Source organism: Pseudomonas sp. 8 R 14 (genome assembly GCF_900005955.1).
Lineage (GTDB): Bacteria > Pseudomonadota > Gammaproteobacteria > Pseudomonadales > Pseudomonadaceae > Aquipseudomonas > Aquipseudomonas marginalis.
On record NZ_CVTH01000085.1, the window covers coordinates 59,258 to 110,784 of the forward strand.

Below are 51,527 nucleotides of genomic sequence, written 5' to 3' on the forward strand. Positions count from 1 at the left end.
CTGAATGAACGCGGCGCCTGTGAGTTTTTCGCGAGCAAGCTCGCTCCTACAAAAAGCCTTAACTGACTGGCATTAGGGCTTGCCCCCTCCCACAAATGAGAATGTTTTTTGATCACGTCGCCCCGATATGGAATAGTACCCGCCGTTTTCCCCAGCCCGTCCAGTTGGGGTGTTTTAACGCCGAGGTACCTCCATGCGATTGCTGCGCTCCATCCCCACCCTTGCCGCCTGCCTGCTGGCGTTCTCTTCCAGCCTGCTGAGCGCTGCCCCCATCGACCTCAATGACGGCCAGCACGCGGTGCATCTGCCCGATGCGCCCAAGCGTGTGGTGGTGTTGGAGTTCTCTTTTCTCGACAGCCTCGCCGCCGTGGACGTCACCCCCGTCGGCGCCGCCGATGATGGCGACGCCAATCGCGTGTTGCCGCGTGTGCGTCAGGCCATCGGCCAGTGGAAATCCGTGGGCCTGCGCTCGCAACCGAGCATCGAGGAAATCGCGCGGCTCAAGCCGGACCTGATCGTGGCCGACCTCAACCGCCACCAGGCGCTGTACAGCGACTTGGCGAGTATTGCGCCAACCCTGTTGCTGCCGTCGCGCGGTGAGGATTACGAGGGCAGCCTCAAGTCCGCTGAGCTGATCGGCAAGGCCTTGGGCAAAAGCCCGCAGATGGAAGCCCGCATCGCACAAAACCGCGAAAACCTGAAGAAAATCGCCCAGCAGATCCCCGCCGGTGCCAGCGTGTTGTTCGGTGTCGCCCGTGAAGACAGCTTCTCCGTGCACGGCCCGGACTCCTACGCCGGCAGCGTGCTGCAAGCCATCGGCCTGAAAGTGCCGTCGGTGCGCGCCAACGCCGCGCCGACCGAATTCGTTAGCCTCGAACAACTGCTCGCCCTCGATCCAGGTTGGCTGCTGGTCGGCCATTACCGCCGCCCGAGCATCGTCGACAGCTGGAGCAAGCAGCCGCTGTGGCAAGTGTTGGGCGCGGTGCGCAACCAGCAGGTGGCCGAAGTGGACGGTGACAGCTGGGCGCGCAACCGTGGTGTGTTGGCCTCGGAGCAGATCGCCGAGGACACCCTGGCGATCCTCAAGGGCGGCAAAGCCGTACTGAGCCAATAAGCATGGGCCGTGGTTTGGCCGCAGCCGGCATCGTGGTGCTGGCTGCCGTGTTGTTCTGGCTGTCGTTGTACAGCTGGTCGCCGTTCACTCTCACGGCGGCCGACGCCTGGAATGGGCTGGTGCATCAGGGCAGCGTGGGCGGCAATATGGCCTATATCGTCGCCCAGTTGCGCGTGCCGCGTGCGGTGTGCGCGGCATTGGTGGGCGCCTGCCTGGGCCTGGCCGGGGCGCTGATGCAGGGCATCACCCGCAACCGTCTGGCATCGCCGTCGCTGTTCGGCGTGACGGCAGGTGCGGCGTTGGGGCTCGCGTTGTTTTCCACCGGGTTGGTCGCACCGCCGTTTGCCGGCGCTGCCTTGCTGATGACCTGCCTGGGCGGCGCACTGGCCTGGATCACAGTGTTCAGCCTCGGTGGCGCCTGGTCGCCGGCCACGGCCCAAGGTCGCCTGGTGTTGGCTGGGGTGGCCGTCGCCGCGTTGTGTGCTGCCTTGACGCGGCTCACGGTGATCCTGGTCGAGGCCCAGGCGCAAAGCGTGCTCAATTGGCTGGCCGGTTCCCTGGCCAACGTCGGTGCGGCCCAGGTGCAATTGCTCTGGCCGTGCACCTTGATCGGCGGCCTGTGGGCGCTGTGGTGTGCGCCGCGCTTGAACCTGATCAACCTTGGCGAAGACGCCGCGCGCTCGTTGGGCGTGGGCATTGCCAGCCTGCGTTTGCAGGTGTTCGTCGCCAGCCTGTTGCTGGTGGGGGCGAGTGTCTGCGCGGTCGGGCCCATCGGCTTTGTCGGGTTGATCGCGCCGAATATCCTTCGCCAGTTTCTCGGTAATGACTACCGCTGGCTGATCCCACTCAGTGCCGCCTTGGGCGCAGTGATCGTGCTGGGTGCCGACCTGCTCAGCCGCGCCGTGGCGTTCCCGGTGGAAACCCCGGCCGGGGTGGTCACGGCACTGATTGGTGCACCATTCTTCCTCTTTCTCGCCAGGCGTGCCCTATGACCCAGCCACGATTGCGCCTCTGGTTGCTGTTCGGTTTGTTGCTGCTGGCGACTTTCGTCAGCCTCAGCGCCGGCACCCTGTGGCTCACGCCCGAAACCGTGCTGGAGCGCCTGCTGGCCCATGACGCCCTCGACTTTGAAGTCTGGAACCACCGCCTGCCACGCAGCCTGATCGCGATCCTCGCCGGCTGCGCATTCGGCCTGGCCGGGGCGATTGTGCAGGGCGTGATTCGCAACCCGCTGGCCTCGCCGGAGATCCTCGGTGTCACCCAAGGTGCGGGGCTCGCGCTGACCGTGGCGATCATCAGCTGGCCGCACCTGCCGATTGCCTGGCTGCCGCTGGTGGCGTGCCTGGGCGGCGCCGGTGGCGCTTTGTTGCTGGCGCTGTACAACACCGGCGTGAATTTTTCCGGCGTGCGTTTTGCGCTGTCCGGGGTGGCGATTGCGGTGACCTTGTCCAGCGTCACCGAGTTTCTGATCCTGTCCCACCCGCTGGACATCAACACCGCCTTGCTCGCGCTCACTGGCAGCCTGTGGAGCCGCAACTGGCACCATGTAGCGCTAGTGCTGCCGTTCCTGGTGTTGATCCCGCTGGGGCTGTGCCTGGCCAAACCGCTTAACCTGATCGCCCTCGGCGATGAGGCGGCCCACAGCCTGGGCACCGCACTGAACCGCACACGCTGGCTGGCGATGGCCTGCGCGGTGCTGCTCACCAGCCTGGGCGTGGGCGTGATCGGGCCGATCGGCTTTATCGGCCTGGTCGCACCGCATATGGCACGGCGCCTGGTCGGTGGGCATCACCAGTACCTGCTGCCGGCGGCGATGCTGATCGGCGCGCTGTTACTGGTGCTGGCCGACACCCTCGGGCGCACGCTGATCGCGCCCAGCGAAATCCCCGCCGGGGTGCTTACGGCGGTGATTGGCGCACCGTATTTTCTTTGGTTGCTGGCACGGTTCAAGGGCTGATGACATGAGTATTCTTCAAGCACGCGCGCTGGATATCGGCTACGGCGCCACACCCATCGTGCAGAGGCTGTCGTTTACGCCGCCGACGGGAAAAGTCACCGCGTTAATCGGCCCCAATGGCTGCGGCAAGTCCACCTTGCTCAAGGCGTTTGCGCGCATCCTCAAGCCCACGCAAGGTGAGCTGAGCCTGGATGGCCAGGCCTACGCCAGCCTGTCCGCCCGCCAACTGGCCCGGCACATTGCATTCCTGCCCCAAGTGCTGCCGGTGCCCGAAGGCGTCAGCGTGCGCCAGTTGGTCGCCTATGGCCGCAGCCCGCACAACTCGCTGTGGGGACGCCTGAGCGGCAATGACCAGGCCCATGTGACCCAGGCGATGCAACGCCTGGAACTCGACAATCTGGCCGACCGCGCCCTGGCGGACCTGTCCGGCGGCCAGCGTCAACGCGCCTGGCTGGCCATGGTCCTGGCACAGAACGCCCCCGTAGTGCTGCTCGACGAACCCACCACCTACCTCGACATCAGCCACCAAGTCGAACTGCTCGACCTGATGGGCGAACTCGCCGCCGGAGGCAAGACCGTGATCACCGTGCTCCACGACATCAACCAGGCCTGCCGCTACGCCGACCACCTGGCGGTGATGCACGCCGGCAAACTGGTGGCCGATGGCGCGCCGGCACAGGTGATCAGTGCCGAGTTGATGCGCCAGGTGTTTGAGGTGCAGGTGCAGATCATGAGCGAACCGGTGGCCGGCACCCCCATGTGCCTGATCGAAAAAAGCACCCGAGCCCAAGCCTGACTCGGTCAAAAAATGTGGGAGGGGGCTTGCTCCCGATAGCAGTGGGTCAGTCACCTCATGCATTGACTGACCCACCGCCATCGGGAGCAAGCCCCCTCCCACATTAGGATCTCAGTCGGCTTTGGAACTCCACACGGCCTTCTTCACCTCAATGGCCTTGGGCAACAACCGATTCTGGAAAAACAGATCCGCCGTCGCCTGCTGCGCCTCAATAATCTTGTCATCAATCGGCAAAATCGGCGAAGGCGGGCGGTTGTCCATGTAGCGTGCAACCACGTCGGCGGGCAGGCCCATGAAGTCGGTCAGTACGTTCAGGCTGTCTTCGCGCTGGCTGCGGGTGAGGGCTTCGGCGGCGGTGAGTTCGTCGAGCAGGTCATGGATAAACGCCCCGTTGTCCCGCGCATACTCGCGCCGCGCGCTGTACACCGGTCCAGACAGGCCCAAGCCTTCGCCATTGGCCAGCACATGGCTGGGGCTCTGGCTCAAGGCGAGTGACGAGTAGGGTTCCCAGATCGCCCAGGCATCGACGTTGCCTTGTTCGAACGCCGCTCGCGCATCGGCCGGGGGCAGGTACACCGGTTGGATGTCCTTGTAGCTCAGGCCGGCGTTGTTCAGCGCGCGCAGGATCAGGTTGTGGGAGCTGGAACCCTTCTGGAACGCCACTTTCTTGCCCTTGAGGTCCGCCACCGAATGCAGCGGGCTATCGTTGCGCACCAGGATCGTCTCGGCGCTCGGCTTGGGCGGTTCGGCGCCGATGTAGACCAGGTCGGCCCCGGCGGCTTGGGCGAACAGCGGCGGGATGTCGCCGGTGGAACCCACATCCAGTGCCCCCACGTTCAGCGCTTCAAGCATCTGCGGGCCGGCGGGGAACTCGATCCACTTCACCTCCGTCTTCGGGAAACGCTTTTCCAGCAGGTCATGTTGCTTGGCGAGGACCAGCGCGATGGAGCCTTTTTGGTAGCCGATACGCAAGGTGGCGGGGTCGGCGGCCAGGGCGGTTTGCGTCACCGCCAGCAAGGCCAGGAGCAGTGCTGGAAACTTCATGCTTTACCCTCTGTAAATCGATGGGCCGGGCGCGCCAGGCCGAGGTTTTCGCGCAAGGTGGAACCGCTGTATTCAGTGCGAAACAGGCCGCGCCGCTGCAGCTCGGGCACCACCCATTGCGCGACGTCTTCCAACCCACCCGGCAAGTGCGGCACCAGGATATTGAAGCCATCGGCCGCGCCGTTTTCGAACCAGTTCTGCAGCTCATCGGCAATCTGCGCAGGCGTGCCGATCAGGCTGTAATGCCCGCGGCCACCGGCAATTCGCCGACCCAATTGCGCGAGGGTCAGTTGCTCACGGTTGGCCAAGTCGCTCAGCAGTTGCTGACGACTGCGTTGTCCGCTGTCGGTCAACGGCAGCGCCGGCAACGGCCCGTCCAGCGGGTAGCCGGACAGGTCGAAATTGCCCAGCATGCGCCCCAGCAACGCGACGCCCACCTCAGGTTCGACGAGATCCTGGAATGCCTCGAATTTGGCCTGGGCCTCGGCCTCGGTCGCCCCGACCACCACAAACACACCGGGCATGATTTTCAGCGAGTCCGGCCCGCGCCCGTACCGGCTCAAGCGGCCCTTGAGGTCGGCATAAAACGCCTGGGCATTGGCCAGCGAGGTCTGTGCGGTAAACACCACCTCGGCGGTCTGCGCGGCCAGCTCACGGCCGGCTTCGGACGAGCCGGCCTGCACGATCACCGGCTGGCCCTGGGGCGAGCGCGCCACATTCAGCGGGCCCTTGACCCGGAAGTGTTCGCCCACATGGTCCAGTACATGCAGTTTCGTCGGGTCGTAATAGTTGCCGCTGGCCTTGTCGCGCACAAAGGCATCGTCTTCCCAGCTGTCCCACAGCCCGGTCACCACTTGATGAAACTCCTTGGCGCGGCTGTAGCGTTCGCCATGGCCGAGGTGTTCGTCGCGGCCAAAATTCTGCGCTTCGGCGGCGTTGTCCGAGGTCACCAGGTTCCAGCCCGCGCGGCCGCCGGACAGGTGATCCAGCGAGGCGAACTTGCGCGCCACATGATAGGGCTCGTTGTAGCTGGTGGTCGCCGTGGCGATCAGGCCGATGTTATCGGTCACCGCACTCAGCGCCGAGAGCAGGGTGAGCGGCTCGAAATGGTCCGAGCGCGCCATATGGCTGGCGATCGTGCCGGTGGCGGCGGCGATGCTGTCGGCCACGAACAGCGCATCGAACTTCGCCGCTTCGGCCACCCGCGCCAGGTGTTTGTACTGGGCGAAATCCAGCCCGGCATCCGCCGGCACGTCCGGGTGGCGCCAGGCGGCGACATGGTGCCCGGTGGCCATGAGAAAGGCGCCGAGTTTCAGTTGACGGCTCATGCTAGAAATCCTTGCGCAGTTGCACGCCGAAGTAACGCTCATCGTCACGGGGTACGGCGCGGTAGATGTAGTTGCCGCCGCTGGCCAGCAGCGGTGAGTAGGACTTGTCGGCGAGGTTCTTGGCCAGCAACGCCACGCGCCAGCCATTGCTGTAGTCGGCCAGGGCCACGCTGGCGTTCCAGATGCCGTAGGCGCCTTGCTTGGTGTCGACGTTCTGACTGATGTCGTACTGCACGTCGCTCTGCCAGCTGTAGTCGGTGCCCAGTTCGATGTCCAGGCCGTTATCCAGCGGGATCGTGTAGTCGGCGCGCACGTAGCTTTTCCAGTCCGGGCTGAAGGGCAGTGGCTTGCCGTTCACGTTGCACGTCGCTGCTGCGCCCGCCGGGCAGGCGAACTCATCGATGCGCGCACGGGTGTAGGCCAGGGCGCCGGAGAGCTTGAGTTGCTGGGTGGCCTGCAGGGCGTAATCCAGCTCGACGCCTTCGGTGCTGACGCTGCCGGCGTTGATCAGGCGAGTCACGACCTGGCCGGCGACGGTGTCGAAAAAGTTCGCCTGGTAGTTGTCGTAATCGCTGTGGAATACCGCCAGGTTGGTGGTCAGGCGGTTGTTCCAGGCGGTGGCCTTGATCCCGGCTTCCCAGGTGTTGGAGGTTTCCGGCTTGAGCGCATCGGTGTCGCGCGGTTGCATATTGAAGAACACGTTGTAGGCCGGGCCCTTGTAGCCGCGCGAGTAGGTCAGGTAGCTGGTGACGCTGTCGCTGATGTCGTACTGCACCCCGAGGCGACCGGACCAGCCGTCTTCGTCCACCGAGCCGGAGCTGGAGGTGGCCGGTTGAATCCCGCTGACCGTGGTGGCCGAGGTGGAGACGCGGCGGTGATCGTATTTCAGCTCATCGTGGGTGTAGCGCAGGCCGGCGATGCCACGAAAACGCGAGGTGAAGTTCAGCGTGGTCTCGCCGAACACCGCGTAGCTGTCGCTGGTGGTGCTGTAGTCGGCGATGCCACGGTCGGTGCGCGTGGTGGTCGTGAGCGTGCGCTGATAGGTTTCCTCGTCCTTGCCGTGCATGTAGAACAGGCCGCCGACGTATTCCAGGAACTCACCCTTGGGCGAGGCCAGGCGCAGTTCCTGGGAGTATTGGTCGAAGGCCAGCTCGCCCTTGTCGGCGGTGCCGGGGAAGGCGGCGGTCACCGTGCCGAGGCGGTCGCCGTCCTGGTACTGGGTGTTGTCCCAGCCGCGCCAGGCGGTGATCGAGGTCAGGGTGTAGTCGCCGAGGTTCCAGTCCAACTGAGCGGACAAGCCTTTGTTGGTGTCTTCGACATGGCTGCGCGTATCGGTGTTGATGTCGCGGTTGTCGCTGGAGGCGCGCACCGGGCTCAAGGCATTGCTGAAGGCCGGGCTCAGGGACTTGCTGACCACGCCATTCGGCGCGTCGTCGTGGGACTGCATGTAGTCGGCTATCAGGGTCAGTTTCACGTCATCGTTGGGGGTGAATTCCAGCTTGCCGCGGATGCCCTTGTGGTTGTAGCCGTTGACCTCCTGGCCGTTGTGCTGATTATCGACGTTACCGTCGTAGCTGCCGAACAGCGTGCTGATCGAGCCTTTGAGCACATCCGGCACCAGGCTGCCGCCGATGCCGAAACGGGTGCGGCTTTCGTTGCCGCTGTAGTACGCCTGGTCGATATAGCCATGGGTCTCGGCGCTGGGCGCCTTGCTGGTGATGTTGAGCACGCCGGCCGAGGCGTTCTTGCCGAACAAGGTGCCTTGCGGGCCGCGCAGCACTTCGATGCGCTCCAGGTCCAGCAGGTCGAGGGTGGCCTGGCCTGGCCGCGCGTAGACCACGCCGTCGATCACCGTGGCCACCGTCGGCTCCACGCCAGGAGAGGTGGAAATAGTGCCCACGCCGCGCACGAACAGCGAGGTGTCCTTGTTCGAGGCGCCGGTGCGGAAGTTCAGCGACGGCACTTGCTGGGCGATGCTTGCGACGCCGTTGCGGTTGTCGCGCTCCAGTTGTTCGCCGTCCAGCACCGAAACCGCCACCGGGACTTTTTGCAGTGACTCTTCACGCCGGGTGGCGGTGACCGTCACCGCTTTGAGCGTGGGTTCCTGCTCGTCGGCAGCAAAGGCGCCGGGCACGGGGAGGGCGGTCAGACCGGCGAGAAGGAATAAGTGCGTGTGCCTGTGCATGGTGTGTTCGCTCGAAAAATGCCCTGAACCGCTGCGGTTCTTGCGACCGTCAGCGCCTGTGGAAACTGCCTTGGGCATTCGCTTGAGCGAGTAGCAGACAGCGCGCTTTGTTAGCGCTAACATCGGCATTATTGGTAGCTCGGGTTTAGAGCGTCAAAGACTTAAAAATTATTCCTATATTCTTTTTGGTTGTTAGCAGGATGATCCCGTGAGCGAAGACAAACCGCGCAAGCGCCGTGGCGCCGGGCGCGTCACCTTGAACACCGTGGCCCGCCAGGCCGGGGTGTCGGCGATCACCGTGTCGCGCTATTTCAACCAGCCGGAGCAGGTCTCGCCCGAGCGTCGCGAGCGCATCGCCGAGGTGGTGGCCGAGCTGGGTTATGTGCCCAACCTGGTGGCCGGCGGGCTGGCGTCGGCGCGGGGGCGGATCGTGGCGATGGTGATCCCGAACATCTCGGGGCCGATCTTTGCCAACACGATCCAGGGCTTCAGCGACACCCTCAGTCGCCATGGGTATCAGCTGTTGCTGGCGTCCAGTTACTTCAGCGCCGAGCAGGAAGAAAGCGCGGTGCGCGCGTTCCTCGGCTGGTCGCCGGCAGCGCTGGTGCTGACCAGTCGCTTCCACAGTCCAGGTACCGAAAAGATGATCGCCGACACCGATATCCCGGTGGTGGAAACCTGGGACTACGTGCCCGAACGCGCGCCGGTGCAGATCGGTTTTTCCCACTACGCAGTCGGCGTCACGGCCGCGCGCTACCTGTATGGCAAGGGCTATCGGCGAATCGCCTTCGTGCAGAACAGCGCCACGGGCGACTTCAGCGCGCTGGAACGGGGTGATGGGTTTGCCGCAACCCTGATCGAACTGGGTGTACAGCCCCGGGTCTTCGTCCCGGACGCCGACAGCGCGCCCTTCGAAGCCGGCAAGCAGGCGATGCAAGCCCTGATGAACCACGCCACCCCACCTGACGCGATCTTCTTCGCCAATGACAACCTCGCCGCCGGTGGTTTGCTGGCGGGGCAGCGTTCCGGGTTAAAGTGCGCGGTGCTTGGATTCGGTGACTACCCGTTTGCCGAAATGTTGTTGCCCAGCCTGAGTACGATCAAACCGCCGGCCTTGGAGATCGGCGTACTGGCGGCAACCCGCGTGCTGGAAAGCCTCGGCGTGTTGCCGGATGCCGTACAGCGTTTGAACCTGTTGGATTGCCGCTTGATCGAACGGGAAAGCGCCTGAGCTTTTTTACCGCCCACTAGGACCTGCCCATGACCGAACCCGCCCCCAAGACCCGCCGCGCCCCCAAAGGTGAAAAACGCCGCGAAGAGCTGCTGGACGCGGCCCTGCAGGTGTTCTCCCTGGAAGGCTACAGCGGCGCCTCGATGACCCAGGTGGCGGCGATCGTGGGTATTTCGGTGGCCGGGCTGCTGCATCATTTTCCCAGCAAGATCTCGCTGTTGATGGGGGTGTTGCAGCGTCGCGATGAGGTCAATCAACGGATTGCCGATGAGGTTCGTGCGGAGAAAACCCTCAATGGCTTACTCGGCAGCCTGCGCGCGATCAACCGTTCGAACGCCACGGCACCGGGCGTGGTGCGCGCGTTTACCATCTTGAATGCCGAAAGCCTGCTGGACACCCATCCGGCCTGGGCCTGGTTCCAGGCGCGCTATGCGGCGATTCACCAGCGCATGCAGGGGCAGTTTGCCGACCTGGTCGCGGCGGGGGAGGTGCGCAGCGATGTGGACATCGCCGGGCTGGTGGAAGAAATCCTGGCCATGATGGATGGCCTGCAGATCCAGTGGCTGCGGTTTCCCGAGCAGGTGGACCTGGTGGCGCGGTTTGACAGCTACATCGCGCGGGTCGAGGCAGCCATCAGAACCTGAGTTGAACACTGTCAACATGTGGGAGGGGGCTTGCCCCCGATGGCGGTCTCTGGGCCGGCCATGTGCTGGGGTTGGAATGAGTACATATCCGTTGCTGCGGTAACGGCTACTTAGGGTTCCGCTCTTACAGCGGGTCACTTTTGGAAGAGCGCCAAAAGTAACCAAAAACGCTTCGCCCCACCACTCGGCACCTCGCCCAGGCTCGGTGTGCCCGTAATCCGACAGTGATGTGGGGGGCCGCCGCCACGCGCCATCCATGGCGCGGGGCGGCTAAACCGGCATCCCTGCCGGTTTACCCCCCAAAACACTATCGAATTCCGGCCAGCGTGGTTAACGGGGCGCCTGAGATCAAGATCAAGATCAAGATCAAGGGCGGCTCGCTTCGCATCGTGGTTAGCGTTGGCTGCTACACAGTTGTGTAGATACCCATGCTCATCGGGGGCAAGCCCCCTCCCACAGGGATCAGTTGCCGGTAGCACTGCCCTGGCTGCTGTCATCGCTCATGTCATAGCCATCACCGTCGCTGGTGCCGCTGTCGCCTTCGTTTTGATGCAGCACACCGCCGGTCTTCACCGTCGATTCACGCAGCGTCGAGTTGAGCGCCGAGCGTGGCAGCGGGTTGCTGGTGGTGGTCGACAGTTCCTGGCGGAACGGGTTGACCAGTTTGGCGTTCAGGCGAATATCCTGGGACGACGCGCCCACCGACAGGTTGAAGCTGTCGGCATCCACCACCCATTGCTTGCTCGCTACGTCGTAGTAGGCCAGCGAGCGATCGTTGAGCTCGATGGTCACGCGCTTGCTCTCGCCCGGCTTGAGGAACACCTTCTTGTAGCCCTTGAGTTCCTTGATCGCGCGTTCGACTTTCGGGTTGTTCTGGCCCACGTACAACTCGGCCACTTCGGCGCCCGCGACCTTGCCGGTGTTGGCCAGGTCGAACGACACCTTGATCGGCGCACCGGCCACCGCCACCCCAGGAGTCACGCTGATGTTGCTGTAGCCGAAGGTGGTGTACGACAAGCCATAGCCGAACGGGTAGAGCGGCTTGATGCCCTTTTTCTCGTAGCCGCGATAGCCCAGGAACAGGTCGTCCTTGTAGTTCATCTCGGCCAGGGTTTCCTGGTTGTCGAACGTGGGGAAGGTCGCGTAGATCGGGTTGTCTTCGATGTTGCGCTCGATGCTGATCGGCAGCTTGGCCGACGGGTTGACCTTGCCCAGCAGGATCTCCGCCAGGGCCTGGCCGCCGTTCTGCCCAGGGTAGAACGCATGCAGCGCGGCCGGTACCTGGTCGATCCAGTCGCTCATCTTCAGGCCGGTACCGCCGTGCAGGGTGACCACGGTATTCGGGTTGACCTTGGCGATGCTCTGGATCAGCAGGTTCTGGTATTCGGGCAGGTCGAAGCTGTGGTCGAAGCCTTCGCCTTCGTACTCATTGCTGTTACCGGCCGCGACCAGTACCGCGTCGTACTTGGCCAGGTCCTGCGGTGCCACCAGCGACGCCCAGCTCATCTGCACACCGACGAGGCCGCCCATGGTCGACAGGTAGCCGTTGCGACGTGAATATTCCAGCTTGATGTCGACCGGTTTGCCGGCTTCCAGGTTGACCTTGGCAAACACCGGGATGGTCGGCGGAATGCTGTTGTTCGGCAGCGGCTTGCCGTCGCCGTTGTCGAGGACTTTCTTGCCGTTGACGTAGAGGCGCACGGCGCCGTCGGCACGCACCTTGAACACCTGCTCGCCGCTGACCGTCGGGGTGATCTGGCCGCTGTAGCGAATCGAGGTGGCGGCGGTATCGCCGTTCACCGGCAGGCTGTCGGTGGACCAGTCCAGGTCGACATGGGTGTCGGTGCGGCTGGCGGCCGGGTCACCGGACCAGTTGGTGTTGCTGAAGAACTCGGTCTTCAAGCCTTTGACACTGTTGCCATTGCCGTCGGCATGGGTCCAGGTCGAGGTGGCCGGGTCCAGGGACAGCCCGTCGATAAACTCGACCTTGGCGCCTGGCGCCAGTTGCTGCAAGCCGCTCAGCTCACTGATGTAGTTGGCGGCCATGACGTTGGCGCTGCCGAAACCGGTAGGCGGCGCGTACTTGGCCAGGGTGCCGACCACGGCGATGCGCTTGACCTTCCTGGCGTCCAGCGGCAGCAGGCTGTTCTGGTTTTTCAGCAGCACGATGCCTTCGCGGGCGGCGTTCAGGGCCACGCGGTTGCTGGTGGCGCTGTTCATGTTGTGGCTGGTCAGCGGCGCCTTGCTGTCGAACTTGTACAGGTAGATCTGCTTGAGGATGCGGCGCACCTTGTCATCGATGGTCGCGCTGCTCAGCTCGCCGCTGTCCAGGTACGGCTTGAGGATGGTGCTGTTCATCTGGTAGCCCATCATGTCCAGGTCGGTACCCGCCTGTGCCGCCGGCAAACCGTCGACCACCGCGTTGTAGTCGCTCTGCACGAAGCCCGGGTAGCCCCATTCGGTCTTGAGGATGTCACGCATCAGGTGCTTGTTCTGGCACGCGAACTCGCCGTTCACCTTCTGGAAGGCGCACATCATCATCGCGACCTTGCTGTTCTTCGAGGCGGACTCGAACGGCGGCAGGGTCATCTCGCGCAGCACGCGTTCGCTGATGATTTCATTGAGGTGGAAGCGGTTGCTTTCCTGGTCGTTGGCGGCGAAATGCTTGGCATTGGCCCACACGCCACGGGACTGAATGCCGTTGATCACGGCCGGCGCCAGGCTGGCGCCGAGGAACGGGTCTTCACCGGACAGGTACTCGAACGCCCGGCCGCTGTACGGCATGCGGTACAGATTCACACCAGGGCCGGTGACGAACTGATAGCCGCCGCTGGCGGTGTCATAGCCCAGGGCACGGCCCAGGTCGATGGCGCGACGCGGGTTCCAGCTGGCGGCCAGGTTCGGCCCCGACGGGTAGACCACGCCCTGGGCGTTGCCTTCGCTGGTGTAGCGCACGCCCACACCGCCATCGGCGCCGTGGATCTGCGGGATACCGTACTGGGTCAGTGGCTTGACGTCCCAGCCGCCGGTGCCGCCGATGTAGGCGAGTTTTTCTTCCAGGGTCATCTTTGCCAGGGTCTTGTCCGCGGCTTTTTCCGCGCGGCTTACCCGACCTTCATCCAGGGCAGGACTGGTGGCCGCATGCACCTGGGACACGGCCAGTGCCAGCAGGGCGAAAGCCGACTGTGCACCGATCATTTTGCGTTTATTCATGGGTCTCTCCGACAACAGTTCAGTAAACAGGGCGCGCCGAGAAGTGCGTGTTGCACTGCACCTCGTCACTTTTTTCTGGGCAATAGTTGCCCGTGATCGCAATTTTTAACCGATGGCTAATTGCAACTATTTGGCGAATTTCGCAGTTTTATAAGTGTAATAATTGTATTAGTTATTGTTGTGGATAGTGTCTAAGTGATATCACGAGATGGCATTTTGAACCGCAAAAACCGCATAATTAAGGCAATTCTTGCGGTTATAAGTCAAACAAAAGCTAATTTTTGCGTGAAATAAGAAATATTTTCTTACCTTTCGGAACTAAGGCTAAACCTACCAGTCGATTGGTTTAAGAAAATTTATCGAGTCGTGGCTAACTAGTGGCATAGCTCGGTAGTTTCAAAGTGCCATGTTTACACAAGCTGTCATACACAACGCTTTGGTGTAGGGTCTTGATCGAGTTCAAGGCGCCACTTGGGCTATCTGCTGTTTTTGATCTGGAGAAAGTTGATGAAGATTTCCCTGTTGGGTGCCGGTGTTGTATTGGGCGTTGCGCTAAGTGGCGCGGCGATGGCGGCCGAGTCCACGGACGCCGATGCGAAATCCGGCGCCGCCGATTCCACGGTGTTGACCCAGGCCCACGATGCCAAGGCCGTCAAAAAACAGAAGGCTGAAACCACCAAGGGTGGGCGGCCGCTGAGCCAATCTGCTACCTCTAAAACAGCACCAACCAAGTAAGCCTGACCCCCTGTAGGAGCGAGCTTGCTCGCGAAAGTATTCCAAGCGCATCGCGGCGTCGGATGTACCTTTTTCGCGAGCAAGCTCGCTCCTACAGGGGGGTCATATAGCCCCTCAGATTTTTACCCATGCCCAGCCCTTCAACGCCCATCGATGCCTGCCAACTGCACATCCCGCACACCGAACAGGTCTGCGCGTGGCTGATGCAACATGCCGGCTTGAAAACCGTTGACCTGGAGCGCGCCCGACGCTTGTCCCAGGAGGGCGGTGACACCGAATTACTAGGCCTGCTCACGCGCCTGGGGCTGGTTTCCGAAGTGGAACTGGCCCGTGCCTGGGCCGACCTGCTCGGCGCACCGCTGCTGCTGGCCGATGCTGCGCCGCCGCTGTTGGACCCATTGCCGGTATTGACCGAGCGTTTCATGCGCCACTACCAGGTGGTGCCCGTGGGCTGGAGCCAGGGCGGCCTGCGGGTGCTGGCGGCCAACCCGTCGCTGGTCTACCCGTTCCAGGCCATGGCCTATGCCTGTGGCGTGCCGGTGTGGCTGGCCGTGGGGCCGCGCAACGAAGTCGAAACCCTGATCGAGCGCTACTACGGCCAGGGTCGTTCGGCGATGGGCACCCTGATCGAAAACCTCGACGAGCAGGGCGGTGCCCTGGAAGACATCGAGCACCTCAAGGACATGGCCTCCGAAGCGCCGGTGATTCGCCTGGTCAACCTGATCCTGCAGCGCGCGGTGGAACATCGCGCCTCGGACATTCATATCGAACCCTTCGAAAACCAGCTCAAGGTGCGCTACCGCATCGATGGCGTGCTGCACGACGCCGAGGCGCCGCCGTCCAGCTCTTCAGCGGCGGTCATTTCGCGGGTGAAGATCATGGCGCGCCTGGACATTGCCGAGCGGCGCCTGCCCCAGGACGGGCGCATCATGCTGCGCATCCAGGGCAAGGAGCTGGACTTGCGGGTGTCCACGGTGCCCACCAGTTTTGGCGAGTCGGTGGTCATGCGGTTGCTCGACCGCCAGACCGTGCAGTTCGATTTCCAGAGCCTGGGCTTTGATGGCCAGCGCCTGGAAACCTTCCTCGAAGTGCTCGAGCGGCCCCACGGCATCCTGCTCGTCACCGGGCCCACCGGCTCGGGCAAGACCACCACGCTGTACACCGCGCTGTCGCGGCTCAATACCGCCGAGCGCAAGATCATCACCGTCGAAGACCCGGTGGAATACCAGCTTGAGGGCATCAACCAGATCCAGGTGAAACCGGCCATCGGCCTGGACTTCGCCGGTGCGCTGCGCTCCATCGTGCGCCAGGATCCGGACGTGATCATGATCGGTGAAATCCGCGACCTGGAAACCTGCCGTATCGCCATCCAGTCGTCCCTCACCGGCCACCTGGTGCTCTCGACCCTGCACACCAACAGCGCGGCGGCGAGTATCACGCGCTTGCTGGACATGGGTGTCGAAAGCTACCTGATTGCCTCGACCGTCAACGGCATCCTTGCCCAGCGCCTGGTGCGGCGCCTGGACCCGGCCACCCGCGAAGCCTTCGAAGCACCGGCGGAATTGATCGCCGAACACGGCCTCGACCGGTTTACCGAGCAGCGCCCGATCATGCTTTATCGCCCCCACGCCGATGCGCCGGGCGGTGGCTACCACGGCCGCAGTGCGATCACCGAACTGCTGGTGATGAACGACGAACTGCGCAGCCTGTTGATGCGCCAGGCCGACGCCGCCACCCTCGAACAGGCCGCCCGCCGTGGCGGCCTGCGCACCTTGCATGAAGAAGGCCTGCGCCAGGCCGTGGCCGGTGTCACCTCACTTGAAGAAGTGCTGCGCGTCACCCGGGGAGAGGGCGCATGAGCCTGTTCAAATACCGCGCCCTCGACAGCCAGGGCCAGGCGCAGAACGGCACCCTCGAAGCCAAGGACCAGGATGCCGCCGTCGCCGCGCTGCACAAGCGCGGTTTGCTGCTGTTGCAGATCGAGGTGGCGGGCGCCCAGGGCTTGCGCAAGGCCTTTGGCCGGGGCCAGTTGAACGGCGCGGCGCTGGTCAGTTTCACTCAACAATTGGCCACGCTATTGGGCGCCGGCCAGCCGCTGGAACGCTCCTTGGGCATCCTGCTCAAGCAGCCCGGCCAGCCCCAGACCCGCGCGCTGATCGAGCGCATCCGCGAACAGGTCAAGGCCGGCCAGCCGTTATCCAAGGCGCTGGAGGCGGAGGGCAGCCAGTTTTCGCCGCTGTACCTGAGCATGGTCCGCGCCGGCGAGGCGGGCGGCGCCCTCGAAGACACCCTGCGCCAGCTCAGCGATTACCTGGAGCGCAGCCAGTTACTCCGGGGCGAAGTGATCAACGCGCTGATCTACCCGGCGTTTCTGGTGGTCGGCGTGCTCGGTTCGCTGGCGTTGCTGCTGGCCTATGTGGTGCCGCAGTTCGTGCCGATCTTCAAGGACCTGGGCGTGCCGATTCCGCTGATCACCGAGGTGATCCTGGGCCTCGGCCAATTCCTCGGGGCCTACGGCCTGGCGGTGCTGGCCGGGTTGATTGTCGGCGCATGGGCTCTGGCTGCGCGCCTGCGCGATCCCCAGCGCCGCGAACGCTATGACCGCCGCGTGCTGGGCATCCGCATCATCGGCCCGTTGCTGCAACGGGTCGAAGCCGCCCGTTTGGCCCGCACCCTCGGCACCCTGCTGAGCAACGGTGTGGCGCTGCTGCAAGCGCTGGTGATTGCCCGCCAGGTCTGCACCAACCGCGCCCTGCAAGCCCAGGTCGCCCAGGCCGCCGAGTCGGTCAAGGGCGGTGGCACCCTGGCCAGCGCCTTCGGCAGCGAGCCGCTGCTGCCCGACCTGGCGTTGCAAATGATTGAAGTCGGCGAACAGGCCGGCGAACTCGACAGCATGCTGCTCAAAGTCGCCGAGGTGTTCGACGTCGAGGCCAAACGCGGCATCGACCGCCTGCTCGCCGCGCTGGTGCCGTCCCTGACCGTGGTCATGGCGGTGCTGGTGGCGGTGATCATGCTGGCGATCATGCTGCCGCTGATGAGCCTGACCAGCAATATATGAACCCTTAAGGAAACACGCTGATGCGCCATACCCGATTCAAGCCCGCCCGCCGCCAGGGCGGTTTTACCTTGCTGGAAATGCTCGCCGTGATCGTGCTGCTGGGCATTGTCGCGACCATCGTGGTACGCCAGGTCGGCGGCAATGTGGACAAGGGCAAATACGGCGCGGGCAAGGCCCAGTTGGCCAGCCTGAGCATGAAGATCGAAAGCTACGGCCTGGACGTCGGCTCGCCGCCCAAGAGCCTGCAGCAACTGGTCGACAAGCCGGGCAACAGCGCCGGTTGGGCCGGCCCGTATGCCAAGCCGTCGGACCTCAAGGACCCGTTCGGCCATGCCTTCGGCTATCGCTTCCCCGGTGAGCACGGTGCGTTCGACCTGATTTTCTACGGTCAGGACGGCCAGCCCGGCGGCGAAGGCTACAGCGCCGACCTGGGCAACTGGGAATAACCCACGACCATGGCCAACGCCCAACGCGGCTTTACCCTGCTGGAGATGCTGGTGGTGATCGTCTTGATCAGCATCGCGGCCGGGTTGGTAGGGTTTGGCCTGCAACAAGGCCTGCGCGCCGCCAAAGAGCGCCAGGCCGTCGGGCAGGTGGTCGAGGCATTGCGCAGCACGCGGGCGCGGGCGATTGTCAGTGGCACCACCGAAAGCACTGTGTTTGATTTGCGCAACCTCAGCGTGCAGGCGCCGGGCCGTCCGAAAAAGTATTGGCCGGCCGGGCTGCAAGTGACCCTGCACACCGCCGAGCAAGCCGGCGCGGCGGTGGATTTCTACCCCGATGGCAGCTCCACCGGCGGCCACGTGTTGCTGGCCAACGGCAGTCGGCGTTGGCGCATCGACATCGGCTGGCTGACCGGCAGCGTCGAATCCAAGGCCCTGCCATGAAGCGCCAGGCGGGTTTCACCCTGCTGGAAATGCTCGCCGCGCTGACGCTGATGGCGATCTGTAGCACGGTGCTGCTGGTTGCCTTCGGCCAGAGCGCGCGCTCGTTGTTGCAGGTGGCCCACAGCGACCGCTTGACCCATGCCGCCATGAGCGTGATGGATCAGGAAGGCACCGGGCCGTTGGCCAGCGGCACACGCCAGGGCGAGTTGGACGGCATCGCCTGGCAACTGCGCATAGCCCAGCAACCCAGCCGCGTCGGCCAGGCCCATCTGTTTCGCCTGAACCTCACCGTCAGCGAAGGCCCGCGCCAGGCCAGTTTCAGCACCTTGAAACTGCGTGCTGCCGGCGTCGGGGCCGGCTTGTGAAGGCGCGTCAGCAGGGCTTTACCTTGCTTGAGATCATGATCGTACTGAGCCTGCTTGGGGTGTTGCTGACCCTGGTCGGCGGTGCATTGCTGGGCGCCAATCGTGCCGTGCTCAAGGCCCAGCGCTACACGGTCAGCCTGGATGAAATGCGTGCCGCGCAGCAGTTTTTGCGCACCGCCATCAGCGAGGCGTTGCCGCTGGATGTGACCGAGGACGACAGCCAGACCGATGGCTTTTTCGCCGGTGGGCCCCAGCGTATGCAGTTTGTCGCGACCTTGCCGGGTGTGCTCGGCGGCGGTATCCAGCGCTTCACCTTGCAGTTGGTGGGCCCTGAATCGCAGCGCGACTTGCAGGTGGCGTTCGCGCGGTTTGAGTCTGAGGCACAGGTGAGTGTTCCGGCGGCGCGCAGTGAGCCGCAGGTGTTGTTGAAGGGTATCGAGGACCTGCAATTCAGCTATCGCGGCGTGTCGCCCAAGGGCCAGGCCACTGGCTGGATCAGTGAGTGGCCGTGGACCAAACGCCTGCCTTATGCAGTACGGATTGACGCACGGGTGAACGGGCCGGTGCCTTGGGTGACCCAGGTGGTTGCCTTGCGCCTGAACCTGTCCGGCGGGGCGCCCGAATGATCCGGCATCAACGCGGTGTGGCCCTGCTGCTGGTGCTGTGGGTGCTGGCCTTGCTCAGCCTGTTGCTCGGCGGTTTGGCCGGCTGGGTGCAACTGGAAACACGCCAGGCCGCCTGGCACCGCCAGCATACCCAGGCGGTGCTGGCGGCCGAGGCCGGGGTGGCGCTGGCGATGCAGGCCGTGGCGGACCCGTTGCAGCGCAAGCAGTGGATTGCCGACGGGCGTGAAATCCCGCTGGTGTTCGACGATGCGCAGCTGCGCGTCAGCCTGCACAGCGAGCGCGGCAAGTTGTATTTGAACAGCGCCGAGGTGGGTGATTTTGCCCGCCTGGCCCTGGCCTGCGGTGCGACCCAGGCCCAGGCCAACCAACTCGCCAGGGCCCTGGAAGTGCGGCGCAACCAGGGCCTGGCGCCGTTTCGGGTGGTGGAAGAGGTGCGCCAACTGCCGGGCATGACTCAGGCGTTGTACAGCGAACTGGTGCCCGAGATCAGCCTGTGGAGCGGCCTGGACCGGCCCGATCCGGCATTCGCCAGTGCCTTGATGCGCCGCGCACTGAACCTGCCGCACCAGAACGCGGTGGGGGCCGATCCCGGCGACGTGCTGGTGGTCAGCAGCCGCGCCCAACGCCCCGGCGGTTACCACGCCCAGGTGCAGGCCACCGTGTTATTGAGCCCCGCGCAAGGCAGCGCACAACCTTATCGAGTCTTACGTTGGCAAGAATGAACGAACAGTTAACCGCACGGCTTCAGGCGCTGGCGCAGCCCATCACCCAGCGCTGGCGCGGCAGCCTGCTGCAACTGGGCTGGCGCCTGTGGCTCAAGGAGCTGCGTGGCTGCCTGCCGGCATGGTTGTCGTTTGCCGAGATCCCCGAGCATGTCTACGCCTGGCCGCTGACCGCCGCGGTGGAAAAGCTGCCTGGCGAAGCGCGTCAGGTGTTGGTGCTGCCGCCTGAAACGGTGTTGGTGCAAACCCTGCAATTGCCCCCGGCGGCGGCGCGTAACCTGACGACGGTGGTCGGCTATGAACTGGACCGCTTCACGCCGTTCGACGCCGCCCAGTTGTACTTTGTCGCGCGCCAGGAGCGCCGCACCCCCACGCACCTGCACGTCACGCTGGTGGCGATCCTGCGTGAGCGCCTCGACCAGATCCTCAATGACTGCGCGGCCCTCGGCTTGCAGCCCCATGCCGTGGATGTCGCCGAGAGCGCAGGCAAACCCATGGGCATCGACTTGCTGCCGGCGCCGTTGCGTCCCCGTCAGCGCCCCCAGGGCAAGGGCCTGCAACGCAGCCTGCCGTGGTTGTGCGGGGCCTTGCTGATTGCGGCGATGCTGCTGTGGCTCAACGACCGCCAGCGCGTGCTCGATGCCATGCAACACAGTGTGCGCGAGCAGAAAGCCCAGGTCGCCGAGATCCAGGCCCTGCGCCAGCAATTGCTCAATACCCGTGGCGCCGCCCAGTACCTGATTCGCCGCAAGGCCGCCCAACCGCCGTTGGCGGCGCTGCTCAACGAGCTGACCGCGTGCCTGCCCTCGGACACCTGGCTCGACCAGTTGGAAGTCAACGACGGCGCCGACGTGTCCTTCTCCGGGCAGAGCGCCAAGGCCAGTGCCCTGATCACCCGGATCAAGGGCTGCCACAGCCTGGAAAACGCCCAGTTCGAAGGGGTGATCCAACCCGATGCGCAAACCGGCAAGGATCAATTTTCCTTGCGCGCCCACCTGCACCAGGAGGCCGCTGATGCGCCGACCACTGACACCCCGTGAACGCCGTGGCGCGGCCCTGATCGCCCTGGCCCTGGTGCTCGGCGCCGGTTACTGGCTGTTGATCGACAGCTGGTTCGCCGGCCCCTTGCGCAGCATGGGCGAGCAGGCCGAGCAACTGCGTGAACAGCAGCAACGCTACGCCGGCGTGTTGCGCCAGGGCGACAGCCTGCGCCAACAGTTGGAACAGGCGCGGCAGGACCCGGCCAGCAGCACCAGCCTGTTGCCCGGAGACGACCCGAGTGCGGTGGCGGCGGACCTGATGCAACGCATCGCCGATCTGATCAACAGCCGCGCCGGCCTTGGTGGCGGTTGCAGCCTGACCCAGCGCATGCCCATCACCCCGGAGCAGGACGACGCCGAGCCCTATCGCCAGGTCAAGGTCAGCCTGACCCTCAACTGCGCCATCGAACCCTTGACCGCGATCCTGCATGAGCTGGAGTACCAGCGGCCGTTTCTGTTTGTCGATGAGATGAGCATTCGCCGCCCACCGAACGCACCGGCCAGTGGCGGCGCCGGGCAACTGGTGGTGCACCTGTTGGTGCGCGGTTACCTGCAACCGGCCGCCGCCCGGCAGGTGCAACGATGATCCATGCATTGCGTCCCCTGGAATGGCTGTTGCTCGGCGTGGCCGGGCTGTTGGGCCTGCTGATGGTCGGCATCCTCAGCAGCATCGGCGATGCGCCGCAGTGGCTGCCGGCACCGGACCCCGATGCGCGCGCCACTACCGCCGCCAAGGTGCTGGTGGCGCCGAGCGCGACCCTCGAAAGCCTGGCCGGCACCTGGCAAGCGCCGCTGTTCAGCCCCGACCGCAGCCCCGACCGTGCGGTGGGCCAGGCCGCCGTTTCCAGCCTGTCGAGCCTGGTACTGACCGGTATCGTCCTCGACGGCGACCTGCGCGTGGCGCTGCTCAAGCGTGCCGATGGCCCGCCGCTCAAAGTCCAGCAGGGCCAGACCCTGCCCAATGGCTGGCGCCTGGAACAGCTGACGCCCCGCGATGCCCGCTTTGTACTCGACGGCCGCACGCAAACCCTGAGCCTGCGGGCCCTGCGTTTGCCGCCGCCGTCCACCACACCCCCGATTACCCTTCCTCACGAGTCCACCCCTTGATCGATACCTTCCCTGGCGCCTTGCGCACCACCGTGTTGTGCCTGGCCACCGCCGTTTCCCTCGGTGGCTGCGGCACCTTCCCCGAGCATCTCGACCCGGACGAGGCCCTGCTGCATGAGGCGATGCAGGGCACCGGTTCGCAACGCCCACCCGTGGACCCGGCCAGCGAACAGGCGCCGGTCGACAGCGGCCAACCCCAGGTGAAGACACCGCCCCAGCGCCAGTTGATACGCGGCAACCAGCAGTTCGTGCGCCAACCGGCAGCGGTCTCGGCCGCCAAGGAGGAGGGCAGCGGCGACATCGTGTTCAACTTCGCCGACCAGCCGATCGAAGCGGTGATCAACAGCGTGATGGGCGACCTGCTGCACGAGAACTACAGCATCGCCCAGGGCGTGAAGGGCAATGTCAGCTTTTCCACGTCCAAGCCGGTGAACAAACAGCAGGCCTTGTCGATTCTGGAGACCCTGTTGTCGTGGACCGACAACGCCATGATCAAACAGGGCAACCGCTATGTGATCCTGCCGGCCAACCAGGCGGTGGCGGGCAAGCTGGTGCCGGAGATGCGCGTGTCGCAGCCCTCCAGCGGTTTGTCGGCACGCCTGTTTCCGTTGCGTTATATCTCGGCCACCGAGATGCAGAAATTGCTCAAGCCGTTCGCCCGCGAGAATGCGTTCCTGCTGGTGGACCCCGCGCGCAATGTGTTGAGCCTGGCCGGCACCCCCGAAGAACTGGCCAATTATCAGGACACCATCGACACCTTCGACGTGGACTGGCTCAAGGGCATGTCGGTGGGCGTGTTCGGCCTGCAACGGGCGTCGGTGGCCGAGCTGATGCCCGAACTGCAAAAAATGTTCGGCCCCGACAGCGGCATGCCCCTGGCGGGCATGGTGCGCTTCTTGCCCATCGAGCGGACCAACTCGGTGGTGGCGATCTCGTCGCAGCCGCAGTACCTCAGTGAAGTCGGCGACTGGATCCACACCATCGACGAAGGCGGCGGCAACGAGCCGCAGATGTACGTCTACGACGTGCGCAACATGAAGGCCACCGACCTCGCCAAGTACCTGCGCCAGATCTACGGCACGGGTGCGATCAAGGACGACACCCCGGCCAAGGTCGCCCCCGGTTTGCGCACCGCGACCTTGTCCTCGCCGGGCACCAACAGCACCTCCGGCAGCACGCCCGGTGGCCTGAGCAACAACCTCAATGGCAACCCACCCGCCGCAGAGGATGAGGAGCAGGAGCCCGACGCCGAGCAGGACACCGCCGAGCAGGGCGCGAGCGAAGACGCCCCGGCCAAAAGCCTCGACGCCGGCACCCGCATCACCGCGCAAAAAAGCAGTAACCAACTGCTGGTCCGCACCCGCCCGGTGCAGTGGAAAGAGATCGAATCGGCGATCAAACGCCTCGACAACCCACCGCTGCAAGTGCAGATCGAAACGCGCATCCTCGAGGTCAAGCTCACCGGCGAACTGGACCTGGGCGTGCAGTGGTACCTCGGCCGCCTGGCAGGCAATTCCACCAGCACCACCGTGGGTAACACCGCCGGCAGCCAAGGCGCGTTGGGCGGCGGCGGGGCAGGGTTGGGCGCGACGGATTCGTTGTTCTACTCCTTCGTCAGCTCCAACCTGCAAGTGGCCCTGCACGCCCTCGAAACCAACGGTCGCACCCAGGTGCTGTCGGCGCCGTCGCTGGTGGTGATGAACAACCAACCGGCGCAGATCCAGGTGGGCGACAACATCCCGATCAGCCAGACCACGGTCAACACCGGCACCTCCGACACCACCTTGAGCAGTGTTGAATACGTGCAGACCGGGGTGATCCTCGACGTCGTGCCACGTATCAATCCGGGTGGCTTGGTGTACATGGACATTCAGCAGCAGGTCAGCGATGCCCAGGACCCGCAGGCGTCCAGCAACGACACCCAGGCCAACCCACGTATCTCCACGCGCTCGGTATCCACCCAGGTCGCGGTGCAGAGTGGGCAGACAGTGCTACTGGGCGGGTTGATCAAGCAGGACAACGCGGAGAGTGTCAGTGCGGTGCCTTACCTTGGGAAAATTCCGGGGTTGCGCTGGTTGTTTGGCAATACCAGCAAGTCCAAGGACCGCACGGAATTGATTGTGCTGATTACCCCGAGGGTGATTACCAGCAGCAGCCAGGCGCGGCAGGTGACGGATGACTATCGCCAGCAGATGCAGTTGTTGAAGCCGGCTAACTGAACGTACACCGGGAAAAACTGTGGGAGGGGGCAAGCCCTAATGCCAGTCAGCTAAGGCTTTTTGTAGGAGCGAGCTTGCTCGCGAAAAACTCACAGGCGCCACGTTCATTCAGGAGGCACGCGGTATCGTTGACGTTTTTCGCGAGCAAGCTCGCTCCTACAGGAGGCGATGTACGCGAGCCCCCTCCCACAGTTTGATATCCCGATATCAGGTAGACCTCGGCCCGAGCTAAAGGCCAATCTCAAAAGACATTATTTATATGAATAAAAAAACTAAAAAATAATAAAATTAGAGAATATTAGCTTATATCAAAACAGCATTATATTTTCAAAACCCATTCCGTTATGTTTGATCGCAACAGCCTACCCCTGACCTCGGATGGTACCCAGCGTAATCAAGATTCTGCGCGCCATAACCGGGTGATCATCCCCGCAGCAGAATCGTTGGAAGGGAGTTCAACGTATGTTGCCAATTCAAACCCAGCGCCACACCTAGTCCCCAATCGCCGCAACCCCACTGAAAAAAATCGAGCACCGCGCCCGCCCGCGTGACTGCCCGACTTCGCGATTTGGAATGTCTGGAGTGGCTATGAAGCAAGTCTTACAACCGACCGCCATCCTGGCGCTGGCAATCCTGGCCAACACCGCCCAGGCCCAGGACGACAGCACCCTGTCCACCGTGGTGGTCACCGGTAACCGTGGCGCCGAACAACGCACGGTCACCAGCAGCCCGGTGCCGATCGATGTGGTCAGCGCCAAGCAATTGCAAAGCACCGGCAAGCCCGGTTTGATGGAGGCGTTGAGCGCGGTGATCCCGTCGCTGACCCTGCCGGAAAAAACCGGTTGGGACGCCAGCGGCATCGCCCGTGCGCCGAACCTGCGCGGCATGAGTGCCGCCGAGGTGCTGGTGCTGGTCAATGGCAAGCGCCGCCACACCGCGGCCACCCTGAACATCAACGGCATCAACACCGGCGCCGCGCCGGCAGACCTGGATTTGATCCCCATCAGCGCCATCGACCACGTCGAAGTCCTGCGCGATGGCGCCGCTGCCCAATATGGTTCCGATGCCATCGCCGGGGTCATCAACGTGATCCTCAAGGCCGACACCAGCGGCACGTCGGTGACGAATGTCGGCCAGGGTTACGACGGCAAGAAACAGACCGTGCAGCAAAGCCTCAACAAGGGCTTCGAGATCGGCAACGGCGGCATCGTGCAGTTGGCCCTGGACGCGCGCAGTCAGAACGACGACAACAAGGCCAGCGCCAACGGCTACACCTATGCCCAGGCCTTTGAGCAGGCCGGCCGCTCCACCTATGGCGGCTACGGCACACCGAAGACCAACCTGCTGACCCTGGGCTACAACGCCGAATTGCCGATCGACGACAGCTTCAGCCTGTATTCCTTCACCACCTATTCGCGGCGTAAGGCTGAGCAGGGCCAGAACTTCCGCCTGCCGACCATCACCAACACCATTACCACCGGGCCTAACGGTTACCCCGGCGGCTACACGCCGACCTGGTATATCGACGAGGACGACTTCCAGGCCGCATTCGGCGGTAAAGGCACCGTCGGCGAGTGGGACTGGGACCTGTCCACCACCTACGGACGCAACGCGGCGGAGCAGGGCACCACCCATAACCAGAACCCCTCCCTGGGCGAGGCCACGCCGAACAGCTTCACCTCCGGCACCTGGATTTCCACCGAGCTGACCACCAACCTCGATTTCAAGCGCGGCTTCGATATCGGCCTGCAAAAGCCGCTGGACCTGAGCTACGGTTTCGAACATCGCCGCGACACCTACGAGGTGCAGGCCGGTGACTATGAGTCCTACGCCAACGGCGGCTACTGCGTGGCGCCGGGTAACTGTGCGTCGTCCGGGGCCCAGGTCACCAACGGCATCTCGCCGGATGAAGAAAGCAGCGCCTCGCGCAACAGCCTCGCCAGTTACGTCGACGTGGGCTTCAACCCGGTGCCGGACTGGTACGTGGGCACCGCGTTTCGCTACGAGCATTACAACCAGGGCGTGGGTGCTACCCGCAGCGGCAAGCTGACCACCCGCTACGACTTCACCCCGCAATTCGCCGTGCGCGCCACCGTGAGCAATGGCTTCCGTGCGCCGTCCCTGGCCAACAGCCTGTTCAGTGCGCGGTCCACCACCTATGGCGTGGTCGACGGCGTGTACCAGTCGATCAACTACGGCGTGCTGCCGGTAGGTTCGGCCGCTGCCCAGGCCTTGGGGGCGCAGGAACTGAAACCCGAGCGTTCCACCAACTTCAGCCTGGGTTTCACCCTCACCCCCACCGATCGCCTGAGCTTCACCGCCGACGCCTACGTGATCAACCTGCGCGACCGCATCACCCTCACCGGCACCTTGCTCGGCCCGGAAATTACCCAGGTGCTGCAAGGCAATGGCATCACCTCCACCTCCGGCGGCCAGTACTTCATCAACGGCGCCGACACCCGCACCAAAGGCCTGGACCTGGTCAGCAACTACAGCCAGGACCTCGGCCCCTATGGCGCGCTGAAATGGACCGCCGCGTTCAACTGGAACCAGACCAGAATCCTCAACTACAAGGAATCCACCACGATCCTGGGCACGGCCTATGACCTGATGGACCGCGAGGCACGCAACCTGATCACCGGCGTGCAGCCCAGCACCAAGCTGATCCTCGGTGGCGACTGGAGCATCGAGCGCTTCAACCTCAACCTGGCCCTGACCCGCTACGGCTCTTACAAAGAGGTCAACGTCTCTGCCGACCGCAGCCTCGACCGGGTCTACAGCGCCAAGTGGATCACCGACCTCGACCTTGGCTACACCCTCACCAAAGACCTCAACGTGGCCATCGGCGCCAAGAACCTGTTCGACGTCTACCCGAAAAAACAAGGTGTACCGAGCAGCACCATGGTCAGCAGCTACGGCACCTATTCGCCCTACGGTTTTACCGGCGGGTACTACTACACCCGCTTGACCTATGCCTTCTAGGCCGAGGAATACACCATGCCCATCGTTGCCAAATCCTATGACCTGATTGACTCGCCCGGCGCGCTGCGCCAGGCGCGAGTGTCCACACCGATCAAAGCCCTGCAGGTGGTGCCCGCGCGGCACCCCTGGCGCTGGGCCGGGTCGATCTTTGCCGCGCTGGTGCTGCTCGGCATCGGGCATTCCCTGGCCACCAACCCGCGCTGGGAGTGGGGCGTGTTCGGCCAGTGGTTCTTCTCGCCGTCGGTGCTGCGTGGCCTCGGCCAGACCCTGTTGCTGACGCTGCTGAGCACGGTGTTCAGCGCCATCCTCGGCACTGCGCTGGCGTTGGCGCGGCTGTCGGGCTCGCCGCTGCTGGCGGCCCTGGCCTGGGGCTACATCTGGTTTTTCCGCTCGATGCCGGCGCTGCTGGTGCTGATCATCCTCTACAACTTCGCCTACCTGTACGACCACATTGTCCTCGGTGTGCCGTTTACCGACCTGGTGTTCGCCGAGTGGTCGACGGTGGACGTGCTCAGCCAATTCACCGTGGCCGTACTGGGCCTGAGCCTGATGCAGGCGGCGTACGCGGCGGAGATCATTCGCGGCGGCCTGATCGGTGTGGATGCCGGCCAGCATGAAGCGGCGGCAGCCCTGGGCCTGCCGGCCTCGCGGCGCATCTTCCGGATCATCCTGCCCCAGGCGCTGCGCTCGATCCTGCCGTCGGGGTTCAATGAAATCATTGGCCTGGTCAAGGGCACCTCCATCGTCTACGTGTTGGCCTTGCCGGAGCTGTTCTACACCGTGCAGGTCATCTACAACCGCACCCAGGCGGTGATCCCGCTGCTGATCGTCGCCACCGTCTGGTACCTGATCATCACCACCGTGCTCACCAGCGCCCAGTACTACGTCGAGCGTCATTTCGCCCGGGGTACGGCCAGGGTGCTGCCGCCCACGCCATTGCAACGCGTGCGCCGCTGGCTGAAGGAGAACACCCATGAGTGAAGCCCGTGCCGGCCGTATCCAGATCCAGGGCGTGGGCAAGCGCTTTGGCAATCAACAGGTGTTGAAAGACATCGACCTGACCATCGATCCGGGCAAGGTCACGGTGATTCTCGGGCCGTCCGGCTCGGGCAAATCCACCTTGTTGCGCACCATCAACCACCTGGAAAAGATCGACAGCGGGCACATCACCATCGACGGTGAATACGTCGGTTATCGACGCAAGGGCGACCTGCTTTACGAGCTCAAGGAACGCGAGATTCTCAAGCGCCGTATCGACGTCGGTTTTGTGTTCCAGAACTTCAACCTGTTCCCGCACCTGACCGCCTGGGAAAACGTCGCCGAGGCGCCGCTGGCGCACAAGCGCTGGAGCAAGGCCGACGCCCAGGCCAAGGCCACCGCACTGTTGGCCAAGGTTGGCCTGGCGGACAAGGTCGATGCCTACCCACGCCAGCTTTCCGGCGGCCAGCAACAGCGCGTGGCGATTGCCCGCGCACTGGCGCTGGACCCCAAGGTGCTGCTGTTCGATGAACCCACCTCGGCCCTCGACCCGGAACTGGTGGGCGAAGTACTCGACGTGATCAAGGGCCTGACCCAGCTGGGCGTGACCCTGGTGATCGTCACCCACGAAATCGGTTTTGCCCGCGAAGTGGCCGACCACGTGGTGTTTCTCTGCGACGGCGAGTTGATCGAAGAGGGCCCGCCCGAACAGATTTTCCGCCAACCCCGACATCCCCGCACCGTAGCCTTTCTCGGCAAGGTGCTTTAGTTCAAGGAGTGACTGCCCATGTTCATCAACACCACCCGCGTGGCCCTGCTGGCGCTGGCCGTCAGTGCTGCGCAAAGCGCATTCGCCGTGCAACAGGTCGACCTCAGCCCCGACCGTCCGCGCATCCATGTGCCGCGTAACGAAGCGGCCATTGCGCAGATCCCGCCGGGCTTCAAGTTCGCCCAGCCGGGCACGTTCACCGTGGCAGTAACCGTAAAAGGCGCAGCGCCTCCCCTGGCGATGCTGGCCAATGACGACAAGACCACCATCGGCAGCGAGGCCGATACCGCGCAGTTGGTTGCTGACAGTCTGGGCCTGGAATTGAACGTGGTGCCTACCAGTTGGGAGGATTGGCCCCTGGGCGTCAGCTCGGGCAAGTACGACGCGGTGATCAGCAACGTCACCGTGACCGAGGCGCGCAAGAAGCGCTTTGACTTCGCCACCTATCGCCAGGATGTGCTCGGCTTCTACGTCAAGACCACCAGCAAGATCAGCGAGATCAAGCAGGCAGCCGATATTGCCGGGCTGAAGATCATCGTCGGCTCCGGCACCAACCAGGAAAAAGTCCTGCTGGCCTGGAACGAGGCCAACGAAAAGGCCGGTCTCAAGCCCGCGCTGTTGCAGTACTTCGACGACCAGGCCGCCGCGCAGCTGGCGGTGCAGTCGGGGCGCAGCGATGCGCTGTTCGGGCCCAACTCGGTGTATGCCTATTCGGCGGCAATCACCGGCGGCATCAAGCGCGTCGGCACGGTGAACGGTGGCTGGCCATTGCAGGCGGACATTGCCGTGACCACCCGCAAGGACAACGGCCTGGTCAAGCCGATCCACACCGCCCTGGAAGGCGCGATTGCCGGCGGCCAGTACGAGCAGGTGCTGCAACGCTGGGGCCTGGATGTGGAGCGCGTCGACAAGTCGCTGATCAACCCACCGGGCCTGCCGGATTAAGGAGCAATCGACATGGGACTGACACGACGTGAAGCGTTGTCGAGCATCGCTGCGGTAGGCGGCGAAAAAGCCGTCAAGGATGCACTCGCGGTACTCGGCCTCGGGCCGTCATCGCACCGCCGACCGCAACCGTTGAAGCTCACGGACGGCCTGGGGCAGGGCACCCGTGTGCTGGTGCTGGGCGCCGGGATTGCCGGGCTGGTCACCGCCCTGGAACTGACCCGCGCCGGGTTCAGCGTGCAGGTGCTGGAAGCCCGTGAGCGGGTCGGCGGTCGCACCTGGACGATACGTCATGGCGACCGCGTGGACTACCAGGATGGCCGTACGCAGACCGCCGCGTTCGAGCCGGGGCATTACTTCAACGCCGGGCCGGCACGGATTCCCAGCCAGCACCGCACGATCCTCGATTATTGCAGTGAGCTGGGCGTGCCGCTGGAAGTGCTGGTCAACAGCAGCCATGGCGCCCAGGTGCGGCCGGATGTGAACCAGCCGGCCTTCACCGTCGGCCAGGCGATCAACGATGCGCGCGGGCATTTGTCCGGGTTGCTGGCCAAAGCGGTGCAGCGTGATGCCCTCGACGATGTGCTGAGCGCCGACGAACGCACGCGGTTGCTGGCGTTTTTGCACGTGTATGGCGACCTGTCCCAGGAGTTGGCCTTCGAGGGCACGATCCGTTCAGGGCACCTGGAGTCCCCGGCACATCCCGGCGCCTTGCCCGCCAGCCGCAGCCCGTTGGCGCTGGACCAACTGCTGCACCCCGAACTGTGGGGCGCCTTGCTGCACACCGAATTCCCGGAATTCTCGGCGACCATGTTCCAGCCGGTGGGCGGCATGGACCGCATCACCGACGCCTTCTACCGGCGCGTCAGCGATCACGTGCAACTGGGTGCCCAGGTGCGCCAGATCCGTCAGTTGGAAAACGGCGTAGCCGTGACCTACCACGACCAACGCAGCGGTCGCGAGCAGGTGGTACGCGCCGACTATCTGGTCTCGACCTTGCCGCTGCCGCTGCTGGCCAAGCTCGACACCGACTTCAGCGACCCGATCAAGGCCGCCTTGCTCAGCACCCGCAGCGACCAGGCCACCAAAGTGGCGTGGCAGTCCCCACGCTTCTGGGAAACCGACTACCGCACCTACGGCGGCCTGTCGTGGATCGAACACCCGGCGCGCCTGCTCTGGTACCCGAGCAACGACCTCAACACCCGCGAGGGCCTGCTGGTGGCCGGTTACGTGACCGGGGAGGGCGCCGATGCGTTTGGCGCGCGACCGTTCGACCAGCAGTACGCCACCTCCAAGGAAGCGGTGGAGCTGCTGCATCCGGGCTACTCCAGGCACCTGCGTCACCCGCTGGCGGTGTCCTGGGAACAGATCCCCTTCAGCGAAGGCCCGTGGCTGCAACGTGAACACTTCCCCGCCGATGCCAGCGCCTTGCTCGAAGAGGGCCACGGTCGCGTGTACTTCGCCGGCGACGGCCTGGTGCAAAGCGGCGTGGGCATCTGGCAGGAATCGGCGGCCAACTCGGCGCGGCATGTGGTCGCGCAACTGGCTGAGCGCGTGACCCGACACACACACCTCGCGGCAGTGGCCGCCTCCTAAGGAACACACCCATGAGCGACAGCATTCAACGCACCAGCGTCGGCGATTTCCCGATCTCGCAGACCGTCACCGTACCGGCGTCCGCCAGCCTGATCTTTGTCAGCGGGACCTTGCCGGACCTGGTTGATCCAACGGTTCCCGGGGTGTTTGGCAACACCGAAGTGCAGACAGTTTCGGTGTTCAACAAGCTGCGCCAGATCCTGCGCCAGCAAGACCTGGACCTGGGCGATATCGTGCAGTTACGGGTATTCCTGGTCGGCGCCGAGGAAACGGGCGGCAAGCTGGATTTCGCTGGGTTGCAGCGTGGGTATACGCAGTTCTTCGGCACCCCCGAGCAGCCGAACAAGCCGGCACGCACCGCGTTGCAGGTCGTGGCGTTGCCATTGCCCGGTGCACTGGTGGAAATCGAAGCCATCGCCGCCAGGACGGCGTGATAATCCCTCGCAAGTAACCCCCCTCACAACCGCTTCCGGGCTTCGGCGTGACTGCGCCGAACGCCCCGGCGGGCGCTTGCCACACCGCGTTTCCAGCCTTCCTGAACCCCCTCCCGCAAAAAGATAAATCTTGTATTTAAACGCCTGCGACGTATTATCCAAGCAATGTCTTGTGTATATACCTGAGGCTGGATTTCCCTTTCGGCAAATACGGAGGTTTGAATGACTGTGGAGGCAGGGTTACTGGGTCACTCGTTGTCGGTGTTCCTGGGCGTACAGGCCGTCGGCCTGAGCCTGTGGCTGAGCATTGCGGTGCTTAACAACTGGCAAGCGTTTCGCAGCTCGGTAGGCGCGGTAGGCGCGACCATGGCCATGGAGCCGTTGCGCCAGAGTCCTGCCATCGACATTCCCTTGCTGGTGCGGGCCGTGCGTTCACCCCGTCTGCACCAACTGGCCCTGCTGGTGGTGCTGGCCCTGCAAGTGGTCGCCGCGCTCGCGGCCTGGACCGGCAGCTATCAGTTGATCCTCGGCGACGGCCTGCTGTCGGCACGGCCCTGGCTCAACCTGGCCCTGAGTGCGTTTTCGGCGTTTGTCTTCGCGATGCTGCTGGGGGGCTTGTGGTTCGGCTACTGGATTCGCCAGGAGGGGTTGCAACTGACGCACCTGGTGCTGACGATCTGGGCGGTACTGGCCTTCTTCCTGTTCAACCACAGCTGGCTGTGAACCGCGTGTAATGCACTCATCGTGATAAGGACGTCCATGAACAAGAAGAAGATAACCAGCCTGGTGTTGATTCCGGTGGCGGTCATCGCAGTGGTGATGATGTCGCGCGCGCCGTCCCAGGCCCAATCCGCCGATGCCCCGGCCGGCGCATTGACCAAGGTGGCCCTGGGGGCGGTGCAAGTGCGCCCGGCCAATGTGTATTTCGCCGGCGTCGGTGAGCTGGAAGCGGCTTCCCAGGTGCAGGTTTCCGCCGAGGTAGGCGGGCGGGTCACGTTGATCAACTTTGAGTCGGGCCGCCAGGTCAAGGCTGGCGAAGTGCTGGTCAAGCTCAACGATGCCCCGGAACAGGCCGAGCAGTTGCGGCTGCAGGCCCAGGTGCGCAATGCCGAGATCATCCGCAAGCGCGTGACCGGGCTGGTCAGGGAAAACGCCGCGACCCAGGAACAGCTCGACAACGCCCGGGCCGCCCATGACATGGCCTTGGGCGAGTTGAAAAAAGTCCAGGCACTGATTGCCCAGAAGACCATCCGCGCGCCCTTCGCCGGAGTGCTCGGCATTCGCCAGGTCAACGAAGGGCAGTACCTCAATGTCGGCGACCGCATCGTCAGCCTGGTCAACACCCAGGTGCTCTATGTCAATTTTTCCCTGGATGAGCAGCTCAGTCGCCGCCTGGTCGTCGGGCAAACCGTGGGCGTGCTGATCGACGCCTACCCTGACCGGGTGTTCAAGGCGCGGATCAGTGCCGTCGACCCGATGATCGGCCGCTCACGCACGGTGCAGGTGCAGGCCACGCTGGAGAGCCCGGACGCCCCCCTCAAGCCGGGCATGTACGCCAGCGTCAAAGTGGCCGATACCGAGGTGGCCGATGTGCTCACCGTGCCGGAAACGGCGGTGGCCTACACCGCCTATGGCGATACCGTTTTCCTTGCCCGCCCGGACCAGGGCGCCACGCTGGTGGTCAAGCGGGTGGCGGTGAAAATCGGCCAGCGCCAGGACGGTTGGGTCCAGATCCAGGAAGGCTTGCACGAGGGTGACCAGGTGGTGACCTCCGGGCAACTCAAGCTCAGTGACGGCATGGCGGTGCAGGCGACCGATGACACCCTGGCCCTGCCTGCGTCCAAACCGCCTGTGACGGGCATCTGATTCTTCGCCCAGAGAACGCTCATGACTTTCACCGATATTTTCGTTCGGCGGCCGGTGCTCGCGCTTGTCGTCAGTATTCTGATCCTGCTGCTGGGGATCATGTCCTTGTTGCAGCTGCCGATCCGCCAGTACCCGATGCTGGAAAGCTCCACCATCACCGTGACCACCGAATACCCCGGCGCTTCGTCAGACCTGATGCAGGGCTTCGTCACGCAACCGATTGCCCAGGCGGTGTCGTCGGTGGAAGGTGTGGATTACCTGTCGAGCTCGTCGGTGCAGGGGCGCAGCGTGGTCACGGTGCGCATGGAGCTCAACCGTGACTCGACCCAGGCGCTCACGGAAGTCATGGCCAAGGTCAACCAGGTGCGTTTCCGGCTGCCGGAGCAGGCCTATGACCCGGTGATCGAACGCTCGTCCGGCGAGTCGACGGCGGTGGCCTATATCGGGTTCTCCAGCCCGACCCTGTCGACCCCGGCCTTGACCGATTACCTGGCACGGGTGGTGGAGCCGGTGATGAGCACCATCGAGGGCGTGGCCAAGGTCCAGGTGTTCGGCGGGCAAACCCTGGCGATGCGCCTGTGGATCGACCCCGCACGGCTGGCCGCGCGCGGCCTGACCGCCGCCGATGTGGCCGACGCGGTGCGCCGCAACAACTACCAGGCGGCGCCGGGCAAGGTCAAAGGCCTGTTCGTGGTCGCCAACCTGCGGGTCAATACCGACCTGACCAACGTCAATGAATTTCGCGATTTGGTGCTGCGCAACGATGGCAACGGCTTGGTGCGCCTGAAGGATGTCGGCACCGTGGAGCTGGGCGCGGCGTCCAGCGAAACCAGCGCCACCATGGATGGCGTTTCGGCCGTGCACCTGGGGTTGTTCCCGACGCCCGGCGGCAACCCGCTGGTGATTGTCGACGGTATCAAGAAACTCCTGCCGGACGTGCGCAAGACCCTGCCGCCGGACGTCAAGGCCGAGCTGGCGTTTGAAACCGCGCGCTTTATCCAGACCTCCATCGACGAGGTGATGAAGACCCTGCTCGAGGCCTTGCTGATCGTGGTGATCGTCATCTACCTGTGCCTGGGGTCGTTGCGCACGGTACTGATTCCGGTGGTGACCATCCCCTTGTCGATGCTGGGGGCCGCGGCGCTGATGCTGGCGTTCGGTTTCAGCCTCAACCTGTTGACGCTGTTGGCGATGGTGCTGGCTGTGGGTCTGGTGGTGGACGATGCGATTGTGGTGGTGGAGAACGTGCACCGGCATATCGAGGAAGGCAAGACCCCGGTGGCGGCCGCCCTGGTCGGGGCGCGGGAAGTGGCGGGCCCGGTGATCGCCATGACCATTACCCTGGCGGCGGTGTATGCGCCTATCGGCATGATGGGCGGCCTCACGGGCGCGTTGTTTCGTGAGTTTGCCTTGACCCTGGCCGGTGCGGTGATCGTGTCCGGCGTGGTGGCGCTGACGTTGTCGCCGGTCATGAGCTCGTTCCTGCTGCAGTCCAAGCAATCGGAAGGGCGCATGGCACACCTGGCCAACCGTTTCTTCGACGGCCTGGCCCTGCGTTATGCCAAGGTGCTGGACCTGTCGCTGCGGCATCGCTGGCTCAGCGGGCTGTTTGCCTTGCTGGTGATGATCAGCCTGCCGTGGCTGTACCAGTTGCCGCAGCGGGAGCTGGCGCCCACCGAGGACCAGGCCGGGCTGCTCACCGCCATCAAGGCGCCGCAACATGCCAACCTGGAATACGTCGAGCGCTTTTCCGCCAAGCTGAATGAGGTCTACGGGCGCCTGCCGGAAACCGTCAGCACCTGGATCATCAATGGCAGCGACGGCATCGCCTCGAGCATTGGCGGCATCAACCTGACGTTGTGGGGCGAGCGCGAGCGCACCGCCGCGCAGATCCAGGTCGACCTGCAAGCGGCTACCAACGACGTGGAAGGCACCAGCATCTTTGCCTTCCAGTTGCCTGCCTTGCCGGGCTCCACCGGTGGCCTGCCGGTGCAACTGGTGCTACGCAGCTCCCAGGATTACCGCGTGCTGTACGAGACCATGGAGCAGATCAAGCAGAAGGCCCGCGACAGTGGGTTGTTCGCCGTGGTCGACAGTGACCTGGACTACAACAACCCGGTGGTACAGGTGCGAGTGGACCGGGCCAAGGCCAACAGCCTGGGGATCCGCATGCAGGACATCGGCGAATCGCTGGCGGTGCTGGTGGGGGAAAACTACCTCAACCGCTTTGGCCTGGAGGGCCGCTCCTATGATGTGATTGCCCAGAGCCCGGGCAGTGAGCGACTGACGCCCGAAGCCCTGACCCGCCAGTATGTGCGCACGGAAGACGGCACACTGATTCCGCTGTCGACGGTGATCCAGGTGTCCGAGCACGTCGAACCCAACAAGCTGACCCAGTTCAACCAGCAGAACGCCGCGACCTTCCAGGGGGTGCCGGCGGCCGGGGTCACCCTGGGCGACGCCGTGGCGTTCCTGGAAGGCGTCACCGCCGAGTTGCCCGTGGGGTTCAGCTACGACTGGCAATCCGATGCGCGGCAGTACACCCAGGAAGGCAATGCGCTGCTGCTGGCGTTCCTGGCGGCGGTGATCGTGATCTACCTGGTACTCGCGGCGCAGTACGAAAGCCTGATGGACCCGCTGATCATCCTGATCACCGTGCCGCTGTCCATCAGCGGCGCGCTGATTCCCCTGGCGCTGGGCTACGCCACGATCAATATCTACACCCAGATCGGCCTGGTGACCCTGATCGGGCTGATCAGCAAGCACGGCATCCTGATGGTCGAGTTCGCCAACGCCCTGCAGGCCCAGGAACACCTCGACCGTTCCGAGGCGATACGCAAGGCCGCGCAGATTCGCTTGCGGCCGATCCTGATGACGACGGCGGCCATGGTGGTCGGCCTGGTGCCGCTGCTGTTCGCCTCGGGGGCCGGGGCCAACAGCCGCTATGGCCTGGGGGTGGTAATTGTATCGGGCATGCTGATCGGTACCTGCTTCACCCTGTTCGTGCTGCCGACGGTCTACACCCTGCTGGCCCGCAAGCATTCAGTGGCGGCCGCGACCCCGAGGGCCCAGTCCCTGGCGCAAACCCTGAGGAGTGAACCATGAAGCCCGGCAAAACTGTCACCACCGTGCTGGCGCTGATTCTGCTCAACGGCTGCATGGTCGGGCCGCATTACGAAAAGCCCATAACCCCGCCGATCAGCCTGGTCACTGCACAAAAGGCCTTGTTCGCCCAACAGGCGCCGGTGCAGGCCCAGTGGTGGTCGTTTTTTGACGACGCCGAGCTCGATCGCCTGATCGACACGGCGCTGGCGCATAACCATGACATTCGCCAGGCCCAGGCCAACCTGTTGGCCTCCCGTGCGGTGTTTGATGACCGCCGGCTCGACCAGTATCCCGGCGTCACTGCCCGTACCGCCTATGGCCGCAGCCTGGAGCAGCAGTTGCCGTTCGACGGTGGGCCTCCCGAACGGATGCTGTCGCAGACCTATCGCGCCGGCTTTGATGTGCAGTGGGAGATCGACGTGTTCGGGCGTTTGCAACGCTTGACGGCCTCGGCCTTGGCACGCTCGCAGGCGGCGCAGGCGGACCTGGCGCTGATGCAGTTGAGCATCGCCGCCGACGTGGCGCGTTATTACTACGAGCAGCAAGGCTTGAGCCGCAGCCTGGAGGTGGCCCAGGCCCAGGTCAGTGCCTGGCGCGAAACGCTCACGCTGACCAGCGCTCAGGTGCGCGCCGGCAGCGGCCAATTCGAGGATCAGCAAAACGCCCATGCCAACCTGCTGCTCAGTGAGGCGGCGATTCCACCGTTGCTGACGCGGATCCAGGAAACCGCTTATCGCCTGGACGTATTGACCGGCCAACCCCCGCGTCAACAGCAGGCGTTGGCCAAGGCGCATTTCCTCGCGCCCCTGGCCCGGCAACTGCCCTTGGGCGATGTCGACCAGTTGATCCGCAATCGTCCGGATGTGGTCAGCGCCGAACGCCTGCTGGCCGCCAGCACCGAAGACGTCGGCGCCGCCACGGCCGACCTGTACCCACGCCTGAACCTGGGCGGTTTCATTGGTTTCTTCGCCCTGCGCGGCGGCGACCTGGGCAGCGCATCCCGTGCGTATGAGCTGGCGCCGTCGGTGGACTGGCCGGCGTTTCGCCTGGGCAATGTGCGCGCGCGCCTGCGCGGTTCCCAGGCCCAGGCCGAAGGTGCCCTGGCGCGCTATCAACAGTCGCTGCTCAAGGCCCAGGAAGATGTGGAAAATGCGCTGATGCGCCTGGCGCAGGACCAGACCCGCCTGGGCGCGTTGCTGGCGTCCGCCACCCATGCCGAGCAGGCGATCGACATCGCCAGCAAACGCTACCGCAGCGGTTCGGGCACCTACATGGCGGTGCTGGAAAACCAGCGCGCGTTTTTCCTGATCAAGAAGGACGTGGCCGATGCCGAGACGGCGTCCTACCTCAACGCCATCGCGCTATACAAGGCGCTGGGCTGGGGCAGTGGCGGTGCGCAGCAGTCTCAATCAGCGGACAAACCATTGGCCAGCAACTGAGCCTTGAGATCGGGCCGGTAGTTGCGTGCATACGTGCGGCCCACGGTGCTTGACCAGGATTGGCCGTCCGCACGGCCAATGATCTGCCAATGGCGCATCAGGTGCTGGTCATAGGCACTGATCGCCGGTGCCAGCGCGGCACGGTTGTAGCGCTCGTCGTGACGGAAGGCTTCGATGCCCATGCGCGGTTTCTGTGCCGCCGGCTCGTGCACATGACCCAGGGCCAGTCCGCACAGGGCGAAGGTCTGCTCGGGCAGCCCGAGCAGCTCGATCATCGCTTCAGCGTTGGCACGAATGCCACCCACCGGCACCACGCCCAACCCCAATGAGCGTGCGGCGATCATCAGGGTGCTGAGGATAATGCCGCCGTCGGTGCTGGCGGCGATCAGCCCTTCCAAGTGCCGCTGGATCTGCTGTTGCTGGCCATTGAGCGCGGCACCGACGGCGGTCTTGTGAAAGTCCACCACCAGGGTGATAAACACCGGTGCCGACGCGATCCAGGGCTGGCCGCCAGCTATTGCCGCAATGCGTTGGCGGGTGCCTGCGTCGCGCACGACCACCACGGAAATATGCTGGGCATTGAAGGACGTCGGCGCCAGGTGACCGGCACGCAAGATGGCATCCAGGTGTTCGTCGCTGACGGGCGTGGATTGGAAGCTGCGCTCGCTGCGGTGGTTGGCGAGCAAGTCGATAGTCGGTGTCATGGCCTTATTCCTTTAGGGCGGTTGGTGTGGGGCGGTCAGGTGCGCGGTTGAATGTTATAGACGCAACGCCGGTCCCCGGAGATCAGGTGTTCGCAGCGTTCGACAAGGGTGTCGTCACCCATGGCTGCACGAAATATCTGCAGCTCCGAGCGGCAGAAACCCTGGCATTTGCGCGCGGCAGCGCAGATCGGGCAATGGTTTTCGATCAGCAGCCAACCTTCACCCGCGGGTTCCATGTGCGCCATATAGCCGGCGAGTTCGCGGATGCGCACCAGTATGGCGACTTTTTCTTCCAGGGACGAGGCTTGCGAACACGCCTGGACGTATTCCTGGCGATTGGTCGCTTCCATACTGGTGATGATTTTCTCGATGCCGTCACTGCCGAAAACCCCCTCGATGGATTCGATCAGGTGCAGGGTCAGCACGCTGTGGGAATCGGGGAATTTGTTGTGTGCGGTGTCCGTCAGCGCCCACTTCAACGAAGGGCGGCCGGCCCCGGAAGTGGGTGCCGAAACGCCGACGATCAACTCCGATGCCTGCAATTTCTGGATTTGTTGCCGGGTCGCCTCAAACGTGAGTTCCAGCAGCGAAGCCAGTTCGGTGGTTTTCAACGGGCCACGGGTCTTGAGCAAAAACAGGATGCGTTCGGCGGTGGATGACTGGGTATCGTCGGCAGGTTTGGAGGTCATAAATCGCGTGTAACCATGGGGAGTGAGGGCATCACTGGAGTTCGTCGACCTTTGGCGCCATCCATTGCGTAAGGGGTAGTGGGCATGAGCATAGTCATTTTTGCCGCTCAGGAAAATAATAAATAAAAGGAATTAATAATTAATTATAAATAGCGAATAATTATAAAAGGTTTGACTTGCTTTTGTAGGACTTAGGGCTAGGATCGTAGCTAGCTTTTTTGGAAGCTGCTCCTGAACATTCATTTGCACACGACTCCGGACCGTTAGAAAACACGCTACGTCTCAAACACTGATTGCTTGCCGACGTCAGCGAAGACAAAAACATTCAAGGAAGAGAATCTGTATGAATGCGCAAAAGCCGACGACCATCTATGAGCACGCTGATGAAGTAACTGCTCTGTCCAGCGTGGTCGACCTGGTGAAACTCTCCGACCAGTATCGACAATCCGCCATCCTTCACTTCGCTGTAGCGCAGCACCTCTTCGATCAAACCACCCGCCCGGCTACCGCCGACGCAATCAGCCAGCAATTGGGCTGGGTGCCCAACAAGGCCAAGATCTTTCTCAATGGCCTGGTTGCCCTGGGTCTGTTGAAAAAGTCCGCCGACACCTATACCAACCAGCCCCTGGCCGAGCGTTTCCTGGTCAGCCGCAGCGCCGAGTTCATCGGCCCGATCATTGCCCACCAGCGCTTGCAGTGGCAGAACTGGCCACGCCTGGGGGAGATCCTGAGCAGCGCCGAGTCCATGGATTTCCAGCAGGAGAACCGCTTCAAACACGACATTGCCGCACGTGATGCCTTCAACGATGCGATGGTGCGCTTCAGTCAACCCATGGTCGATGTGCTCAAGGAATTGCCAGTGTTCGATACCGCCAGCAAGGTCATCGACCTGGCCGGTGGACACGGCACCTATATCGCCGAAATCGCTCGGCGGCACCCTCAGGTCCAGGGCGAAATCTGGGACCTGGCCGCCACGCGCCAGTCCGCCGAAAGCACCGTCGAGAAGTACCAGTTGGCGGGGCGCCTGACGTTCAAGGAACGTAACCTGCTGGACCTGGCCCGTTACGAAGGTGAAAGCGCCGACGTGATCATGGTCAATGACTGCCTGCACTACTTCACCCGCGAAGAAACCAGCACGCTGATCCGCTCGGCTGCCCAGTTGGTCAACGACGGCGGTTCGTTGCTGGTGCTGAGCATGACCCTGGAAGACGATGAAATTCACCCGGCGCTGTCGGCGGATTTCTCCCTGCACATGATGGTCAACACGGTGCACGGCGAACTGCATCCCACCCGTTGGATTGCCGAACAGATGGTTGCCCAGGGCTTTGAGGTGGTGCAGGAACCTATCGGGCGCTACAGCCTGTTGATAGGTCGCCGTACCGAGGGGAGGGTTGCCTGATGCTGCGCTTTATTACCTTGTACAGCTCCGACACGGCCGCACGTCTGAACGGCTTTCTCGAGCCGTTGAACACCTGCGCGAAAGCCGCCGGTTTTGAACTGTGCGCGGCCGTTGAGGGCGCGCAATTACCCCAGGCCGACGGGTTTATCCTGTTGGTGTCGGCGGCAGACAGCCTCGATACCCTCACTACCCGGCTCGCGGCATTGGCCGATGGTTACCACAACAAGGCCGTCAGCATCGTGCGCCTTGCCGAAGGCAGCGCCGGGCAACCTGCCGGCGATCCGCTTAACGCGGCATTGCTGCAACGCACGGCCTGTTTCATTTACCCCCATGGCCTGGCGATCACTGACGCGGGCGTATCCCCGGACACGGTGAAAAACTGGTTGGCCGGTTTCTCCAAATTCGCCGCCGCGATCAAAATGTGGCGGTCCCTGGAAGGTGTATCCATCGAGGCTGCCGCGTTGGAGTCCCAGCGCCCGCAACTGACCCATATCAACATCCTCACCCGCGATCTGGAAGCCTCCCAGGCGTTCTATCGCGACATCTTCGGCGCCCACTATTGCTACAACCTGGGGCCGCGCAAAGTAGTGATGGAGTTGAATGGTTTCGACTTCTTCATCGAACACAATCCCGACTTTGTCTACCCGCCGGGCTACCACATCGGCATTCGTGCGCTGCCGGAGGATGTCAAACGCATCGCCGACAAGGTGGCTGCCGACGACAACATCACCCTGGTCAAGGGCAATGGCCCCGCGCCGGGTTATCACCACGGTCCGGACAACGTCCGCACGGCCGTGTACTTCGAAGACCCCGATGGCCTGGTGGTTGAGGTGTACTCCACCGAAATCGAGATGATCGAGACCAATCGAAGGTTGCTGCTCGACCGACTCTGATACCTGACTGATCCCCACACGCCGAGCGGTTTCGCGCTCGGTCGTGGATGTGTTCGCTCGGAATAAAGGTGTACCTATGACGAATCAATACGGTTGGCATTGGCCGACGCTGCCGAGCCCTTTGCCAAAGAACGTGTCTGATCGGGTATTGATGGGCTACCCGCAGGCTTACGTCGAATATGAACTGACCCGGCAAATCGCCGACGCCACCGGACAGCTGATGAGTGCGCCCATCGAGCAACTGCTACGGGTGGTCGAGTCGGTTGCCGAACCCCTGGTGCGGCGTATCGCCGCCGGTGAAGTGCTGGGCTACAAGGGCGACCCGCGCATCGACGTGTTCAGCCCCGCCATGTGCGACGTTCCTGCCGCCCAGGTCGAGATCGGCCTGGAGCCGCAGCGCGTCGACGCGGTCATGACCGCCTACGCCGGGCTGGGCCTGGACCGCAGTTGGATCGAGAAAGAAACCCCCAACCATCGGGTCGACCTGGCGAGCTTTCGCATCGGTCGCTACCCGGTCACCAACAGCGAATATCGCGCCTTCCTGCTGGATACCGGTTATCCGTTCCTGCCGACCGGCTGGGCCTTTGGCCGCTTTCCCCAGCACCAGGCCAACCACCCGGTCTACAGCGTCAGCGACGTGGATGCCGACGCCTACGCCCAATGGCTGAGCCGACGCACCGGGCGCGCGTTTGCGCTGCCCAGCGAAGCACAGTGGGAATACGCCGCGGCAGGGCCGCAGCGCTCTCAGTTTCCCTGGGGCGAAACCTTCAATGTCGAGTACGCCAACACCATCGAGTTGGGGTTGCTCACGTCGACACCCGTCGGGGTGTTCCTCGAGGGCGCCTCGATGTTTGGCGCGCTGGACATGGCCGGCAACGTGGAAGAGTACGTTGCCGACGATTATCGGGCCTATCCGGGCGGGCCTGAGATCAACGATGACCTGGTGCTGGATGTTGGTAGGCACCGGGTAGCCCGTGGCGGCAGTTTCACCCGCTTCAGGGATCTTGCGCGCAATCAGCGCCGACATGGACGTTATCCAAGACCCATCTATGTCATGGGATTCCGTTTGGTAGAAAACCACTCTGGCCAGAACGCGACACTTCCATAGAGGCTATGCCATGGACACTCCAGTAACGCTTCATACGCAAGTTCCCATCTCCATTCTTGGCGGTGAGGTCAACGCCCACTTCTACGGGTTCAAGGGCTTTGACAAGAACAATGAACACTTTGCCGTCAGAGCCGGTGAGCCCGATGCCGATGTGCCCCTGGTGCGCGTGCATTCCGAATGCATCACCGGTGATGTGTTCGGTTCCCAGCGCTGCGATTGCGGCCCGCAGCTGCAGGAAGCCCTGAAGGCGCTCGATGCCGAAGGCGGCTACCTGATCTACCTGCGCCAGGAAGGTCGCGGTATCGGCCTGTATTCGAAGTTCGAAACCTACCTGCTGCAAGACGCCGGCATGGACACCTACGAGGCCAACGTGAAGCTCAACCACCCGGAAGACTCGCGCAGTTTCGCCCCGGCGGTCGCCATGCTGCGGGCCCTGGATGTGCATCGCTGCCGGCTCCTGACCAACAACCCGGACAAGGTCAAGCAGTTGCGCGATGGCGGGATCGACGTGGTCAGCTCAGTGCCGACCGGGGTGTTCCTGACCAAGCACAACCACAACTACCTGCGATCAAAAGTCAGCAAGTCGAGCCACACCATCAAGCTTTGATTTCATTCTCCAGGAAAAGGACTTTTCGATGAGACACATAGGCCCTATCAGCGGCGTCGCCGCCCATGCTGGTGAGTTCATCGCCACCGCCGGCTACGACAACCAAGTCATTCTGTGGAACGCCCAGACCGGGCATTCGATCCACCGCGTCAGCCATGACCACCTGGCCAACCAGTGCGCGTTCAGTGCCGATGGCAAGTACCTGGTGAGCGCCAGCAGCGACTACACCGCCCGCGTCTGGGAAGTGCCGAGCATGCGCCTCAAGGCCGTGCTGTCGGGGCATGACGACGACGTGGAAATGGCGGTGTTCTCGCCGGACGGTGCGTCAATCGCGACCTGCTCGCGCGATCATCAACTGCGCCTCTTCGACCTCGACGGCAACCTCAAGGGCACCTGCCGCGGGCATCAGGCCGATGTGATTTCCGTGGTCTGGTCGCCGGATGGCAAACGCCTGATTTCCAGCAGCGACGACGGCACGGTGCGCCAGTGGGACACCAGCACCTTCGAGCAATGCGATGAAGTCGACATCGGTGGCGTCGAGACCGATACCGTCGCCATTACCCGCGCCGGCGTAGTGTTTGCCGGTGACGACGAAGGGCGTATCTCGATCATCCATGGAGGCGAGATCCGCTCCGTTCCTGCCCACGATGCCGGGATCAAGCGCATTGTCTGGAATGATGAAAAACAGCTGCTGGTGACCTTGAGTTATGACCGCCTGGCGATCCTCTGGCGCTTCGATGGCACGCAGCTGGAGCGCCTGCGCAGCACCAATTTGCCGAGCATCGTCTGGCCGCGCAGCTGTGCGTTCGTCGGCAGTGACGCCTTGGTGTTCGCCACCTTCGGCTCGCGCTACGCCACCTGGGATTATGAACACGATCAGTGGACCGTGGACGGCATTCAGCCGGCGGTGAGCATCAACGCCGTGGTGACCACCGAGGGCGGGCAATACAGCATCGGTGACGCGGGCCTGCTGTTTCGCGATAACCAGCCCGTGAGCGGCGTCGGCAGCCTGTGCAACTTCCTGCTGCCGTTCGGCCCGCTGCTGCTGACCGGCGGGCAGATGGGCCAGGTGTTCGACGCCCTCAGCGGGCGCCTGTTGTATCAACATCGCTCGCCGCTCAATTGCGGCACCACGTTCCAGCGCAATGGCCAACTGCATGCATTGATCGGAACCTACACCGGCGAAGGCCTGGTGTTTGTCATCGCCGGCGATAACAGCCTGGAACTGGTGGCGTCGATCCCGATGCACGACAACGCGATCAAAGGCGTGGCGGCCAACGAGCATCACCTGTTCAGCGTATGCGCCTCGGCCGCCGCCGCCCTGCACACTATCAGCGACTTCAGTTGCGCGCGGCATATCGAAAATGCCCACACGCGTATCTCCAACGGTTGCTGCCGGGTCGACGGCGGTTTCGCCAGCATTGGTCGCGACCTGAAATTGCGCCTATGGCTGGAGTCCGGTGACGAGGTCTATGACACGCCGCACCGCAATTCCATCAAGTGCATTTGTGCCTCGGCCGACGGCGAAGTGATTGCCACCGCGAACTACAGCGGCACCATCGCGCTGTTCGACTTGCCCAGCCGTTCCTGGCAGCAAGTACAGCGTCCCACCGCCAGTGGTATCTCCTGCATCACCCACAGCACGGCCAGCGATGATTTCCTGGCCAGTTCCTACGATGGCCAGATCTACGGGATCGCCACCCGTCGCGCCTCTTGACCCAAGGACTGCCTGATATGAGCAAGCAAGCGCAATTCATGGACGTATCGACGTACCGCCGGGCGCTCGACACCTCATTTGTCCACCGCTACAGCCATGGTGAAGATGAGTGGTCCTGGGACATTGGCATGGCCAAGGCCGCCCGGGTTTTCCTCGAGGCACTGGGGCCGACGCCGGACCAGCATATCCTCGACGTGGGAGTCGGCCGTGCGCGGGATGCCTCGGAGTTCATCCTGGCAGGGCACCGGGTGACCGGCCTGGACATCGTCGAGAATTCCAGCTGGCCGCTGCTGCGCAAACGCTGGGGCGAGCGTCTCAGCCTGGTGTGCAGCGCCCTGCAGGATTGGCAGCCACCGGCAGGGGAGGTGTTTGACGGCGTACTCGACAATGGCTGCTTCCATCACCAGCATCCGGATGAATGGGACCGTTACCTGGCCAATATCCGCCAGTACGCGCGCCCTGGCGCGCTGATCGGGCTCAATGTCTTCGGCGTCGACGCGAGCAACCGGGAGCCGGGCTGGCGCGAGATGGATAACCAGCGTCAAGGTTATTTCTTCACCGAACAGGGCGTGCGCGACACCCTGGAAGCGTTTGGTTTCACCTGGCAGGACCTGGTGGTGATCGAGCGCCAGCATGGTGAGGCGGTGTACCTGTTGGCGCTGGTTCGCACATGAGCCTGGCGCTGGCGCGCGACATGCACTTCATGCGGCTCGCCCTGAAACTGGCCGACCGGGGCGCCTTTACCACGGCACCCAACCCCCGGGTCGGTTGCGTGATCGCCAAGGGCGACTTGCTGCTTGGCCAGGGCTGGCACGAGTGGGCGGGGCAGGCACACGCCGAAGTCAATGCCCTGCGCGAGGCGGGCGCCGATGCGCGGGGCGCCACCGCCTACGTCACCCTGGAACCGTGCGGCGGGCATGGGCGCACGCCGCCCTGTGCCGACGCGTTGATCAGGGCCGGGGTGGCGCGGGTGGTGATTGCCAGTGTCGACCGCTCCCAGCATGAGCATCATGGCATTGAGCGGCTTGAGGCGGCGGGTGTGCTGGTCGAACACTTGCCGTGTCCGGAGGCGCGCGAGTTGAACCAGGGGTTTTTTTCACGTACCGAACGCAAGCGGCCATGGTTGCGGATCAAGCTGGCCATGAGCCTGGACGGTCGCACGGCCCTGGGTAACGGGCAATCCAAATGGATCACCTCGCCCGAGGCCCGGGACGATGTGCAAGTGTGGCGCGCCCGGGCCTGCGCGGTGCTCACCGGCAGTGGCACGCTGCTGGCGGACAACCCGCGCCTGACGGTGCGCCTGCCCGACCCGCACGCGGCGTTTTCCGTTCCGCTGCGGGTGGTGCTCGACCAGCATCTCAAGGGCGATGCCCAGGCCCATGTGCTGGATGGCGCGGCACCGACCCTGGTGTTTCATGGGCCCGGCGTCCAGCCGGCGCACCCACCACCTGCGGGTGTGCGTTTCCGGCAGGTCGGGGTGGACGGCGAAGGGCTTGACCTGCGAGAGGTCATGACGGTCCTGGCTGAGGAGGGGTGCAACGAGGTCCAGGTCGAGGCCGGCCCGGTATTGTGTGGCGCCTTTGCGGCGGCAGGCCTGGTGGATGAGTGGCTGGTCTACATCGCCCCGCTGTTCCTGGGCAGTGATGCACGGCCGTTGCTGGCGCTGGATGGCTTGACCGATCTGGGGCAGGCGCAACCGTTGTCGATCATCGAGCAATGCCTGGTGGGGGCGGACATCCGGGTGCGATTGCGGCCGGTCGGCGCCCTGGCGTGATCGTTCCCACGCGCGTGGAAACGATCACTGCGCGATTATTTGCGGCAGGTCAAACCGATCTGCAGGCTGTTGCGCTCGAACAGTTGCCAGTACCCCGCACCCATGGAGGTGCGGCTGTGTTCACTGATCAGCGGGGCGACCCAGGTGAGCTGGTTGAAACCGGCTACCCGTGCGGCTTCTTCGTACACGCCTTGCTCCCAGCGATAGTAGGTAAACGGTGCGGGGGGCGATGACATGAACTGCGCGTTGCAGCGAAACCCGCCGGCGACCGGGGTTTCATCGAACACCTCAATCCCATAGCGAGTGAAATTGCCTTTTTGCAGTTCGAACGACGGGTTGGCGGTGTAGGCCACCAATTGGCCGCCGGGCTTCAGGTTGTCGGCGGCCGACTGAAACATCTTGCTCAGTTCGTCGACACTGCTGGCATAGTTGAACAGCCAGGCCGCCGTCACCATGTCGTAGGCGCCGATACGGCCCATCTTCGCCACATCCCGTACTTCGTAGGCGATACCGTCGTTGGCTTGCCGCGCCTGGTAAATCATGTTTTCGGAAATATCCACGCCATGCACCTTGGCCGCCCCCCAGTCCTTCAACTGGCGACTGAAGAAACCATGCCCACAGGCCAGGTCCAGGATACGCAGGCCCTCGACATTGCCGACCATGCTACGGAAGGTGTCGACCTCGACCTTGCGCTGAGAGGCCCTGGCGGTGAAATCCTCGAACTGTTCACTGATGCGTTCGTACACTTCTTTGGATTCTTTCATCTGCATGCCACTCCTTCGAATATGCGGGCTGGGTGATGAGCAAGCCTTGGTGGTTTTTATGCAAGGTGTTGCTTGCGATATTAGGCGAAACGCCTCGATTTAACAAACGGCTTAGTGGGTGGTGCTGCTCGATCGGGTCAGTCTGCTGATGGGAGAGCGTTGGGCTGATTATGCGCTTAGGGAATGTCCGGCATTGTTTTGATCATTATTTTTAATGATTAGCATAGATCCACAAAGCATTTCACAAGCCTGCCGGCGGGCATTATGGTCCTTCTCCACAGGTCAGCGTCGCTGCCATCCACGGAGGAATATCGTGATGTCCCACTTACCCCGGCAACTCAGGTTCGGTGCCATCCTCACCGGCGTCGGCACCGCGCAGAACGAATGGCTGCACCCGCAAATCCCCGGCGACGCCAGCGTGGATATAGAGTGGTATCGCGCCCAGGCGCAACAGGCGGAAGCAGCGAAGTTCGACCTGGTGTTCATCGTCGACAGCCCCTACATCACCCCGGATTCGGCGCCGCATTTTCTCAACCGCCTGGAGCCGCTGACCCTGCTCTCGGCCGTGGCCGGTGCCACTTCGAAGATCGGCCTGGTCGCCACCCTGACCACGTCCTATACCGAACCCTTCAACGTCGCCCGCCAGTTTGCCTCCCTGGACCTGATCAGCGGCGGCCGCGCCGGCTGGAACGTGGTCACCACCGGCCTGGAAGGCGCGGCCGGCAACTTCGGCCGTGAGCAGCATATCGACCACACCGAGCGCTATCGCCGCGCCGCCGAGCACCTGGAAGTGGTGCAAGGGCTATGGGATTCCTACGAGGACGACGCCTTCGTGCGCGACAAGGCCAGCGGCGTGTTCCTCGACCCGCAACGCCAGCATCGCCTGGACCACCATGGCGAGTTCTTCTCGGTGACCGGGCCGTTGAATATCGCACGCTCAGCCCAGGGCCAGCCGGTGATTTTCCAGGCGGGTATTTCCGAGTCCGGACGCAGCCTGGCGGCCAACTATGCCGAGGGCATTTTTGCCGGCGTGGGCAATTTCGAGGACGCCCAGGCCTACTACCGCGACATCAAACAACGCACCGCCGCCGCCGGACGCAACCCCGACCACGTGACCATCCTGCCGGGCATTTCGCCGATCATTGCCGATACCGACGAGCAAGCCCAGGCCATCGACCGCGAACGCAATGGCGAGCTGGATTTGAACAAGGCACTGGTGCAGTTGGGGCGACCGTTCAACTACCACGACTTCAGCCAGTACCCGCTGGATGAGCCGTTCCCGGACCTGGGCGACCTAGGCAGCAACGGCTATCGCGGGCATGCCGAAAACATCAAGCAAGTCGCCCGTGACCAGCAGTTGACCCTACGCCAGGCGGCGTTGCGTTTTGCCAAGCCGTTCTCGAGCTTTGTCGGATCCCCCAAGACCGTGGCGGACGAGATCGAACGCTGGTTTGTCGAAGGGGCGGTGGATGGTTTCAATATCCATGTCGGCGCGCCGGATGACTTTGCGCGGTTTACCGACCAGGTGCTGCCATTGTTGCGCGAGCGCGGGTTGTTTCGCAGTGAGTACAGCCACAGCACGTTGCGTGGGCATCTGGGCTTGCCGGTGCCGGTGAATCGGCATACGGCGGCAAGGAGCGAGGCGGCCTGAGGCTCACCACCATTTCCAGCGGCCCTGTTGTTTCAGGGTGGCGATAACGCCGTTGCGTTTATGCCTGATTTCCAACATCTCTCGGCGCATTTGTCGTTGGCGTTTGCTGTTCAGGCATAGAAGCCCGATCAACGGGCTTAGTAAGGCAAGGGTAAATAGGAGGTGATCGGGGCTGTAAAGGATTGTCGGCACTACGAGCAGTAAGTAGATGAGGAACACACCCACCTGAAGCCACACCCATCGTGGATAACCGTGAAGGACCAAGCTCTGCGCGACGCCGAATACCGCACACGCAATCCCGCCTGCGATGAAGAACGCATTACTGGTCAGTTCATCGGATGCGTGGGCGAAGTAGGTGAGATTCATCAGGGTGCCGGTGGTGGCAATCGAAAGGCACAAGGCTATAAGACCGCCAAACAACGCCAGTCTGTGACGCGCCCAAAGAGAGCGAGGATCTATAAGGTAAAGGGGCTCCTGGCGGTTTTTCATTCGCTGAACTCTTCGTAGATACCGATGGCCAGCGTCTTGGTGTTTCCGGACATACCGCTGCTGGCGAGGCCCAGTGCTGCTGCAATGGCATCATTTCGATGGGTCGCGATGATTGGTTTTATCTTTGTTGCTGGAATGCGTTTTGGCGCGTTACGTGCGGCTTGCTTGAGCTTGAGGAGCTTGGGTGTCAGGCGCGGGTCTTGGATTCTCAGGAGCTCATTCGTTAATTTTGCCCGTTCCTGTCGACTCAGCCCACGCAATACTTCTCTTAGTGGTTTACCTGTTGCGCGCTTGGACAGGTTGATTACTTTCACTGTCGTTACGGCAGAAGAGGCGACACCAAGTAAAGACACCGCATCCAGAGCTGCCATCATCCCTTCGTACCAAGCATTACTGTCCAGGTAGTCATTCATCTGCGGATCCCAAACTTCGTTTACCGTTCGATAGACTCCGGCGGCGCACTGGAACAACCCCGCTACTGCTGCTGCGGTGCCAATGAATGAGACAACAACACTTGCGCCACCCGTAAAAGGCATCAAGGCGATTCCGCTGTAAATAACATGCCAACTCAACAGCGCCCCGGTACACGTCACCGTCGTCCTCAAAGCCTCCGCTACCCATTCCGACTCCCGAGGCTCATGCTCCAACATCCGCTTGAACTCCACCGGCCCCACATACCTCGGCGCTTCCCGCAGCACCACTTTGATCGGCCGCACACTGCAAATCGCCTGGAACTCACGCAGCGTGACCACGTTGAAGTCCTCATCGATATACACCACGCCCGCGCCAATCAGCACCGGGTCGCTGTCGATGGCGAAGAACAGTCGACGCAGGTCGATGCTGCTTTCAATGCGTTGGCGGGTGGTGCGGTGGGCCGAGGGGAATCCATCGTTGAACAAGGCGGTCGTCATTCCTTAACTCCTGGGTTTTTGGGGAGTCGAGAGGGTAAAGACGTAGTGGCGCAAATTAATGTCGGACGTTTCGCCATTTCAAGGCAGGCACTTCCCGATCCCGCTTTGCCATCTTGTGAGCACCGTCTCGATTCGGGAACAGTGCGCCCCACGTCACTCCCGACGCACAACAGGACAAGGAGCCAACATGGCAGTCGATATGTTTTTGAAACTGGGCGATATCAAGGGTGAATCGCGGGACCAGGCCCATCGTGACGAGATCGACATTACCAACTGGGGCTGGGGTTTATCGCAAACGGGCTCGATGCATTCCGGCACGGGAGGCGGTTCGGGCAAGGCCGACTTTGCCAACCTGAACCTGACCAAACCCCTGGATAAATCCAGCCCCAACCTGATGATGGCCTGCGCCACCGGCAAGCATTACCCCGAAGCCAAA

46 protein-coding genes are annotated in these 51,527 nt (G+C 63.3%); 37 read left to right on the forward strand and 9 right to left on the reverse strand.

The features are described 5' to 3' along the window. Nucleotides 1–193 precede the first annotated feature (193 nt). Genes BFQ01_RS24790 through fecE form a run of 4 tightly spaced genes read left to right on the forward strand, consistent with a single transcriptional unit; the run spans nucleotide 194 to nucleotide 3,867 of the window. A complete protein-coding gene (locus tag BFQ01_RS24790; RefSeq protein ID WP_065927279.1) occupies nucleotides 194–1,114 on the forward strand; it encodes a Fe(3+) dicitrate ABC transporter substrate-binding protein in 921 nt (306 codons plus the stop codon). Between the two features lie 2 nt (nucleotides 1,115–1,116). Continuing rightward, the gene (gene fecC, locus BFQ01_RS24795; RefSeq protein WP_065927280.1) at nucleotides 1,117–2,106 is read left to right on the forward strand and encodes an iron-dicitrate ABC transporter permease FecC; all 990 of its coding nucleotides are present in this window, start codon (nucleotides 1,117–1,119) and stop codon (nucleotides 2,104–2,106) included. After that, nucleotides 2,103–3,071, forward strand: coding sequence for an iron chelate uptake ABC transporter family permease subunit (locus BFQ01_RS24800; RefSeq protein WP_065927281.1), 969 nt, complete (start codon nucleotides 2,103–2,105; stop codon nucleotides 3,069–3,071). The genes fecC and BFQ01_RS24800 overlap by 4 nt, the downstream gene beginning before the upstream one ends. A 4-nt stretch (nucleotides 3,072–3,075) precedes the next feature. Next, nucleotides 3,076–3,867 (forward strand): Fe(3+) dicitrate ABC transporter ATP-binding protein FecE, encoded by a 792-nt coding sequence (fecE, locus tag BFQ01_RS24805; protein WP_065927282.1) that lies wholly within the window; start codon nucleotides 3,076–3,078, stop codon nucleotides 3,865–3,867. Between the two features lie 111 nt (nucleotides 3,868–3,978). On the opposite strand, the gene BFQ01_RS24810 is transcribed toward fecE, so the two are convergent. From BFQ01_RS24810 to BFQ01_RS24820, 3 genes are read right to left on the reverse strand one after another with little or no spacing between them, the layout of a single operon-like run. Then, on the reverse strand, nucleotides 3,979–4,911 hold the full coding sequence (locus tag BFQ01_RS24810) for a sulfonate ABC transporter substrate-binding protein (RefSeq protein ID WP_065927283.1): 933 nt from the start codon (nucleotides 4,909–4,911) through the stop codon (nucleotides 3,979–3,981). Then, nucleotides 4,908–6,248 (reverse strand): LLM class flavin-dependent oxidoreductase, encoded by a 1,341-nt coding sequence (locus BFQ01_RS24815; RefSeq protein ID WP_065927316.1) that lies wholly within the window; start codon nucleotides 6,246–6,248, stop codon nucleotides 4,908–4,910. The genes BFQ01_RS24810 and BFQ01_RS24815 overlap by 4 nt, the downstream gene beginning before the upstream one ends. Continuing rightward, complete coding sequence (locus BFQ01_RS24820; RefSeq protein WP_370671274.1) at nucleotides 6,241–8,553, reverse strand: TonB-dependent receptor; 2,313 nt, start codon at nucleotides 8,551–8,553, stop codon at nucleotides 6,241–6,243. Before BFQ01_RS24820 ends, BFQ01_RS24815 begins: the two co-directional genes overlap by 8 nt. A 79-nt stretch (nucleotides 8,554–8,632) precedes the next feature. Between BFQ01_RS24820 and BFQ01_RS24825 the strand changes: the two genes are divergently transcribed. Together BFQ01_RS24825 and BFQ01_RS24830 are read left to right on the forward strand one after the other, a co-directional pair. After that, a complete protein-coding gene (locus BFQ01_RS24825) occupies nucleotides 8,633–9,655 on the forward strand; it encodes a LacI family DNA-binding transcriptional regulator (protein WP_065927285.1) in 1,023 nt (340 codons plus the stop codon). A 29-nt stretch (nucleotides 9,656–9,684) separates the two neighbouring features. Next, nucleotides 9,685–10,299 carry a TetR/AcrR family transcriptional regulator gene (locus BFQ01_RS24830; RefSeq protein ID WP_065927286.1) on the forward strand — a complete coding sequence of 205 codons (615 nt, stop codon included), beginning with the start codon at nucleotides 9,685–9,687 and terminating at the stop codon, nucleotides 10,297–10,299. A 462-nt stretch (nucleotides 10,300–10,761) separates the two neighbouring features. Here the strand turns inward: BFQ01_RS24830 and BFQ01_RS24835 are convergent, their stop codons facing one another. Beyond that, nucleotides 10,762–13,512 (reverse strand): beta-glucosidase, encoded by a 2,751-nt coding sequence (locus tag BFQ01_RS24835; RefSeq protein ID WP_065927287.1) that lies wholly within the window; start codon nucleotides 13,510–13,512, stop codon nucleotides 10,762–10,764. 507 nt (nucleotides 13,513–14,019) lie between these two features. On the opposite strand from BFQ01_RS24835, the gene BFQ01_RS24840 reads away from it, so the two are divergent. The 22 genes from BFQ01_RS24840 to BFQ01_RS24945 all read left to right on the forward strand — a co-directional run bounded on the left by BFQ01_RS24840 (nucleotide 14,020) and on the right by BFQ01_RS24945 (nucleotide 38,385). After that, entirely contained in the window at nucleotides 14,020–14,247 is a 228-nt protein-coding gene (locus tag BFQ01_RS24840; RefSeq protein WP_065927288.1) for a hypothetical protein, read from the forward strand. Between the two features lie 128 nt (nucleotides 14,248–14,375). Continuing rightward, nucleotides 14,376–16,106 (forward strand): type II secretion system ATPase GspE, encoded by a 1,731-nt coding sequence (gspE, locus tag BFQ01_RS24845; RefSeq protein WP_065927289.1) that lies wholly within the window; start codon nucleotides 14,376–14,378, stop codon nucleotides 16,104–16,106. Further along, complete coding sequence (gene gspF, locus BFQ01_RS24850; RefSeq protein ID WP_027607414.1) at nucleotides 16,103–17,305, forward strand: type II secretion system inner membrane protein GspF; 1,203 nt, start codon at nucleotides 16,103–16,105, stop codon at nucleotides 17,303–17,305. The genes gspE and gspF overlap by 4 nt, the downstream gene beginning before the upstream one ends. Before the next feature lie 20 nt (nucleotides 17,306–17,325). Further along, on the forward strand, nucleotides 17,326–17,751 hold the full coding sequence (gspG, locus tag BFQ01_RS24855) for a type II secretion system major pseudopilin GspG (RefSeq protein WP_027607415.1): 426 nt from the start codon (nucleotides 17,326–17,328) through the stop codon (nucleotides 17,749–17,751). 9 nt (nucleotides 17,752–17,760) lie between these two features. Next, entirely contained in the window at nucleotides 17,761–18,192 is a 432-nt protein-coding gene (locus tag BFQ01_RS24860; RefSeq protein WP_027607416.1) for a type II secretion system protein, read from the forward strand. Beyond that, nucleotides 18,189–18,557, forward strand: a complete 369-nt coding sequence (locus BFQ01_RS24865) for a type II secretion system protein (RefSeq protein WP_065927290.1) — start codon at nucleotides 18,189–18,191, stop codon at nucleotides 18,555–18,557. Before BFQ01_RS24860 ends, BFQ01_RS24865 begins: the two co-directional genes overlap by 4 nt. Continuing rightward, nucleotides 18,554–19,183 (forward strand): prepilin-type N-terminal cleavage/methylation domain-containing protein, encoded by a 630-nt coding sequence (locus BFQ01_RS24870; protein WP_065927291.1) that lies wholly within the window; start codon nucleotides 18,554–18,556, stop codon nucleotides 19,181–19,183. Before BFQ01_RS24865 ends, BFQ01_RS24870 begins: the two co-directional genes overlap by 4 nt. After that, nucleotides 19,180–19,905, forward strand: coding sequence for a general secretion pathway protein GspK (locus BFQ01_RS24875; RefSeq protein ID WP_065927292.1), 726 nt, complete (start codon nucleotides 19,180–19,182; stop codon nucleotides 19,903–19,905). Before BFQ01_RS24870 ends, BFQ01_RS24875 begins: the two co-directional genes overlap by 4 nt. Further along, complete coding sequence (locus BFQ01_RS24880) at nucleotides 19,902–20,945, forward strand: type II secretion system protein GspL (protein ID WP_065927293.1); 1,044 nt, start codon at nucleotides 19,902–19,904, stop codon at nucleotides 20,943–20,945. Before BFQ01_RS24875 ends, BFQ01_RS24880 begins: the two co-directional genes overlap by 4 nt. Further along, nucleotides 20,920–21,531: a type II secretion system protein GspM gene (gene gspM, locus BFQ01_RS24885; RefSeq protein WP_024076406.1), complete on the forward strand. Its 612-nt coding sequence runs from the start codon at nucleotides 20,920–20,922 to the stop codon at nucleotides 21,529–21,531. Before BFQ01_RS24880 ends, gspM begins: the two co-directional genes overlap by 26 nt. Beyond that, a complete protein-coding gene (locus BFQ01_RS24890; RefSeq protein WP_065927294.1) occupies nucleotides 21,528–22,052 on the forward strand; it encodes a DNA utilization family protein in 525 nt (174 codons plus the stop codon). Before gspM ends, BFQ01_RS24890 begins: the two co-directional genes overlap by 4 nt. Then, nucleotides 22,049–24,271, forward strand: coding sequence for a type II secretion system secretin GspD (gspD, locus tag BFQ01_RS24895; RefSeq protein WP_065927295.1), 2,223 nt, complete (start codon nucleotides 22,049–22,051; stop codon nucleotides 24,269–24,271). The genes BFQ01_RS24890 and gspD overlap by 4 nt, the downstream gene beginning before the upstream one ends. Nucleotides 24,272–24,859: 588 nt before the next feature. Further along, a complete protein-coding gene (locus tag BFQ01_RS24900; RefSeq protein ID WP_065927296.1) occupies nucleotides 24,860–27,253 on the forward strand; it encodes a TonB-dependent receptor plug domain-containing protein in 2,394 nt (797 codons plus the stop codon). A 15-nt stretch (nucleotides 27,254–27,268) separates the two neighbouring features. Beyond that, nucleotides 27,269–28,234, forward strand: coding sequence for an amino acid ABC transporter permease (locus tag BFQ01_RS24905; protein WP_065927297.1), 966 nt, complete (start codon nucleotides 27,269–27,271; stop codon nucleotides 28,232–28,234). After that, a complete protein-coding gene (locus BFQ01_RS24910) occupies nucleotides 28,227–29,000 on the forward strand; it encodes an amino acid ABC transporter ATP-binding protein (RefSeq protein WP_065927298.1) in 774 nt (257 codons plus the stop codon). The genes BFQ01_RS24905 and BFQ01_RS24910 overlap by 8 nt, the downstream gene beginning before the upstream one ends. An 18-nt stretch (nucleotides 29,001–29,018) precedes the next feature. Beyond that, nucleotides 29,019–29,945: an ABC transporter substrate-binding protein gene (locus tag BFQ01_RS24915; RefSeq protein WP_065927299.1), complete on the forward strand. Its 927-nt coding sequence runs from the start codon at nucleotides 29,019–29,021 to the stop codon at nucleotides 29,943–29,945. A gap of 12 nt (nucleotides 29,946–29,957) precedes the next feature. After that, nucleotides 29,958–31,541, forward strand: coding sequence for a flavin monoamine oxidase family protein (locus tag BFQ01_RS24920; protein WP_065927300.1), 1,584 nt, complete (start codon nucleotides 29,958–29,960; stop codon nucleotides 31,539–31,541). 11 nt (nucleotides 31,542–31,552) lie between these two features. Continuing rightward, entirely contained in the window at nucleotides 31,553–31,975 is a 423-nt protein-coding gene (locus tag BFQ01_RS24925) for a RidA family protein (protein WP_027607428.1), read from the forward strand. 222 nt (nucleotides 31,976–32,197) lie between these two features. Then, on the forward strand, nucleotides 32,198–32,698 hold the full coding sequence (locus BFQ01_RS24930; RefSeq protein ID WP_065927301.1) for a DUF2165 family protein: 501 nt from the start codon (nucleotides 32,198–32,200) through the stop codon (nucleotides 32,696–32,698). Between the two features lie 36 nt (nucleotides 32,699–32,734). Continuing rightward, the gene (locus BFQ01_RS24935; RefSeq protein WP_065927302.1) at nucleotides 32,735–33,841 is read left to right on the forward strand and encodes an efflux RND transporter periplasmic adaptor subunit; all 1,107 of its coding nucleotides are present in this window, start codon (nucleotides 32,735–32,737) and stop codon (nucleotides 33,839–33,841) included. A gap of 21 nt (nucleotides 33,842–33,862) precedes the next feature. Next, nucleotides 33,863–36,946 (forward strand): MexW/MexI family multidrug efflux RND transporter permease subunit, encoded by a 3,084-nt coding sequence (locus BFQ01_RS24940; RefSeq protein ID WP_065927303.1) that lies wholly within the window; start codon nucleotides 33,863–33,865, stop codon nucleotides 36,944–36,946. Next, nucleotides 36,943–38,385: an efflux transporter outer membrane subunit gene (locus BFQ01_RS24945; protein ID WP_065927304.1), complete on the forward strand. Its 1,443-nt coding sequence runs from the start codon at nucleotides 36,943–36,945 to the stop codon at nucleotides 38,383–38,385. The genes BFQ01_RS24940 and BFQ01_RS24945 overlap by 4 nt, the downstream gene beginning before the upstream one ends. Here BFQ01_RS24945 and BFQ01_RS24950 read toward each other — a convergent pair. Beyond that, complete coding sequence (locus tag BFQ01_RS24950; RefSeq protein WP_065927305.1) at nucleotides 38,352–39,089, reverse strand: nitroreductase family protein; 738 nt, start codon at nucleotides 39,087–39,089, stop codon at nucleotides 38,352–38,354. The genes BFQ01_RS24945 and BFQ01_RS24950 overlap by 34 nt on opposite strands. A gap of 35 nt (nucleotides 39,090–39,124) precedes the next feature. After that, nucleotides 39,125–39,778, reverse strand: coding sequence for a helix-turn-helix transcriptional regulator (locus tag BFQ01_RS24955; RefSeq protein WP_065927306.1), 654 nt, complete (start codon nucleotides 39,776–39,778; stop codon nucleotides 39,125–39,127). 343 nt (nucleotides 39,779–40,121) lie between these two features. Here BFQ01_RS24955 and BFQ01_RS24960 point away from each other — a divergent pair, with 343 nt between their 5' ends. The 7 genes from BFQ01_RS24960 to ribD all read left to right on the forward strand — a co-directional run bounded on the left by BFQ01_RS24960 (nucleotide 40,122) and on the right by ribD (nucleotide 47,276). Continuing rightward, a complete protein-coding gene (locus BFQ01_RS24960) occupies nucleotides 40,122–41,177 on the forward strand; it encodes a class I SAM-dependent methyltransferase (protein ID WP_065927307.1) in 1,056 nt (351 codons plus the stop codon). Then, a complete protein-coding gene (locus BFQ01_RS24965; RefSeq protein WP_065927308.1) occupies nucleotides 41,177–42,070 on the forward strand; it encodes a VOC family protein in 894 nt (297 codons plus the stop codon). Before BFQ01_RS24960 ends, BFQ01_RS24965 begins: the two co-directional genes overlap by 1 nt. A 76-nt stretch (nucleotides 42,071–42,146) precedes the next feature. Next, nucleotides 42,147–43,178 (forward strand): formylglycine-generating enzyme family protein, encoded by a 1,032-nt coding sequence (locus tag BFQ01_RS24970; protein ID WP_027607437.1) that lies wholly within the window; start codon nucleotides 42,147–42,149, stop codon nucleotides 43,176–43,178. Between the two features lie 10 nt (nucleotides 43,179–43,188). After that, complete coding sequence (gene ribA / locus BFQ01_RS24975; protein WP_027607438.1) at nucleotides 43,189–43,785, forward strand: GTP cyclohydrolase II RibA; 597 nt, start codon at nucleotides 43,189–43,191, stop codon at nucleotides 43,783–43,785. A gap of 28 nt (nucleotides 43,786–43,813) precedes the next feature. Beyond that, nucleotides 43,814–45,502: a WD40 repeat domain-containing protein gene (locus BFQ01_RS24980; RefSeq protein WP_065927310.1), complete on the forward strand. Its 1,689-nt coding sequence runs from the start codon at nucleotides 43,814–43,816 to the stop codon at nucleotides 45,500–45,502. A 17-nt stretch (nucleotides 45,503–45,519) separates the two neighbouring features. Next, nucleotides 45,520–46,176: a class I SAM-dependent methyltransferase gene (locus BFQ01_RS24985; protein ID WP_065927311.1), complete on the forward strand. Its 657-nt coding sequence runs from the start codon at nucleotides 45,520–45,522 to the stop codon at nucleotides 46,174–46,176. Then, nucleotides 46,173–47,276, forward strand: a complete 1,104-nt coding sequence (gene ribD, locus BFQ01_RS24990; RefSeq protein ID WP_256097778.1) for a bifunctional diaminohydroxyphosphoribosylaminopyrimidine deaminase/5-amino-6-(5-phosphoribosylamino)uracil reductase RibD — start codon at nucleotides 46,173–46,175, stop codon at nucleotides 47,274–47,276. Before BFQ01_RS24985 ends, ribD begins: the two co-directional genes overlap by 4 nt. Before the next feature lie 35 nt (nucleotides 47,277–47,311). Here ribD and BFQ01_RS24995 read toward each other — a convergent pair whose 3' ends face one another. Beyond that, nucleotides 47,312–48,040 (reverse strand): class I SAM-dependent methyltransferase, encoded by a 729-nt coding sequence (locus BFQ01_RS24995; protein WP_065927318.1) that lies wholly within the window; start codon nucleotides 48,038–48,040, stop codon nucleotides 47,312–47,314. A gap of 316 nt (nucleotides 48,041–48,356) precedes the next feature. Between BFQ01_RS24995 and BFQ01_RS25000 the strand changes: the two genes are divergently transcribed. Beyond that, nucleotides 48,357–49,691, forward strand: a complete 1,335-nt coding sequence (locus tag BFQ01_RS25000) for an LLM class flavin-dependent oxidoreductase (protein ID WP_065927312.1) — start codon at nucleotides 48,357–48,359, stop codon at nucleotides 49,689–49,691. 3 nt (nucleotides 49,692–49,694) lie between these two features. Here the strand turns inward: BFQ01_RS25000 and BFQ01_RS25005 are convergent, their stop codons facing one another. Together BFQ01_RS25005 and BFQ01_RS25010 are read right to left on the reverse strand one after the other, a co-directional pair. Continuing rightward, nucleotides 49,695–50,180 (reverse strand): hypothetical protein, encoded by a 486-nt coding sequence (locus BFQ01_RS25005; protein ID WP_137213134.1) that lies wholly within the window; start codon nucleotides 50,178–50,180, stop codon nucleotides 49,695–49,697. Continuing rightward, entirely contained in the window at nucleotides 50,177–51,091 is a 915-nt protein-coding gene (locus BFQ01_RS25010; protein ID WP_065927313.1) for an NAD synthetase, read from the reverse strand. The genes BFQ01_RS25005 and BFQ01_RS25010 overlap by 4 nt, the downstream gene beginning before the upstream one ends. Nucleotides 51,092–51,278: 187 nt before the next feature. Between BFQ01_RS25010 and BFQ01_RS25015 the strand changes: the two genes are divergently transcribed. Then, nucleotides 51,279–51,527, forward strand: a 249-nt coding sequence (locus tag BFQ01_RS25015) for an Hcp family type VI secretion system effector (RefSeq protein WP_141691243.1), incomplete at its 3' end; no start/stop codon positions are given.

What these genes read in the sequence shown, in the direction of transcription:
- ribA (WP_027607438.1), top strand. Translation starts at nt 43,189, where the DNA reads ATGGACACTCCAGTAACGCTTCATACGCAAGTTCCCATCTCCATTCTT.
- BFQ01_RS24935 (WP_065927302.1), top strand. Translation starts at nt 32,735, where the DNA reads ATGAACAAGAAGAAGATAACCAGCCTGGTGTTGATTCCGGTGGCGGTC.
- BFQ01_RS24970 (WP_027607437.1), top strand. Translation starts at nt 42,147, where the DNA reads ATGACGAATCAATACGGTTGGCATTGGCCGACGCTGCCGAGCCCTTTG.
- ribD (WP_256097778.1), top strand. Translation starts at nt 46,173, where the DNA reads ATGAGCCTGGCGCTGGCGCGCGACATGCACTTCATGCGGCTCGCCCTG.
- BFQ01_RS24985 (WP_065927311.1), top strand. Translation starts at nt 45,520, where the DNA reads ATGAGCAAGCAAGCGCAATTCATGGACGTATCGACGTACCGCCGGGCG.
- BFQ01_RS24890 (WP_065927294.1), top strand. Translation starts at nt 21,528, where the DNA reads ATGATCCATGCATTGCGTCCCCTGGAATGGCTGTTGCTCGGCGTGGCC.
- BFQ01_RS24880 (WP_065927293.1), top strand. Translation starts at nt 19,902, where the DNA reads ATGAACGAACAGTTAACCGCACGGCTTCAGGCGCTGGCGCAGCCCATC.
- BFQ01_RS24900 (WP_065927296.1), top strand. Translation starts at nt 24,860, where the DNA reads ATGAAGCAAGTCTTACAACCGACCGCCATCCTGGCGCTGGCAATCCTG.
- gspG (WP_027607415.1), top strand. Translation starts at nt 17,326, where the DNA reads ATGCGCCATACCCGATTCAAGCCCGCCCGCCGCCAGGGCGGTTTTACC.
- gspE (WP_065927289.1), top strand. Translation starts at nt 14,376, where the DNA reads ATGCCCAGCCCTTCAACGCCCATCGATGCCTGCCAACTGCACATCCCG.
- BFQ01_RS25010 (WP_065927313.1), bottom strand. Translation starts at nt 51,091, where the DNA reads ATGACGACCGCCTTGTTCAACGATGGATTCCCCTCGGCCCACCGCACC.
- BFQ01_RS24860 (WP_027607416.1), top strand. Translation starts at nt 17,761, where the DNA reads ATGGCCAACGCCCAACGCGGCTTTACCCTGCTGGAGATGCTGGTGGTG.
- BFQ01_RS24955 (WP_065927306.1), bottom strand. Translation starts at nt 39,778, where the DNA reads ATGACCTCCAAACCTGCCGACGATACCCAGTCATCCACCGCCGAACGC.
- BFQ01_RS24905 (WP_065927297.1), top strand. Translation starts at nt 27,269, where the DNA reads ATGCCCATCGTTGCCAAATCCTATGACCTGATTGACTCGCCCGGCGCG.
- BFQ01_RS24840 (WP_065927288.1), top strand. Translation starts at nt 14,020, where the DNA reads ATGAAGATTTCCCTGTTGGGTGCCGGTGTTGTATTGGGCGTTGCGCTA.
- BFQ01_RS24810 (WP_065927283.1), bottom strand. Translation starts at nt 4,911, where the DNA reads ATGAAGTTTCCAGCACTGCTCCTGGCCTTGCTGGCGGTGACGCAAACC.
- BFQ01_RS24980 (WP_065927310.1), top strand. Translation starts at nt 43,814, where the DNA reads ATGAGACACATAGGCCCTATCAGCGGCGTCGCCGCCCATGCTGGTGAG.
- BFQ01_RS24945 (WP_065927304.1), top strand. Translation starts at nt 36,943, where the DNA reads ATGAAGCCCGGCAAAACTGTCACCACCGTGCTGGCGCTGATTCTGCTC.
- BFQ01_RS24790 (WP_065927279.1), top strand. Translation starts at nt 194, where the DNA reads ATGCGATTGCTGCGCTCCATCCCCACCCTTGCCGCCTGCCTGCTGGCG.
- fecE (WP_065927282.1), top strand. Translation starts at nt 3,076, where the DNA reads ATGAGTATTCTTCAAGCACGCGCGCTGGATATCGGCTACGGCGCCACA.
- gspM (WP_024076406.1), top strand. Translation starts at nt 20,920, where the DNA reads ATGCGCCGACCACTGACACCCCGTGAACGCCGTGGCGCGGCCCTGATC.
- gspF (WP_027607414.1), top strand. Translation starts at nt 16,103, where the DNA reads ATGAGCCTGTTCAAATACCGCGCCCTCGACAGCCAGGGCCAGGCGCAG.
- BFQ01_RS24965 (WP_065927308.1), top strand. Translation starts at nt 41,177, where the DNA reads ATGCTGCGCTTTATTACCTTGTACAGCTCCGACACGGCCGCACGTCTG.
- BFQ01_RS24995 (WP_065927318.1), bottom strand. Translation starts at nt 48,040, where the DNA reads ATGAAAGAATCCAAAGAAGTGTACGAACGCATCAGTGAACAGTTCGAG.
- BFQ01_RS24875 (WP_065927292.1), top strand. Translation starts at nt 19,180, where the DNA reads ATGATCCGGCATCAACGCGGTGTGGCCCTGCTGCTGGTGCTGTGGGTG.
- fecC (WP_065927280.1), top strand. Translation starts at nt 1,117, where the DNA reads ATGGGCCGTGGTTTGGCCGCAGCCGGCATCGTGGTGCTGGCTGCCGTG.
- BFQ01_RS24925 (WP_027607428.1), top strand. Translation starts at nt 31,553, where the DNA reads ATGAGCGACAGCATTCAACGCACCAGCGTCGGCGATTTCCCGATCTCG.
- BFQ01_RS24940 (WP_065927303.1), top strand. Translation starts at nt 33,863, where the DNA reads ATGACTTTCACCGATATTTTCGTTCGGCGGCCGGTGCTCGCGCTTGTC.
- BFQ01_RS24865 (WP_065927290.1), top strand. Translation starts at nt 18,189, where the DNA reads ATGAAGCGCCAGGCGGGTTTCACCCTGCTGGAAATGCTCGCCGCGCTG.
- BFQ01_RS24920 (WP_065927300.1), top strand. Translation starts at nt 29,958, where the DNA reads ATGGGACTGACACGACGTGAAGCGTTGTCGAGCATCGCTGCGGTAGGC.
- BFQ01_RS24830 (WP_065927286.1), top strand. Translation starts at nt 9,685, where the DNA reads ATGACCGAACCCGCCCCCAAGACCCGCCGCGCCCCCAAAGGTGAAAAA.
- BFQ01_RS25005 (WP_137213134.1), bottom strand. Translation starts at nt 50,180, where the DNA reads ATGAAAAACCGCCAGGAGCCCCTTTACCTTATAGATCCTCGCTCTCTT.
- BFQ01_RS24800 (WP_065927281.1), top strand. Translation starts at nt 2,103, where the DNA reads ATGACCCAGCCACGATTGCGCCTCTGGTTGCTGTTCGGTTTGTTGCTG.
- BFQ01_RS24835 (WP_065927287.1), bottom strand. Translation starts at nt 13,512, where the DNA reads ATGAATAAACGCAAAATGATCGGTGCACAGTCGGCTTTCGCCCTGCTG.
- BFQ01_RS25000 (WP_065927312.1), top strand. Translation starts at nt 48,357, where the DNA reads ATGTCCCACTTACCCCGGCAACTCAGGTTCGGTGCCATCCTCACCGGC.
- BFQ01_RS24910 (WP_065927298.1), top strand. Translation starts at nt 28,227, where the DNA reads ATGAGTGAAGCCCGTGCCGGCCGTATCCAGATCCAGGGCGTGGGCAAG.
- BFQ01_RS24930 (WP_065927301.1), top strand. Translation starts at nt 32,198, where the DNA reads ATGACTGTGGAGGCAGGGTTACTGGGTCACTCGTTGTCGGTGTTCCTG.
- BFQ01_RS24915 (WP_065927299.1), top strand. Translation starts at nt 29,019, where the DNA reads ATGTTCATCAACACCACCCGCGTGGCCCTGCTGGCGCTGGCCGTCAGT.
- BFQ01_RS24950 (WP_065927305.1), bottom strand. Translation starts at nt 39,089, where the DNA reads ATGACACCGACTATCGACTTGCTCGCCAACCACCGCAGCGAGCGCAGC.
- BFQ01_RS24820 (WP_370671274.1), bottom strand. Translation starts at nt 8,553, where the DNA reads ATGCCGATGTTAGCGCTAACAAAGCGCGCTGTCTGCTACTCGCTCAAG.
- BFQ01_RS24960 (WP_065927307.1), top strand. Translation starts at nt 40,122, where the DNA reads ATGAATGCGCAAAAGCCGACGACCATCTATGAGCACGCTGATGAAGTA.